The sequence below is a fragment of the Nostoc sp. genome (genome assembly GCF_036919815.1).
GTDB lineage: Bacteria > Cyanobacteriota > Cyanobacteriia > Cyanobacteriales > Nostocaceae > Nostoc.
On sequence record NZ_JBALCE010000011.1, the window covers coordinates 55,926 to 113,596 of the forward strand.

Consider the following 57,671-nt stretch of genomic DNA (forward strand, 5'->3'; position numbering starts at 1 on the left):
ACTTCTCTACGAGACGCTGCGCGAACGACTTGGCTCAGTGACCACCGCAGGCATCGCGTCAAAGGAAAATACCAAAATTCAAAGCATCCCTAATTGCGATCGCCAAAGCTGATGAGCGTCGTGGCGCAACTGGGCATTATCGTTGTCAGTGAGTCTGGCTTGTATACACCAATACGCTTGGGTTAAACAGAATCGTAGGTTGGGTTGAGGAACAAAACCCAACATTTGCAGTGATTTGTTGGATTTCACTTCCCTACGGGACGCTATTCGCGTTCCTTCAACCGAACCTACGCACTTTATGGTTTTTGACGCTAACACCAATCATATTGTTGATCCCTTGTAGCTGAAACTGGTACACATACCGCGCAGATGTTGTAATTTTGGTACATAGTATAGCCCTTAACTTTAACAGATTTCGGGTTGACACTTTATAGACTGGCTCAATATTTAGAAATTTATACGGAATTGATACCAGGGACACGGAAGTTGATAGCAGCAACATCACTTGTGAACAAAATTATGAATACAACCCAGAGATATTTTTTACCCCTGATTTTTGTGACAATGATTGTCAATCTCAGCAGTTGTAGTTCTAACCCCACCGCTCGTAATATTGACAGTGGAACGCCATCCTCTACCACAACACCGACGAATAGCGCATCGTCTCAGCCTCCCAGTCAAATTTCTAGCGTAGCTCAGTTGAGAGAAAAATCTCCTAATCAAGAATCTTCTAAGAAAAATACGCCTTCCTCATCAACTCCGAAAGCTGTCACTAGCAAAACTACCAGCGTTACACTATACACGAGTGATACCCAATGTCAAAAACTAATTCCAGAAAAGGTTTCAGTACCAGCCGAGCAACCGGTGACAAAGGTAGTGAGTAAAATTTTAGAAAAACGAGATACAAGCGACTTTAGCTTGTCTGGGTATCGTGTCAATATCAAAAATGGCATTGCTACAGTTGATTTGCGAATATCTCCTGAGTCAAAGCGGCAAATAGCTTCTCTTTCTAGTTGTGAACAGTTTGCTCTGTTTGGCAGTCTCCGCAAAACCCTAATGAGTAATACCCAATGGAATATTAAAGAGGTTCGTTTCACCGAGCGAGGTGAGGACATTGTTCTTTAAAATCTGAACAGCGACAGGGTTCAGGCATCAGCAGTTGCGAAAACTGTGTATATTCTAGTCATTAATCTTTCTGCCCAGAATCTCGAACTACAGGGAGGAAACGAATAAATATGCTTACCTTTGATGAACTCTGGGAACTCCTCACCACCGAAGATGAAGGCGTAGAAATAGAAGCAAAAAAATGCTCAGAGGTTGGTAAAAGTTGCTGGGAAACTATTAGCGCATTTTCTAATGAACCCAGTCTAGGAGGGGGTTATCTTCTACTCGGTATCAAATCATCAGAAGAAAGTGATACCAATAATTATGAAATTGAAGGAATAGCAGATACCGACAAAATACAACGAGATTTAGCCACCCAATGCCGAGAAGTCTTTAATATCACTATTCGTCCCCAAATAGAAACTGCTACTAAAGATGGAAAAATCGTTATTGTTGTTTTGATCCCAGAAGTCCAACCCTCAGAAAAACCTGTATATATTACTAAAAGAGGACTTCCCCAAGGTGCATTTAGACGCATTGCTTCAACTGATCAAAAATGCACTGACAGAGATATTGAACTTTTTTATCAAGAACGTAACGCCCAAACCTACGACACTACAATTTTCCCAGATGCCACCCTTGATGATTTAGACCCAGAAGCGATCGCCACTTACCGCAGAGAAAGACAAGCTCTAAACTCCAACGCCAGTGAACTTAATTTTGACGATCAGCAATTGCTCTATGCTCTAAATGCGATCGCCCGACACCCAACACAAAAAGGAGAATACTGTCCCACGATCGCCGGATTAATATTATGAAGATATTGAGTGGCTGAAACAATTTAAAGACTATGGATTAAGCAATGATGAAGCTAAAGCATTGGTCGTGCTGAGAAAAGCTGGAAGTATTAATAATTTGATTTACCGTGTCACCAATGATGTTGATACTCTCACCGCCAGTCAACACCTGAGACGCTTACGGGATGCTGGACTACTCGAACAACAAGGCAAAGGATCAGCCACTTGCTACACTCTCGCTTCAGGATTAGTGGACAATGACTTATCTAGGGAGTTAACCGAGCCAGAGAAATCTAATCTAGGAAGTCACTTCCTAGATAACGGCTTATCTAGGGAGTTAACCAAGCCAGAGTCATCTAATCTAGGGAGTGACTCCCTAGATAACAATCAACATCAAGAGCATAAGCAGCTAGTCATAAATCTACCGTTAGAAGAACAGAAAGACCATTCCCAGACTGATGAGCGTCAAAATTATCTCGTACAGATGCCTGAGCAGTTAAGAACTAAGATTCAAAAACTGGGTAGACGTTCAAATCATGATCAGGTAAAAACTGCCATTATAGAGCTTTGTAGCTGGAAAAGCTTATCTTCTTCTGCGATCGCCACAATTTTAGATCGCAATCAAGATTATTTACAAACTCAATATTTAACTCCACTTCTGCGATTGGGAAAACTAAAACAAGAAAAGCCCTCCAATAGTCCGCAACAAGCATATAGAGCCACCCAAGCCAACGCAGATTAGGCTTTTTTATTAACTTAAACCTAAAATTTACTATCATGCCCTGGTGGTGGGTCTATTTTGATAATCTGGGTGGCACACCTATTGCGATGGCGCGAACACATGGAAAACTTGGTGTTGTCAATCTCTGGCTTTACACCCATTTACCGCTAGTGATTGGGATTGCTGCTGCTGGAGTTGGTGTAGAACAAATTTTATTGAGTCAGCCAACTTTAGCACTACCAGATTCCGAGCGATCGCTCATCTGTGGTTCAGTAGCATTATGCTTTTTAGCTGTCAGCATTCTCCACAGATTTGGGATGATCCGTTATTGCAAAATTCGTTCCCAGTATCGACTTGGGGGTGCAGTTGTGCTGCTAGCGATCGCCATCTTAGGGAAAGGTTTGTTACCTGTTGCAGTCATTGCCCTTGTCGCTGTAGTTTCTGCTAGGCAAGTAGTTCAAGATTTGTATCAGAGCCGTCCCACTAGCCGCTTGGTTGACCCAGAAATCTAGCTCATAGCGCAGTGGCGCACAGATGTGCGCCACTGCGACGTATCCACGTAATTTAAATATAAGTCATTTTCAGAAATGTATCTATCCTATGGAGTATTTTTTAGCTGAACAAATAAATATTTATATAGTTATTTAAAGATAATGTAATCTCAGCATTCAAACCCGACGCTGTAACGCTGAGAACTCAACCCATTGCCGTCTATCAGAGGTGACAGAAGCAAAGGAGGAATGTCAAGATTAGGAGATGTACCTTTGGTTAATGAAGTCAAGTAGCTGAAATATTTATTAATATTATTAATAGGAAGTGTAAATTCAGCGTCAGGATTGATAAAAAATTCCCAATGGCAGGTATTTCGCATCAATCACCCAATTTCTCATCAACGGAACAGAAGATCATGAAAGACCAAGAACCATCAGACTCTAAGGAATTCGTTGGAAATCTCAAGAATGGGATTTGGCTGTTTGGACTGTCATCCTGGGTATTTGGCATTACCGATCGCAGTATTGCTTCATTTGCAGATGGCTATCTATCTGCTTTGGATTTGACGCAACTATTCACAGCGGCTACGTTCTTTGTGGCGTGGCTATTTTTGAAACCGACATCTAGAGTTTAAGATCGGCGACTGGTTGAGTATCGAGTCACTCTTGACGCTAATCATGTCAAGATTCGGAAAGTGATCTTCTTGAGAACACTTTTGATCGCTATAAGGGGTGCGCCACAGAATGCATAGATTCTTTTGCCTTGATCACAATCAGGGTAATTCCTAAAATCTCCGAATTACCCTGATTTCTAGTTTTCACGGGAGAGAATCAGGATCTATAGTTCCTTTGATTGATTTTGGTGTATCTAGAAAAATTTTTCTAATTTTCCGGAATTGATTATGCTCAGGTGGTAGTATCTATCAGACTACCGATTTATACTGAAACTCTATAACGAACTTTTGGGGAATATAACCCCATTTCGGATTAAAAGCCCGGTCATGAAGACCGGGCTTTTGACAAGGAACTTAAAAAAATGGGTAACTCTGGAAAATCCCAGAATTACCCCAATTTTTAAAAGTTAGAAGTTAGGAATTGTTTTTAACTCCTAACTCCTAACTCCTAACTACTGATTAAATTAGGCAAAGGCGGCGGTTGTCACATCGTTATTCGACAGAATTTCTTGCAACTCTTCGGCGTCTACCGTTTCTTTATCAACCAGCATTTGCGCTATCTCATCTAAAATGTGGCGGTTACGCACCAACACTTCTTTAGCGCGTGTGTAGGCTACATCCACAAGTTTGCGGACTTCTTCATCAATGGCGGCGGCAGTTTCTTCAGAGAAATCACGCTCTGACATGATATCCCGTCCGAGGAACATATTACCTTGTTGACGACCAAGGGCGACTGGGCCTAAGCGATCGCTCATCCCAAATCTGGTGATCATCTGACGGGCAACCCGTGCTACCTGTTGTAAGTCGTTAGAAGCACCAGTGGTAACTTCTTCTTCACCAAAGATTAATTCTTCAGAGATGCGACCACCCAAAGCTACAGCCATCTGATTTTCCAGATAAGCGCGGCTGTATAAACCAGTGTCCATCCGGTCTTCGCTGGGGGTAAACCAAGTTAAACCACCTGCGCGACCGCGAGGAATGATGCTAATCTTCTGCACAGGATCATAGTCTGGCATCAAAGCACCGACTAAGGCGTGACCAGCTTCGTGATATGCCACCAAGGTTTTGCGCTTTTCGCTCATTACCCGGTCTTTCTTTTCTGGGCCAGCTAATACGCGATCGATCGCGTCGTTGATTTCATCCATCGAAATTTCAGTCAAATTCCGACGTGCTGCCAGAATTGCGGCTTCATTCAACAGGTTGGATAAATCTGCGCCAGTAAATCCAGGGGTACGACGGGCGATTTTATCCAAGTCCACATCTTTGGCCAAGGTCTTGCCACGGGCGTGTACCTTGAGAATTTCGCTGCGTCCGGCATAGTCGGGACGGTCTACCACAACTTGACGGTCAAAACGACCAGGACGCAATAGTGCTGCATCTAGGACATCAGGACGGTTGGTAGCGGCAATAATGATGATGCCTGTGTTGCCTTCAAAGCCGTCCATTTCTGTGAGCAACTGGTTGAGGGTTTGTTCCCGCTCATCGTTACCACCACCTAAACCTGCACCTCGTTGACGACCTACGGCGTCAATTTCATCGATGAAGACGATACAAGGAGCATTGGTCTTAGCTTGTTCAAACAAATCGCGGACGCGGGATGCACCCACACCGACGAACATTTCTACAAATTCCGAACCGGAGATCGAGAAGAAGGGTACACCTGCTTCACCAGCTACAGCACGAGCTAGGAGGGTTTTACCTGTACCAGGAGGGCCAACTAACAGCACACCTTTAGGAATTTTTGCACCAACGGCGGTAAAGCGATCGGCGTTTTTCAGAAAGTCTACGACTTCGTTTAATTCCAACTTGGCTTGGTCAATCCCCGCAACATCGCCAAATGTCACCTGAGTTTGTGGTTCCATTTGGACTCTGGCTTTGGATTTGCCAAAGTTCATCGCTTGGCTACCTGGCCCACTTTGAGCGCGACGTAGCAAGAAGAATAAGCCAACCAAAAGCAATACAGGAAAAAATAAGCTGCTCAGTGCCTTAAACCAAAATCCTTCATCGGTTTGGGGCAAAACAGAAATATCAACGCCTTTTGAAGTCAGGGTATTGATCAGGTCTGGATCGTTGACTAAGGTCACAATCCGTTTATTTGGGTCATATTTGGGTGTAACCAGTGCTGTAGAGCGATCTGCACTCAAACTGACTTTTTCTACTCTGCCTTGTTGGACTTCTTGAATAAAGCGACTGTATCGCCATATCTCTCTGCTTTGGGGTTGTTTGTCAAAAAATGCTGTTCCCAGCGCGATGACGACAATAAACAACAGCGCGTACAGCCCTGCATTTCTCCACTTTTTATTCACTAAGGTCTATCCTCCTGTATTTTTCGCGCAATCGCCTAGCGTCTCTGTTTGGAGAGGTCATTATTAAGAATTATGTTAACTTATCTTAAGTGTAACAAAGTGGCGTAGCTATCATGCTACAAAAAGCTCCCTGATTTGTTGAAAACTAGGATGGTAGGGATTATATTGTAGCGACCCTGTGGGGTGATGAACGGTATGAATCGGAATAATTTCTACCACACTATTAGTGTAGGCGATCGCTTCAAATCTCTGGACTAACTCGACGCTCCAAGTGTCTTCCCGCACTGGCTGCTGGTGGTTTTGTAACCAGTTTACAAGTTGCGATCGCAAAATTCCCGGCAAAATTCCTGCCTTCTTTGGCGGTGTCCACCAACTACCATTACACCATCCCCAAAGGTTGCCTGTGCTGGTTTCTAGCCAATTTCCTTGGGCATCGACTAATATTGCTTCTTGGGCATCTAAGCTAGTTCTTGCCAACCAAGCACTTAAATAGTTTCCAGTTTTATGAGAGGGGAGAGAGCGATAAAATTCCGGACTAGCAACGGCGCACAAAATACCATGATTTTGTTTTTCTGTCAAATTTTGTGGTAATAATCTCCCAGTTATCCACTCACGTCCATCGGGAAAAAGGGTAATTCTGAGAACGGGGAAGTGTGCCAGGAGAATTTGGGCACCTTGACGCAGACGATTCCAGTCTGGTTGTTGCCAACCAAAAGATTGGATTGAGAAAAGTAGGCGATCGCAGTGTGAAAGCCAATTGGTTAAACTACTATCTAGCGAGTTCTCATAAACCCGCAACGTTGTAAAAACAGTCGCCCCGTAAAGTAAACCCGGATCATTAATATCTAATTCTAAAGTTTGGGAGTGAATTAATTTGCCATGATACCAAAAAATGTGATTTTTCACACTCATTTTGTTTGCTACAACTCTATTGAAAAGTGATGGCTTGTAATGTTCATGCGCTGCATTAGATAAAACCTGTGAGCTGCAAATCGCTGAACACCAGAATCAAGACTCAGGTGTTCACAGTCATGATTTCTTGCATATTCAATTAGCCATTGAAATAACTGTTGTCCATAACTATGTGACCGCTTTAACTCATCAACAACTAAGTCATCAATATATAAAAACTTTCCTGATGCTAAACACGTAGAAATGCGAAATCCAGCGACTGCCACAGCTTGCTCGTCTACTTCCAAGAATACAAGTTGATATCCTTCTTTCATTTGATATCGAACTAGTTCTACAAACTTAGCCTGCTCAAGGTGAGGGCGCAACTGTGACATAACAGGAAAACACTTTAATATTTTAAAGTCAGATTCTCCTAATTGTATTGACACTAATATTGCTCCTAAAAATTACGAATTACGTTAGCGTAGCGTTAGCGAGTATTCGTTCGCTTTTAGCGTCTGTCTGCGACACGCTGCGCGAACGTAGAGAGCGTCATTACGAATTATTCTAATCCTTTGGGGGAAATACAATTTTGTGAGTTCCTTCAGGAGTTGTAATTACTTTTCCTCCCAAAGCTTCGATTGCCCTAATTGCTCGTTTCTGATTTCTCTCATCAACTTGATAATTTAAAACCATTGCCCAGGTTGAAATTTGAGCATATTTACTATTAGGATTTCGACTCAAAAATTCCGCAGTTTTTTGGGAACTATTAGCGATCATCTGACTCTCTGTATCTGGGAATTTACTAGCCCAGTTTGCCGCCGTTGCAAAAGACTGTTGAGCAGCTTGAGCATCCCCTAAAAATAATAACTCATCAATTCCTTTATAACGCCACACGTAATAAGACTTTTCGGGAACCGAGGGAGATAATGATTTTAAGCCTTTCTCTGACAATGCGATCGCGCGTTCTGGCATACCAGCATACAATGAAGTACTGACAGAAAGACTCCGATACGCTGCTAAAAATCGCGGATCGCGTTCTAGAATGACTTCAAAATATTCTGGACTTAAACTATAACCTGTTTTATCCCGAACTTCATCATCTCCGAAATATTGTGAAAAATTCAGATATACCAAATCTGCGATGAAGTTATCATAACCAAAACTCGGCATTTTTTGGAGAAAATTAAGACGGACTTTTTCAGATTTTATTTCTTTTTCTAGAGTTTCTAAAGAGGCAGATTCTTTGCTATTTATTAGTTTTTGCAATTGGGGGAATTGAATCAAGCCAACTCCTAAAATACATACACAAACTACAAAAGGTGTAGCAATAACTTGACGCGATAACAACATATTTTTTTTTGTTTTCCCAGGTATAACCAACTTCCTGTATATAATATACCTCTCGTAAAATTACTTAGTTATATGGTAACAGTAGAGCATCCATGACCAAATAGGTAAAAAACTTTGAATCATAGCTGATGTAGCTATTTTTAGTGTTTCAAAAGTTGCCAACATTGCCCGGCGATCGCCCAATCTTCTTGAGTATGAATAACCAATACCCGTACTGCTGAATCGGGTGTCGCAATATCCTGATCCACAGGCTGCTGCTGATTTTTCTCAAGGTCTATTTTCAGTCCGATAAATCCAAAGGCTTCACAGGCAGCTTGGCGAATTTCTGGAGAGTGTTCACCCACGCCTGCTGTGAACACCAAAGCATCTAATCCGCCCAAACTAGTAAGCATTGCACCGATCGCAGAACGTAGGCGATGTACATAGATATCCCAGGCCAGTTGAGCGCGGGAATTACCTTGATCTCCGGCGTCGCCCGTCGTAGACATCGCAGCTTTCACTTGACGCATATCGCTAGATACACCTGAAATTCCCTTTAATCCAGAAGCTTTATTTAATACATAATCTAACCTTTCGACGGAGTAATTGCAGTATCGCAACAGATAAATCAGAATCCCCGGATCAACTGAACCAGAACGACTGCCCATCATCAATCCTTCTACGGGCGTGAATCCCATCGTGGTATCAATACTGCGACCATTTTTAATCGCTGCTAAAGAGCAACCATTACCCAGATGACAGGTAATTAACCGCTCAGACGGAACATCTCGATCGAGAATTTGGGCAGCACGTTGAGAACAGTATTGGTGACTGATACCATGAAACCCATAGCGGCGGATACCTTCTTCTACCCACTCATAGGGGCCGGGATAGATTGCTGCTGCATCGGGTAGAGTGGCATGAAATCCGGTATCAAAGACTGCTATTTGGGTGACATCTTTTAAGATTTTTTCAATTGCTTCTATGCCTTCTAAAGCAACTGGATTATGTTCTGGAGCAAGGTTTGACAGACGTGCGATCGCCTTTTTGACATCCTCAGTAATTACCACACTATCTCGATAATCCTGTCCACCATGTACTATTCGATGCCCCACCACATCGATTTCTGATAACTGATCAATTACTTTGGTAGCATCATAAGTAAGTGTATGCAGCATATATGTAAGGTGTGCCTCTGGGGAATCACCAGATATTGATTTTTGCAGCGTTGCACCCGTAGCGGTTTTTACCTCAATTTCTGCCACACTCCGATCTTGAGTCCAGTTGATTTTGCCTTCCCAAAGGGGTTGGGCTGCTTGGGTGGGTAGAGCATTATCTGTAATCTCATACAGACAACTTTTTTGGGTACTCGATCCGGCATTCAGCACCAATATCTTCATAAGACAACATAAAAATATGACATTTTTTGATCATGTCACCAAGTGTAACCTCATGCTTCTAGCCTATAGCCATAATATGGGTAGAGGAAATTCCTCTAAGTAAAGCTGCGTTGCCTCTCTCAAGCTAGCAATTGCCTGTTCGATTGTCTCTCCCTGATCAACCGTACCAACTTCTGGACACTCAGCTATATATATATCGTCCTCTTTATAAATGAAGACTGCAAAGCTGCGAGTTTTCATCCTACTGTATCCTCAACACTTTTTATAGCAAGCATAGTATCACCCTTTCTTCTATAAAGATCGCCGCTATGAACACCCATCAACATAATTACTAATTCGTAATGACGCTCGCGGACTCGCTTTTCACGTCGCTAACGTAATTCGTAATTAAGAGTAATAGTTTCTTTCTTCGTGTCCTTTGCGTCCTTTGCGGTTCGTTCCTCTTACTTATATTTAATAGTTTGGCGCATCTTATACAAAATTGCTATTAGTAAACTCCTTGAGCTAAGAATCCTACAACTTCAAGACGTAGAAACTTCAATTCGGCAAACCCTCAACCCGCATTAAATCTAATCCTCGTTCAAATATTTCATCAATTGGCAACATTTGACCATCAACAGTCAGAAATTTATGGTCTTTTGTTGCCCGAATCAATGAACCATCTTCCAAACAATATTCAAACATTTCTTGTTGTCCGCGATCGTGCCACTGTGCCACAGGTTGCGTGTAAATATTTCCATTATGATCAACGCTGTACACAGTACATTCAATGCGTTTTTCTACAACTTCCCCAATCGGTATTAATCCATATTCTACCGTCAATATTTCCGTGTCATAGCTTAAACAATATTCAGCAAACTTTAACATTTGCTCAAATAATTCATCCGCAACTTTTTTCTGAACGCCATTTTTCGCTGCGCCATCCACGAATTTTTCTCGCTGCTTTTGCATCTCAGAAACCTTCTTTTTACCCATCGCCCGACGCAGCAAGTCAGCTTGTCCTAATGTATATCCAGCCATATCCTGAGCAATTTTCATGATTTGCTCTTGATAGACCATAATTCCATAGGTTTCGTCTAATATTGGTTCCAGAATGGTGTGTTGATAATCAATCTTTTCTCGCCCATGTTTGCGGTTAATAAACTTCGGAATTAATCCCGCATCTAATGGCCCAGGTCGATAAAGTGCCAAAATTGAAGAAATATCTTCTATATTAGAAGGCTTCAAATCTCGCACTATCTGACGCATTCCAGAAGACTCTAATTGAAATATCCCTTCTAACTCACCTGCTTCTAATAGGTCATAAGTTTTTTGGACATCTTTTGGGAGAGTACTATGTTCACCTTTAGCTAATATCTTCTGGGCTTTTCTCTCCTGGCGAGGAATTTCATCGGGGTCAATACGATATCCTTTAGTTTCTTGAATTAAATCAACAGTTTTTTGAATCAGCGTCAGGTTCCGCAAACCCAGAAAATCCATTTTCAACAAACCCATTGATTCCAGGTCTTCCATGAAATACTGGGTAATTACAGAACCGTCATTATTCTTCTGTAGTGGGACAATTTCATCAAGGGGATCGGCAGAAATTACCACACCTGCTGCATGAACACCAAAAGTTTTGTTAGTTCCTTCAATTCGCATCGCCATATCAAGCCAATGGCGCACATGGGGTTCTTTATCATATTTCTCTTTAAACTGTGGTTCTGGGGTTTCCTTAGAAATCATCACCTTGAGTTTTGTTGGTTTCCCCCGCACCACAGGAATTAATTTCGCCATTTTGTCAGCTTCCCCGTAGGGAATATTCAATACTCTGGCGACATCTTTCAAAACTGCTTTAGAAGTTAGGCGGTTAAAAGTAATAATTTGAGCAACTCTATCTGCACCATATTTATCAGTTACATATTCAATAACTTTATCCCGTTGTTCAATACAGAAATCTGTATCAATATCAGGCATAGATTTGCGTTCTGGGTTCAAGAAACGCTCAAATAGTAACCCATGATGTACAGGGTCAATATTAGTAATTCGCATCGCATAGGCAACTAATGAACCAGCCGCCGAACCCCGACCGGGACCCACAGGAATATTATTATCTCTAGCAAATTTGATGTAATCCCAGACAACTAAAAAGTATTTGGAAAAACCCATCTGCTGAATCATTTTCAGTTCGTATTCCAATCTTTCTTTATAGACGGAATCGACTTCTTGGCGAGATTTACGATTTAATCGTTCTAAAAGTCCATTCCATGCAACATCTTCGGCGTAAGTATCAGCAGTATGACCAGAGGGAATGGGGGGTGTAGGAATCTGAGGCTCACCCATAATATTGTAAGGCTCGACTTTATCGGCGACTTTTTCAGTGGTGGCGATCGCTTCGATAATCACATCCTCCGGCAAATGGTCTCGAAATAGCTGCTGCATCTCCTCACCAGATTTGAGATACTCTGTACCGCTATAACGCATCCGCTTATCTTCAATAATTAATTTGCCAGTTTGAATACAGAGCAAAGCATCGTGGGCTTCAACGTCAAAACAAGAAATAAAATGCGAATCATTAGTTGCAACAAATTTAATCCCTAGTTCTCGCGCGATTTTGATTGTTTCAACATTCACAATTCGGTCTTCTTGGGAACCGTGATCTTGAATTTCTAAATAATAATCATCACCAAATACATCTTTATACCACTGAGCAACTTTTCGGGCTGCATCTGGTCTATTACTGAGAATCGCTTGGGGAATTTCTCCACCTAAGCAAGCGCTGGTGACAATCAAGCCTTCATGATATTCTTTTAGTAAATCTTTATTAATACAAGGACGAGAAAAAATTCCTTTGCCTTGAACACCTTTGAGGTGAGAAATTGTGGTTAATTTGACTAAATTTTTGTAACCTTTGGTATTTTTAGCTAAAACAACTTGATGATATTTGGGGCGGCGTTCTTGTTTCTCGATATCGCCGTTAATAATATACATTTCATTGCCGATTATCGGCTTAATATTTTGACTACGGCAGATTTTGATCAATTCAACCGCGCCATACATGACACCATGATCAGTAAGGGCGATCGCTTTCATCCCCAGTGCGATCGCTTGATCCACCAACTCTGGTAGCTGACTAGCCCCATCAAGTAGACTATAGTCACTGTGAATATGTAAAGGTACAAAAGACATAAGCAATTCAAAATTCAAAATGTTCGCGTAGCATCTCATAGAGAAGAAACACAACTACCGCAAGCATTAAAGCTACTGATAGTATACAGTTTTAATGCTAATCAGGTTATCTTTAGGGGTTTACCCAGTGGCATACCCTTTCGAGCCGGATTTTGCAAAGCAACGGGATCTTAGATTAACTTGTTTGGGAAATTTTCACTTCCGAAAGTTAAGTTTTAATAGTTACAGCACTTAACCAGTATCTAGCCAATGAGTCAAACAGAGAGCAATACTTCGCCTCAAACCAAAGCTAGCCCTTGGTGGCAGCGTATCCCTCTGACGTTACAAATTGTCATCGCCTTAGTAGCCGCAGTCAGCGTCGGAATTGCCCTTGGTGCAGGGAATCCCAACCCCAGCAATGCCGTCTTAATCAACAATTTAGCAATTCCGGCTGAATTGGTGTTAAAGGCTCTCCGCGCCTTGGCTACACCTCTGATTCTGGTAGCCGTACTGCATACTTTGATGACTACCAATATCCCTGGTACAGCCGGACGGCGGCTAGCAGTGCTACTTTTAACTAACACTACCGTAGCTATTTTGGTGGGACTTTTCGTAGCGAATGTACTGCATCCGGGGACTTGGGGCAATGTAGCCACCTCAACAAATACACAAATAACTCCTCAGAATCTTGACCCTTGGGGAATACTCAAAGATGCTGTACCGGAATCTGTCCTCAAGCCATTAGTTGATAATAATGTCATCCAACTAATTGTGATTGCCCTGAGTTTTGGGATTATCCTGCGGGGATTAAAATCTGAACAAATTGCCCAAGATAAGAACGGATACCAGTCAATAGAGGATGTGATCGGGATTTTATTTGAAGCGGTAGTCGGTGTCCTTAACTGGGTAATTGCCTTAGTACCTTTCGCCGTCTTTGGAATTGTAGCTAAAACCGTTGCTATGCAAGGATTTACACCGTTTAAATCTTTGGGTGGGTTTATTCTGGCGGTACTGTTAGCGCTGCTATTGCAGGCGTGCTACTACCTAATTAGAGTAAAATTTGGTTCTTGGGTACACCCGCTAAAATTCCTCGCTGGCGGTTCTGATGCCTTTTTGACAGCTTTCTCAACTTCTTCCTCTGCGGCGGCAATGCCCGTAACCTTTGAGGTTTTGCAAACAAAAGTCGGTTTAAGGGAATCTTCTGCTGCCTTGGGGGCATTAGTCGGGGCAAATTTCAATAATGATGGCACTGCCCTTTATGAAGCAATGTCTGCGTTGTATATTTCCCAACTGATTGGGCAACATCTGAGTTTGGGACAGCAGTTAATTGTCATCCTTACCTCGATTTTTGCATCCGTCGGTGCGGCAAATATTCCCAATGCTGGACTGGTAACGATGACACTGGTGTTCACTTCTGTAGGCTTACCTACCCAGTACATCGCTTTGCTAGTTACTGTAGACTGGTTTCTGGATCGCTGCCGTACCGCAATTAATGTCATGGGAGACATGACTGTTAGTGCTTTACTTGACGGCAAAAAGCCCCGTTCTGTAGACGAGGCTTAGTTTGCGAGGTTTTAGTTGAGTGCAGCAGCTTTTGAGATATCTAATGCTGTTGAGGCCCTTTGGCATCACATTCTTTAGTCCAGCAGCGTTCTAGGAGTCGAAGACGCCAGATCAATGCAAAGCGATGGGGATTCAATACTAATTTAGTCTCGTCACCAAATAAGGGCTGGTTGAGATACTGCCAAAGGGGAAATTTAATCTTGGTGTGTTTTGGAGTCATAAGAACAACAAAATATTATAAAATTTTCGTGACAATACTTAACATTTTGTCTAGGAACTGCCTGATACTGTTTTTATAGTTAAAGGCTACACTGTGTTTTTACAATTGTCTTGGTGGCAATTGCGGAATTTTAGCAAGTTAATTTATGTTGTTTACGCTTTAATACTGATTCCACATTTGGTGAAAAGTCATACTATTTCAGCAAATTCCTCCAGATACGTTGGTAAGGGCGTACAAATATACGCTCCTACAGCCGATTCATCTGTAAAACTGGAACGCGATCGCATAAAAAATTAAAAAAACAGAAAGAGAATTAAGTTAGTCTCTTCAACACAAATTCTCTCTGCACGGGCATTGACAAACGCCAGGCATGGGCATCTACCAGAAAATGCGCCATTGTCAAACCAAGTACTCTACCAGCAAAGAACTGCATCCACACAGAATCACCAGCCCACTGGCTATTATATAAAATCGCCCCACCAAGAATCATATATATACTGAAAGGAATCAGGGCTTTCTTACTATCCCCAAGTGCGATCGCGGCTATAAATATGATGTACTGCAAACAAACCATGTGCGATCGCTTAAATAATTCGTAATTCGTAATTCGTAATTCGTAATGACGCTCTCTACGTTCGCGCAGCGTGTCGAAGACAGACGCTACCTAAAATGTAGATGTTTTTATAGTATTTTTAGGTGGGGATTGCGCGAAACATTTTTTGTTTAAAAATCTACCAGACTATTGTCGGAGTCCGTTTAAAACAATAAATGTTTTTGTAACACAAGGGTATATTCTGTATAATCTAAAACTTAAAAATATCGAGCATCTGTCTAAAGATAGACAACCTAGTAGATAACTAAAATTTACAAGCGTGCCATTCCAATATGTACCGTTGTTTCTTGCTGATAGACACTTGAAATTGAGAACTGCCCACCACAACGTTCGACGATTTTTTGCACAAGCTTTAAGCCCATGCCTGTGCCCTGCTGTTCGTAGGTTTTGCGTTCAAACTGCATGAAAGCACCGATTTTAGATATCTGTTCTTCTGTCATGCCCCATCCGAAATCATGGACGGAGATATTTAGCATTCCTGCCACCACCTGACTACTGATCTTAATTGCTGTCCCACTCTGGGAGAATTTGAGCGCATTACCAACTAATTCATGGAGGATAATCGCTAGATATCGATCCGATATTGACACATCAGCCTCCTCAATTGCAAATATGAAATCTTTGCTGCGATTAACACTTTCAGCATGAGATTGCAAAGCCGCTTCAATCGCTGCCATTGAAAAGTGAGTTGACTGAGGTTTGATGTTTGACTGCTGATGTGTTGATAACTCTAGTTCTAAATAGATCAAAAATTGTTTGGTTAATTTTTCTAGGCGACGGGCGGATTGATCTGCCATGCCTAAAAGTTCACGGATTTCGGCACTATCCATGTCGTCAATATCTTCGATGAGTAGGCTGATGGTTCCGACAATGCCATTTAGTGGTGTATTCAGTTCATGGGGTAAACTAGAAACCAAGTTGCCGCGTAGTTGATTCAGTGTGCTTTCCAAGACTTTGATGGTACTTAGTTGGATATTCGATAAAGTTTGGATGTTATCGTACTGTTGCTTAATTCTGAGCATTGAATGAATGCGTGCCCGCAATTCGACAGCATTGACGGGTTTACTAATGAAGTCGTCTGCACCTGATTTCAGGCAGTGAGCCAGGTCTTCTTTGGCGCTGAGAGCCGTCACCATGATGATGGGAACTGGCTGCCATTGCGGCATGGCTTTAATTTGCTGGCACACTTCTATCCCATCCATTCCCGGCATCATCAGGTCTAGCAAAATCACATCTGGCTGAAATAGGTTGAGGGATGCGATCGCCTCTTGACCACTGACAGCATAGTGCAGCTGATAATTTTGCTTACTTAAGAGGGTTTCAATCACATCAAAGTTATCCGGTTGATCGTCAATTACTAAAATAGAGGGCATATTCGTTTGTTAGCCTTTGTTGCAATTAAAAGCTGTTGAATAGTGGTGGCCAGTTGCTTGAGTTTCACGGGTTTAGTTAGGTACTCGTTGGCTCCTGCTTCTAAACAGCGATCGCGATCGCCCGTCATCGCTAACGCCGTCAGGGCAAGGATCGGAATCTCAATCAAGTTAGGATCGAGGCGAATCTGTCTCATTGCCTCTAAACCGTCCATTCCCGACATTTGGATATCCATCAAAATCAAGTCAGGCTGGTGAATTCTGGCCAAGTCGATTGCTTGTTGACCATTTGTTGCTAACAGAATGTGATAGCCCTTGGCACCAAGGTAGCTAGAAACAGTACTGATATTGGCTTCGTTATCTTCTACTAGCAAGATCAAGGGGACATAGTTTGCGCTTTCCTTGGCAGGAGGGAAATCCAGTTTGAGAATAGCGGCGGGTTGATTACCTGCCGTCAATTCCGGCGAGAAGGGAGAACCGGGAGTACAGGGTAGCTCAATCGTAAAGCAACTGCCCACATTCAGTTCACTGGTTAGCCCCACCTTACCGCCGTGGAGTTCGACAATTCGCTTCACCAATGCCAGTCCCAAGCCTGTACCCGGATATTGACGGTTCAGGGCGCTATCGATTTGGATGAAGGGCTGAAATAGTTGTTTGATATTCTCTGGCGAGATGCCGATGCCTGTATCGTTCACGGCAATTTTCAGGAAGTGTTGCAAGGAGGAATCGGTAGTGGTGATGTCGGGGGAAAGTTGAACAACTTCTAGGGTAATGCGTCCCCCCTCTGAGGTGAATTTCACCGCATTGTTAAGCAGGTTAATTAACACTTGCCGAATGCGTAGTTCATCCACGAGCAGGTCAGGTAGATTCAGCTGAAGTTTGATTTCAACCTTAATCCGTTTTTGGAATGCCTGCTGTTTGATAAACGCCAGACTGGATTGACACAGATCAGCGACTGAAACTGAGGTGCAGTCCAGTTTAATCTGTCCAGCTTCAATTGTTGCCACATCAAGGATGTCGTTGATCAACTCCAGCAAATGAGAGCCGCTGCCCTCAATGATTTGCAAGGCTTTGAGTTGTTGCTCGTTGACGATGCCAAAAACTTCCTCTTGTAGCCCTTCGGTCATGCCCAAAATGGCATTGAGGGGGGTGCGAAGTTCGTGGCTCATGTTCGCCAGAAATTCGTCCTTGAGGCGGGTGGCGCGGGCGATTTCTTGGTTAGAAATTGCCAGTTGTTGATTGCTCTCGGTTAGCTTTGCCTCTGCCTGCTGTCCTTTTGCGAGTTCTTGCTGTAATTGCTCAAAAAGACTCGCTTGCTGAATGGCGATCGCCAACTGGTTGGCAATTTGTCCCAGGAGTTGCGCTTCGGAGTCTTTCCACACTCGTTTTTCTCGGCAGGCATGGACAACCAAAACCCCCCAGAGCTTGTTAGTTTTCCAGGGGGCAACCCAGCGATGGGTTTCGCTGCCTCGCACGTCTTGTAAAATCGGTGCGATAATTTTGGACTGGATTTGACCAAGGATTGAGTATTCCACCAGGCAATTCGTCCAAATATCCTTCATCACATCGGGGACAATGCGGGGCTTCCCCTGCCAGTAGCAATCGAGAATTTCTGGAGACCAGATTTCGTCATCCCAGTGGCGGTCTTTGAGGGCGGGGAACTCACCTGATAAGGCTTCTTCGACAATTTGACTTCTGCCGTCAGCAAAGATTTGGAACACGATGACGCGATCGCTCTGCATCACGTCTTTGACCTGCTGAGTCACCGTTGCCAGGATCTCGTTGATATCTAGCGACTGGCGAATTTTTTGGATAATCGCCCCCAAAGCTTGTTGTCGTCGCAGTTCCAGGGCAATTCTGGCTTCGGCTTGCTGCCGCACCAACAGTTCCGACTGGATTTGCTCGTAGAGATTCGCTTGTTGAATGGCGATCGCCAACTGGTTGGCAAGTTGTAGGGTAAAGTCAATTTCAGACTGCTGCCAATGGCGGGTTGTCGCACACTGATGGATGCACAGCAAGCCCCATAATTTATTACCGCAGAGGAACGGCATAATCAGATTGGCACGCACCTGAAACTGAGCCAACATGTCAGTGTGGCAGGTTGTCATCCCACCGTTATAAATATCATCGACAACATAAGACCTACCCAAGGCATACAGCGATGAATAGTTTTCGCCAAAGCAGTGGTCGTGTACCCGAATCGCCACCACTGAGGAAAACCCTTCTACAGCTGATTCAGCCACAAATTCGCCGTCATCAAAGTTGGATTCAGGATCAAATTTGAAAATGCACACCCGATCGGCCTGAATCACTGAGCGGATTTCCTGGCAAGCGATGTCGAAAATGGTCTGGAGGTCTAGGGATTGACGAATCTTCTGGGTGATTTCTCGCAGCAGTTGTTCTCGTTCGACCTGTTGGCGAATGGTTTTCTGGGCTTGTTTGCGTTCGCTAATATTAAAGTTGACCCCAACCATGCTCTGGGGATTGCCCTGAGCATTTCGCACCACCACCCCATAGGCTTTAATAAAGTGAATACTTCCATCGGGATGCATGACCCGAAACTCGGTATCGTATTCTGCCTGTCCTAAAACGGCTTGCTGGATCAATGTTTCGGCAAAGGTGCGGTCATCGGGATGTAGCCTGTTTGCCCAAATGTCGTAGAACACAGGGGAATCAGATTGTTTCGTGACACCATACAGTTCGTACATCCGCTCATCCCAAAGGATGGTGTTTTGTAAAATGTCCCAGTCCCAACAGCCGATCGCCCCAGATTTGAAGGACAAGGCAAGGCGCTGCGATAGTTTATCGAGTTGGGCTTGGGCTTGTTTGCACTGGGTAATGTCCCGAAAGATGCCCCGCGTGGCGATCGCCTGTTCATCTTCAAACTGACAATTGATATTCCCCTCGACGCTGATTTCTTTGCCATCTTTGGTCAGGAATCTGATTTCGATATCTAAACTGAGTGCGCCAGTAAATAGGCTTTGGATCGCTGTCTGGAAATATACAAGGTCATTGGGATGGATAACCTGGAAAATGGACAACTGCTCCAGATCAGTATCGTTGTATCCCAAGGTTTCTTTCCATGCCCGATTTACAAATAAAATCCGACCGTCGGGCGAAACGCTTTGGATCAAATCGCTCACGTTGTCGAAGAGATCCCGCAGTTGTGCCTCTCGCGCTTGTAGTTCTTGAGTGTGCTGTTTTAGCTTCACTTCCAAGTCCTGATTCAAGCGATGTACTGGATTATTTGCTACTTGACACTGTAATTCTGCGGCTGCCCCAACTGCAAATACCTGGAGGATGGCGATCGCTTCGGCCTCTTTTAGCTTCAACGGGTTCAGGGCTTGCAGCAATCTAGTTTGGGTGATGATGCCCAATAATTTACCCTGTTTTCTCGTCACCGCTAACCTGGAGACCCTACTAACGCTGTATCTTACCATGAGTTGGGCGATCGCTAACTTCAGTTCTGATGGGGTGAGAGTTGTTGCGCGGTTAAACATTGATCTAAAAGCATTTATTCTTTATTGTTCCCATTAGCACTACACAAGTTGTTTAAACCGCAAAATTCTTAAACGTTGAAAGCGTTGGGGTTTTGGGCAGATCACAATAATCTGCTCAGAAAATTAAGATTTACATATTGACAAAAAAACTGGGATAGGCAACTTGCCCATCCCAGAATAAAAATTTTCTGATAAACACGACTTACGCACTGAAAACTTGAAAGCTTGATCCCCCCTAGCCCTGCTTAAAAAGGAGGGAATCTTAAAGAGCCAACTTTTTAAGGGGGTTGGAGGATCTCTTCTGCGTAAGTCCTATATCTACTAATAATGAGTGCCAGTTTTGCGATGGTTAATGGCAGTCACAGCATCAGGTTTGAGTAATTTACCTTCGTCTACAGTTGCATACACAACCCAGTGATCGCCACATTCCATACGTTCCTTGACTGAGCATTCCAGATATGCTAAAGCGTCGGTAAGGATGGTACAGCCGTTATCTGCAACTGCTGTACTAAAGTTGGCAAATCGATCTTCCCCAGGTGCGAAAGATTTACGGAAATGCTTCATGTAATCTTGATGATTGCCTTCAGGTAAGATATTTAAGGCAAACTTACCGCCTGGATACATCAAAGATTCGATCGCTCGGTCTTTAGCGATCGCAACGGTGAGTCCAGGTGGGTTGAAGGTAGCTTGAGAAACCCAAGCGCCTAACATTCCGGTGGACACTTCTCCTTGTTTGGCTGTGACCACGCAGACGGAACCAACGATCCGACCAACAGCTTGTTCTACTGGAGTAGCGGCTTGTTGTGGTACGCGTACCTTTTTAGCCTTTTTCAAACTCTGGGCAAAGTCTGTACCTACTTCTTCACAGAACTTAAGAGTGACATCATCAGGTTTAAACTTCACCTTCAGGGTGTCAAAACCAAAGCGATATCCAGCATCCCGGAGTTTACCTTCTATTAAGTCAAAAGCTTCGCCACTCCAGCCATAGGAACCAAAAACCCCAGCGAGTTTGCTGTTGTCACCGCTTGATAAGACAATACCTAAAGCAGTATGAATGGGAGTTGGCGCATGACCACCAATGGTAGGAGAACCGATGATAAAACCCTCTGACTGTGCGAGGCTAGTCCGAATTTCATCAGGGGTGGCAAATTCGCAGTTAATCGATTTGACTGCAACTCCACCTTTGGTTAGTCCCAGAGCGATCGCTTGTGCTAAAGTCCCCGTATTACCGTAAGCTGAGGCATAAAGTAGGGCAACGGAAATCTCGCGATCGTTGTGAGCGCGGCTCCATTCTCCATAAGCTTTAGTAAGCTCGATTAAGCTGGTGCGTACTAAGGGACCATGACCCACAGCATACATTCTCACCTGCAAATCTGATATTTTCTCTAAAGCTGATTCTACATGAGGAGTTTGGGGAGCCATTAGGCAGTTAAAGTAGTAACGCTGGTCTTCTTTGAGCGCTTCCCAGTTATCATCAAACACTTCATCACCACAAAGATGAGTTGCAAATAACTTATCTGTGTAGAGAATTTGAGTTTGCTGATCGTAGGTACAAAGTCCTTCCGGCCAACGTGGACTGGGAGTGGGGAGGAATTTTAAAACATGACCTTTGCCTAAATCCAGAGTTTCTTTCCCCCGCATCACCAAGACTTTTAAATCATGCTCTAAAAAAGCAGCACGCAAATTATTCGCACCGGGAAGAGAACAGACAAAAGTTACCTGTGGTGCCAGTTCTAAAATTGCTTTGAGGGTTGCAACTCGATTGGGATTAAAATGACCCAGGATTATATAATCCAAACGTCGCAAATCTAAAGTCTGGCGCAATGCCTCTAAATAAATTTCAGTAAAGCTTTCTGGCGGTGGATCAATAAGTGCGGTTTTATCAGCTTCAATTAAATAGCAATTGGAGGTAGTACCTCTTTCAAGTGCGTATTCAATTTCAAACCGCAGACGTGACCAACTACGTGCTCTAAGAGTCTTGGTATTTGTAGCAATTGGTAAAACTTGTACGTCGCGTGGCTTGGAATTGGTCATAGATGTTAAATAAAGTTTGGGAATTGGGCATTGGGCATTGGGCATTGGGAATTGGGCATTGGGCATTGAGCATTGCGAATAGGAAGACGAGGGGAACAAGGAGAATAGTCCATACCCCATGCCCCGTGCTCAATGCCCCATGCCCAATCTATTAGTAGTAATTACCCACTTTCCGATGACGAACAGCTGTTAGTCCGTCGTTTTTGGAGACACGACCTTCTTGGACTGTGCAATATAAAATCCAGTGGTCGCTGCATTCCATGCTGCTCTGTATTTCACATTCCATATATGCCAGAGCATCAGTTAAAATCGGAGAACCGTTTTTCGCAGTTTGAGTTTTCACTCCCGCAAAGCGGTCAGCACCGGGATGCAAGCGCTTAAGAAAGTGCTTTTTCAATTCTTGATAATTGCTTTCTTCCAAAACGTTGAGGACGAAGCGATCGCCTACTTGCATTAAGGAATCAATGGCGCGGTCTTTAGCAACGGCAATTGTCAATCCTAATGGTTGCAAACTCGCTTGCGTTACCCAGGACGCCAGCATTGCACTTGACATATTTCCTTTTTTAGTGGTGACTATATACAGTCCACTACTAATCCGTCCCAGCGCCTTTTCCATGTTGACGTCGAGGGACTTGATTTGCTTGATGTTGCGATCGCGCACTAGCAATTGTCCGAAATCTTTACCTGCTTCTTCACACAACTGGAATGTGGATGCAGTGGGAGCTTCTCTAATCCGAATCGCGGGAAAAGCTTCTTTGATGCCAGAGTCGAGAAATTTTCTGCGGAGTGTATCAACGGGTTCATCATCCCCACCGTAACATTCAAACAGCCCAACCATTTGCTTGTTCTTGGCAACAGCTAGCACCGAACTGATACTAGCTTGGGCGGCGGCGGCGGAAGTCGGCGGCATACCGATAATGATCCCAGCTGCTCTCCCAGCTAGTTCTTGAATTTCTTGGCTCTGGGCAGTACTCAGATCCAATACTTCTACCCCAACCCCGGTTTTCAGTATACCTTCGGCAATTGCATGACCAAGGCGTTCGCCATACCCGTAATCTGAGACAAAAAACAAGCCGATGGTGGTTTCTGCTTTAGCTTGTTTTTGGCTCCAATTTTCGTAGCAACCGGTTAGAACGTCTAGATGGTGGTATAATAATGGGCCGTGACCGTTAGCGATAATATTAATCTTCCCTAGATCACCCATCCGCTTCATCGCATTCAGCAGCGAACGAGAGTTAGGTCCCATCAAGCAGTCGTAGTAAAATCTAAAGTCAGCTTCGATCGCTTCTAAATCTTCATCGAAGGTGCGATCGTCACAAAAGTGCATCCCAAAAGCATCACAGGTGTAAAGAATTTGGGTTTTGCGGTCAAAGCTAAAGATTGTATCCGGCCAGTGCAGGTTAGGCGCACTCACGAATTCCATTTCGTGTCCTTTACCTATATCGATGCGATCGCCAGTTTTGACAACGCGCTTAGAAAAAGGATCGTGTACTAAGCCTTCCAAAAACTGAAGTGCAACTTTTGAGGCTAAGACAGTGGCTCTAGGAGCTAATCGCAGGACATCTTCTACTAAGCCGCTATGGTCTGGCTCTGTGTGACTAACAATTATGTAATCAATTGTTTTGGGGTTGACAAGACCTTTTAGAGTCTCTAAATACAGATCGCGAAACTTCTGGTGAGAAGTATCAATCAAAACTGTTAGTTCGCCCCTAATTAGATATGAATTGTAGGTTGTACCGTTTTGCAGTCCGAATTCGATATCGAAGCGATCGCGGTCCCAATCAAGAGAGCGAATCGCCGTTGTGTTAGGGGCAATTTCTACAGTTTGTATAGTTAACCGATGTTGAACGTTCTCTGCGTGGGCATTGCCTGTCGTAGACATCGCTACCATTATTCGTCTCCGAGCGCAAATTAACAGGTTTTTCTTCTGCCCCCATTCTCCCTATTATTATTTGTTTTAGTTGTAATGAATGTCAGTTTTTAACAAATTTAACTTGTATCAATTATTGCTGTTTTTTAGCAAAAAATATGAATCAATAAATCTACTAAATATTAATTTATTCCCAGAGATTTACTGAGTATTTAATTTTGCTATTTATCTGTTTTTATCCTAATTCAAAAATATCATGTTTATCACGTTATTTGACGATAAAAACTTAAAAATTAAATTTCTTTGGAGTTCATACCAGTTTTCAATTAACTTAGGATTTACGCGCGAGTTACGGAATAACTAACCGCAGAGGCGCAGAGAAGCCAGTGTGTTGCGGTGATGAAAAGGATTTGCCCTCAACCCCTTCTCCCAGATTTGGGAGAAGGGGAGCCAGAATTTCAAAATCCCTCTCCCAGGTATGGGAGAGGGATTTAGCGTGAGGGCAAAAACTACGCTTATAAACTTAGATGAGGTTTATTTAATAATCAAGATTGATTCTAGGAGATAACTATTTGGTATCACTAACAATCCATCGGCTATTTTCGGCATCCCATAAAAGGAAAAAGTATACAGAACCAGGAATTACTTTTCCACTGTTCATGAAGTATTTTATTTTAGCATTTACTGTAGCTGTTTGTGCAGTTGCTTCTACCAAACTAACTTGTTCAATATCTACGTTTTTAACCTTTCCCCCCCACCAGTCAATATATGAAAGATAGCCATCTGGATTCCGGCGTTTATTATTTTGATAGCTAGGAGAGAGTTGATTCCATCCCGTTTGAAAATCACGTTTATTAATAGTCTCAAAATAATTTTGCACAGCTTGTTCTGGTGTTATTCTATCGATTTGAGGCTGTGTTGAAGAAGGTAGTTGAGCAGATTGGGTGGGACTAGGAACGTTATTGCTAAGAACTTGCGATCGCACAGGTGATACTTCTTGATCCTGTGGTTCTTTACTTGCGGTAGGTTCTGGAGTGATAGAAACTGGGGATTGTAGAGGCGTCGGCGTATCTTGCACTTGATCGTGGGTTGGGGAAGATTCAGATAAAACGCTTGACTGTAGCACTGGTTGAGGCGATTTAGTAAGGGCAAAACCAATGATTATAGAACCACCAATCAAACTACCTACAATCAGACTGGGGAGAAATATTTCTCTGTGTCCACTATTTTGATGAGCAGGTTGATAGGAAGGCGCTGGGCTGACAGAAATTGTCTTTTGAAGTGTTGCAGAAGGTGAAGTTATTGCTGGTGGTTGGATATAAGCTACTTTAGGTGAGAAGGTTCCTGCACCAAATTGCAAGACTTTTAGCATTTCTTTAGCAGTGGCAAAGCGATCGCGTGGATGGTAGGCGATCGCCCGATCTATCACTGCTATCATTGTTTGACTCACACTCAGAGCGTGTTTGTGCCAGACAATTTCCCCGGTAGATGGATCTGTTTCTAATTCTTGTGGCTGTTTCCCCGTGAGGAGATAAATTGCTGTGATTCCTAAACTATATAAATCACTAGAATAAATTGGTCTACCTGCTGCTTGTTCACTTGGCATATATCCAGGCGTACCAATCACAATCGAACTCGTAGGATTTCCTTGGGAATTCACCACTGTTCCCATCGTTTCGCGGATTGCGCCAAAATCAATCAGCACTGGCTTGCGATCGCGATGACGCAAAATGATATTATCTGGCTTGATATCTCGATGGATAATCCGCTGATTGTGTACGTATTCTATTACTGATAATAAACTTACTAATATTTCTTTTACCGCACTTTCACTTAATGAGCCTTGCTCTTGAACTTTTTTAGTTAAGGTATCACCTTCAATCCACTCTTGAACTAAGTAGAATTGACCATTTAGCTGGAAGTAAGCATACAAGCTGGGTATCTGTTTAGTTGCGCCGCCCAACTGTTCTAAAATTGCCGCTTCCCGCTTGAATCTCTCTTGCACCAACTGGTAAATCTGAGGATTATTTTGAATCGGTCTAAGCTGTTTAATTACACAACGGCGGTTAGAAGGCATTTGGGTATCTTCTGCCAAGAAAGTCTCACCAAATCCGCCACTTTCTAAAGTCTGAATTACTCGATAGCGGTTGTTTAGCAGTGTTTGCATAAATTAGCGCTGGTAAAGACAAGGGGATTTTGTGGTCTTGTCCCATTTACTTACTCTGCAATTAAGTTTTTTCGTTAGCAGCAGTCTAAACATTACTGAGTTAATTTTGCTAATATTTACTATATTATGTGTAAAATAACTACCATTTAAATCAGTGTAAATAACCATAATAAAATTCTTTTAAATATTTAATTCAGCGTAGTAATACTGAAAGTTAAGGGGAAATACTCTTACAATAAATGATAATGAACTGATAGCGATCGCTTTGCCCGCACTTCTCTACGAGACGCTGCGCGAACGGCAAGCTCAGTGACCGCCGCAGGCATCGCTTCAAGTACTCAATTCGGAGATAGTTGAACTACAATTGGCAGATTGATTTGAATACTTGCAACAATTCGATTGAAGATTCAGAGCGAGTTATATCTAGTTTTGGCAATAATTGATAAATGGGAGGATTTCCTTGCTGTAAATAGACAAACTGGTAATCCATACCATTAGTAGTCACACCCCAAACTGATGTTTGATTTTCTAGACTTTTGTAGGCATAGGTGAGCAATTGTGGCAAGCCTTCCGAAGCATTAAAACTACTATTTTTAGATTCAATTACTAGTATCCAAAAAGGCGTAGTTACTATTCTTTCTTGAGTCTTACTAACAGCTAAAATATCCATCCGTCCTTTGATATTCGTATCTTCATCTTCAACTGAGATGTTAGCAATATTTTCTTCTAAAGTAATCTTAATACTAGAATTATAAAAACCGGCTAACTTCATTAATGGTGCAAGACAAAGGAATTTTATTTGTCCTTCGGAGATTTTACCCTCTGAGTAGTATTCACGGAATATATTACGGATAACCTGTAATTCTTGTTGCTCAAATTCTGTGAGATTTTCTAACGATAGCAGTGATGTAAATGAGTCATTTAACTGTTCTGTCAATTTCAGAAGGCTTTGAACATCTTTAAGTCTGAGATTGCTTGCGTCTAAAGTAGTAGTCATCAATTTACTCCTTTATAACCTTTATAAGAATAACTATACAAGATTATAAGTATTATCGCTGATGAAATCATAGAGTATGGTTTCAATTCCTACTCTTGTACCTTTGAGTCGAATATCATCAGGACGCTGAAAGTCGAAGTAATCTTCTATTTGCATAATTTAGCTGATTATTTATTTACCCCTAAAATCATCTTACATACTTGTAAAATACTCTTGCAATAAATGGTAATGAACTAATAGCGATCGCTTTGCCAACGCCAAATTGTTGAATCAGTTTTCCAGTTAGTTATCTAAAATAAGACTGGAATAAGTTTATTTGTTGTTAAATCTAGCAGTATTGGGGTTCAGAGAAAACCACAATTCTCCTTCCCCCCTCTGCGTTCTCTGCGCCTCTGCGGTTAAATAATCCGGAATTACCCCCCCTACCCTCTTGCGAATTTCTAATTAGTTGATACACTTGTTCTTCATTAGCCCAATGAACCAGCGCCTATGGTGCATATCAAGCGCGTGGAACTTACGAACTTCAAATCCTTCGGTGGCACTACCTCAGTCCCTTTGCTACCGGGGTGCACTGTCATATCTGGGCCAAATGGTTCGGGTAAATCTAATATTTTAGATGCGCTGCTATTTTGCCTCGGACTTTCCAGTTCTAAGGGAATGCGAGCCGATCGCTTGCCGGATTTGGTAAATAACACCCAAACGGCTAAAGGACGGGCTTCTATTGAGGCTAGCGTCACGGTGACATTTGATTTGTCAGATGAAATCTCACACAAAGACACAAAGGCACTCAGGGAGCAAGCAGAGGAAGTAGGGGAAACAGAAGAAGCAGAGGAAGAAAATCTAAAATCCAAAATCGTTCGACTGAGCGAAGCCGAAGTCCAAAATCCAAAATCGGGAGAGTGGAGTGTCACTAGAAGGCTGCGAGTCACTCACCAAGGGACTTACACATCGAATTACTATATCAATGCTGTACCTTGTACGCTGACGGAATTGCATGAGCAACTAAGTAACTTGCGGGTTTATCCTGAAGGCTATAACGTGGTGCTGCAAGGGGATGTCACCAGCATTATCTCGATGAATACGCGGGAACGTCGAGAAATTATTGATGAATTGGCTGGGGTGGCGGCGTTCGATCGCAAAATTGTCCAAGCTAAATCAACTTTAGATGAGGTGAAGGAAAAAGAAGATAGCTGTCGGATTATTGAGACGGAATTAACTGCACAGCGCGATCGCCTTTCCCAAGATCGGGCGAAAGCTGAGAAATATCAAAAGCTTCGCACAGAATTTCTGGCTAAACAATCGTGGGAAGCTGTTTTATCATGGCGATCGCTACAAGCACAACAAGAAAAGTTAGTTCACGAAATTCAAAGTGGCGATCGCAATTCTACTGAACTCACTACCCAACTCACAAACCTAAATTCCGAAATCGTTCAAAAAACTGCTGAACTGGAACAACTCAATGCCCATGTGAAAGCGTTGGGAGAAGACGAACTTTTAGCGGTACAATCTACCCTCGCCACCCAAGAAGCAGAACGTAAACAACTCCAGCGTCAGCTAACGGAATTAGAAACAGCTTCCCAAGAAACCGCCAAACGTCTGCTTCAAACTCACCAAGAGATTCAAAAACACCGTCATTCCCTAGAAGAAATTGCCGAAACCCAAATTGTAGAGACGCGATTCATCGCGTCTTCACAACAACAAAGAAACGAAGCGCATCAAGCCTTAGAAACCTCCCGCGAAGCAGCCGCAGAAATTGCCTCGGCTTCGGAAGCGTGGGTGCAGCAACAAACGGCATTCAACCGTCAAATTGAAACTTTGCTGCAAACTCTGGAACCGCAACGCACCGAACAAGCACAACTCAGGGAACGCAATCACCAGTTACAGCAGTTGATCCAAGAGCAAACTCAGTTAATTGAACGTGACGAACCACTATTAGCAGAAAAACAAGCTGAATGTAATCAAGTTGAAACGGAATTTAACACCTCTAGCGAACCCATCCAAAATTTAGCCCAAAATCTTTCAGCTACAGAACAAGAATTGCAAATCCAACAGGAAACCCAAAAGCGACTTTTGCTAGAACAACGGGAAAAACAACGCCAATTGGATAAAATAGAGGCGCAAGCGCAAGCACAGCAAGAAGTTCAAGGAACCCAAGCTAGTAAAGTCATTTTACAATCGGGAATGCCTGGACTTTGTGGCTTAGTTGTGCAGTTGGGAAGGGTGGAAGCCCGTCATCAGTTAGCTTTGGAAATGTCTGCTGGTGGACGTTTGGGACATATTGTAGTTGAAGATGACAGCATCGCCGCAGCCGGAATTGAACTGCTTAAACAGAAACGTGCTGGGAGGGCGACTTTTTTACCACTGAATAAAATTCACGCTCCCAAATTTACTCAAGATGCAACGCTGCGTTTTGCTAACGGTTTCGTTAACTATGCTGTTAATTTAGTCGATTGCGATCGCCGTTACAAAGATGTATTCAGCTATGTTTTCGGTAACACGGTAGTATTTGCCAACCTTGAGGCGGCGCGAAAAAACTTAGGATTGTATCGCATCGTCACCTTAGATGGGGAACTTCTAGAAACTAGCGGTGCAATGACTGGTGGTAGTAACACTCAGCGTTCGGCGTTGCGGTTTGGGAATGCGGAAGCGGCGGAATCTGAGGAAGCGATCGCTTTGAGAAGTCGTTTGGTGGATATTGAGCGGGTTTTAGAGCGTTGTACTGAGGCGATCGCAACTTTATCAACCAGAACCAAAAAACTCACCCAAGAACTCACAGAAGCGCGTCAGGCGCGGCGCGAACAGCAGTTGCAATTAGAACAGTTGCAGAAAGATATTAAGAGTTTAACAGCGCAACTAGAGGGGACGCGATCGCAACTCTCCCAAAATAATCAAAAGTTAGCCACGGCTCAATCCCGATTGGAAATTTTAGAGCGGGAATTACCGGGACAAGAAAATCAGTTGCAACAATTGCGACACGGTTTAGCCGAGTTGGAAGCTTCCCAAACTCCCAGCGAATGGCAACAAATTCAGGCGACAATTAAAATTCAAGAGCAACAATTGCAACAACGGGAGACAGCATTACGGGAAGTGGAACAAAGATTAAAAAATTTGGAAAATCAGCAACAACGTTTGCAAGAAAAAATCCAAGAAGCAGAGACACGAATCACAGAATACGAAACCCAACAAATCTCTTGTAGAGACGCGATTCATCGCGTCTTTTCACAAATCACAACGATAGACAACCAAATCACCCAAACCCGCGCGACGCTGAGTCAATTGGAACAAAATTTAGGAGAAGAGAAACAAAAACGCGACGCGAGAGAACAGGAAGTGCGATCGCATCTTTTACGCCAACAACAATTGCAATGGGAAATCGAAAAACTCCAAGAAACCCAACAGAAGCGGCGAGAGGAATTAGTTGCATTACAAAACCAGTTGCGGGATGTCGGAGGAGAATTACCAAATCCCTTGCCGGAAGTTCCAAATCAGGTAGACTTAGAAGAATTGCAGAAAGAATTGCGATCCCTTACCAAACGTTTACAGGCAATGGAACCTGTGAATATGCTGGCGCTGGAAGAATACGAGCGCACCCAAAACCGCCTCCAGGAACTCACGCAGAAGTTGCAAACTTTAGAAGGCGAACGCACCGAACTACTTTTGCGGATTGAGAATTTTACCACATTGCGGCAACTTGCCTTTAAAGAAGCTTTCGATGCTGTCAATGAAAACTTTCAATCGATTTTTGCGATTCTTTCAGACGGCGACGGCTATTTACAACTCGAAAATCCCGAAGATCCCTTTACCAGTGGACTGAACTTAGTCGCGCACCCCAAAGGCAAACCTGTACAACGCTTATCTTCCATGTCTGGCGGAGAAAAATCACTCACAGCTTTAAGCTTTATCTTTGCCCTGCAACGCTATCGCCCATCGCCATTTTACGCCTTTGACGAAGTAGATATGTTTTTGGATGGGGCAAACGTAGAACGATTAGCTAGAATGATTAAACAACAGTCACAACAAGCGCAATTTATAGTTGTAAGTTTGCGTCGTCCGATGATAGAATCAGCCGAACGCACAATTGGCGTTACTCAAGCACGAGGAGCTTACACTCAAGTTTTGGGGATTAAGTTACAATCATCCAATACATCTGCTTGAATTTTTGTTAATAATAGTGTATAGATAAACCACGCCATGCGCGACTTTCTCTCAAACGTAACCCCCAACCCCTTCCTTAAAAAGGTTGGGGAGCAAAAGTCAAAGCCTCTCTCCCTGTGGGGGAGCGGTTTGGAGAGGGGTGACAAGAATAAGTTGCACATCGCGTTAAACCGGATTCGAGATCAGGACTCGGTATAGAATGACCTCTGAACAGATAATTAGGCGTTCCGACATATTAAATACCCAGGTGATTACCCGCGACAACGGTAAGCGGCTAGGCATCATCAGTCAAGTCTGGGTTGATATTGATCAACGAGAGGTTGTGGCTCTTGGTTTGCGAGACAGCCTGATCTCTATTTCGGGCATACCGCGCTATATGTACCTCAACAACGTCAACCAGATTGGTGATGTCATCCTGGTTGATAACGAAGATGTAATTGAAGATATCGAAGTTGAATCTCTCAGTAATCTGATTAGCTGGGAAGTAATTACAGAAACAGGTGAAGTATTAGGCAAAGTTCGGGGCTTCAAGTTCAACGCCGAAACCGGGAAGCTTAACTCCATAGTTATTGCTTCTTTAGGATTACCCCAAATTCCCGATCAATTTCTGAGTACTTACGAGTTCTCAGTAGATGAAATTGTCAGTACTGGCCCCAATCGGTTGATTGTCTTTGAGGGAGCCGAAGAACGGGTGAACCAGTTGACAGTGGGTTTATTAGAGCGCCTGGGTATCGGCAAAGCACCGTGGGAGCGCGATACAGAGGAAGAATACGGCTATACTCCACCACGCCAAGTTGCACCAGGTAATCAACTGCCTGCGGGAGTGCCATTACAGCCATCCAAGCAAAAAGTTCGCGCCCCCCAACCCGTAGCGCGGGAAGAGGAATGGAATGAAGACTATGTGGAAGAAGAAAGGCCACAGCGTCAGGTAATGAAGGCGCGGCAGTATGAATCTATTCAATACGAAGAAGACGAGGAAGAAGATAACTGGAGTGAGGCTACGGGTAACGACAGGTATCAACAACCGGAACCGCTAAAATATGAAGCCCAGCCCATCAGTAAGCCATACGTTGATGAATACGATGATTATGACGACGTAGAGGGCGATGCTTGGGAAGATGCGCCGAAGCCGGTGAATATTCCTAAGAAGGTTAAGGAAAGACAGCCAGAATACGAAGAAGAAGGCGGATATTAACTAATTAGTAATGACGCTCTCTGCGAGAGGCTACGCCAACGCGGACTCGCTACCGCTACGCTAACGTAATTCAACCGGAAAATTACGAGGTATTTTAAGATTAATTCAGCCCTCTCCTGACTTACAAGGAGGGGGCTAATTTTTTATAACGCAGTAGAGTGTGTTAGCGACAGCATAACGCCCTGTCTAAACTAGAGGGTAATTTGAGTAAAATTATCTTGTTGCTTGATCTGTAGTAAGCTTTCTGCTACGAGCGAAATAAATGATTACTTAGGAACGTAGATTAAATAAAATCGAAAACTTCATCCTGCCTCTAGCTTCCCTCTCCAATATATCGGAGAGGGATTGAGGGTGAGGTAAGCCAGGGACATAAATTGTATCTTATTTAATTTTTAAGCAATTGTTCTAAAATTCTCTCCAACCTTTCTACAGCAGCATTAGTTGAGACTTGATTATCTCGTAATTCAAGTATTACCCCGTCTAATACTGCATTTCGGGCTTTTGTAGTCTCGATAAAATCATCTGTTTTATCGGCGAATCTATCAATTTTTTCACCCATAGATTGAACAGTTAGAGCTAATCCATCAAGCTGTCTTTGAGTCAAGTCTTGGCGTTCAACAAGTCGATCTAGCCTACTGTTGGATGATTCGGCATAACTAGCTGTAGACACTAGTAATTGTTTTACAGTTTCTAGTTCATTTTCAACATTGTCTAATCGCTGTGTATTGGTCATTTTAATGATAGTCTTAATATTGATTGCTGACTACAGAGCGAATCTCAAATATATTACCCACATCGTAATATATTTGGTGTATGACTATTATATAATCATGTACTCGACTACTCACTATTACAGCATTTCCGAAATTTGTAGCTTTTTTAAACGCAGAGGGGCGCTGAGTTTTGCTTCGCTATGAACTGATAAAATTCTGTACTATGTCTTTGATGGTCGAAAGCCAACCCTGAGACACCTCTGGACAACACGCTGCTTCGCTTTTACAGTAGCTCTTGATATCCTGATTCAGCAACGCCATTTTTGGGAACTAATTAGTTAACTGTTCAGAAACTCACCAAAAACTGATAGCGTCAAACAAAGGAGAATATCATTGTGGACGTTACAGCTTGAAAACGCGCTCTAATTACTGGCTACTGCTGCCTTATATCCAACTCCAATGGCAAACGATCGCCAAGGGAATTGTCGGTATCTTGGGATACGTATTGGCAACATTAGTGTTGATCAATATCGCTGGGAAGTTGGCAACTCCCTTTGCCCAAGGTAATGTAGTAGCGATCGCTCAAATAACTGGCAGTTGTGCCTTAGTCTTTCTTGTCAGAGGCTTGTTTCAGTCTATACAAGATATGTATATGGCGAAAGCTGCTTTAAGAGTTGCTTTTAATCTCCGCCAGCAAGTCTACGCCCATCTCCAAAAGCTAAATCTCAGCTATTTTGAAACGGCAAAAGCAGGTGACTTATCTTACCGCCTCACCGAAGATGTTGACCGTGTTGGCGAAGTGGTAAATAAAGGGTTTCACGACTTTATCCCCTGCATTTTGCAGTTGGTAGCAATTCCGATTTACATGATTTACCTGAATTGGCAACTGACATTAGCAACAGTGATTGTTGCACCTCTGATGGGTATTTTAGTAGGTTGGTTTGGTGAACGGTTACGCAAGTATTCCTTAAAAAGTCAAAATCGCGTGTCGGGTTTATCAGCCATCCTCTCAGAAGTTTTCAATGGTATTCGTTTGGTACAGGCTTTTGCTGCCGAAAATTACGAAATCGCCCGCTTTGGACATGAAGCAGAACGCAGTCTTAAAGCAAAATATTCAGCCGAACGCCTGAAAGCGATTCAGATTCCGATCATCGGATTTCTGGAAGCCTTAAGTGGGTTATCGTTACTGATTGTGGGAACGTGGCAAATTTCCCAAAATAACTTGACAGTGGCGAATTTTTTCAGTTATCTGGCGGCGGCAGCGCTGTTAATTGATCCCATTGGTCATACTACTAACAACTACAACGAATTTAAGCAGGGTGAAGCATCTGTTGACCGCGTTTTTGAATTGATAGCTATCCAGCCGACGGTGATCGAAAAAACAAATGCGATCGCTTTACCACCAGTCAAGGGCAAAGTAGAATATCGTCATATCTCCTTCGCCTATAAACCAGGTAAACCTGTATTAAAAGATATCAGTTTATTAGTATCGCCAGGTGAAGCGATCGCTCTTGTGGGTGCTTCTGGTGCTGGTAAAACCACATTTGTCAATCTCCTCCCGCGTTTTTACGATCCCGAAGTTGGCCAAATCTTCATTGACGGTGTTGATATTCGAGATGTCAAACTGCATAGTCTGCGGCGACAAATTGGGATTGTTCCTCAAGAAACCATCATGTTTTCGGGGACAATTGCTCAAAATATCGCTTTTGGACAAGATGTTTTTGAGATGGCAGCAGTTAAAGAGGCGGCGAAAATTGCTAACGCCCATCAGTTTATTAGCCAACTACCAGAAGGTTATCAGACTTGGGTGGGTGAGCGTGGGGTAAACTTATCTGGTGGACAAAGACAAAGAATTGCGATCGCTCGTGCTGTTCTGCTCAATCCCCAAATTTTGATTCTGGATGAGGCGACATCAGCCTTAGATTCCCAGTCAGAAGCACTGGTACAGGAAGCGCTGGAAAGATTGATGGAAAAACGGACAGTATTTATTATTGCTCACCGTTTATCGACAGTTAGAAGGTGCGATCGTATTTTAGTTATCGAACAGGGACAAATTGTCGAATCGGGAACCCATGAAGAATTATTAGCCCTAGAGCGTCGCTATGCGCGGTCTTATGCCCAGCAATTTAGTTAATGAGAAAAGGGAGTGGGGAATCTCACTTCTTTACTCAGGGCAGCCACATCTAAAGTAGTCTTGACTATGATGCCGATAAGTATCATCGCAACAGAAAACCGAGTTAAGCTTAAAAGCCTTATTAGATGGGCACTAAAGTAAACTTGTAATGTAGATAAAGAAATGCTGAAAGAGTTAGAAGCCTGGGCTGTTCAAGTTAAGTAGGTTGGGTTGAGGAACGTAGCTTGCTTCCCGCAGGGTAACCCAACATTATCAACCATTTGTAGGGTTTCGCAATTGCTCAACCCTACCTACTATTTTTATTAACCCAAGCGTATTGGTTTATAGTTGTTTGTAGAGACGTTGCATTGCAACGTCTCTTATTAGATTATTCTTCGTGTCAATTACAGCAGATATAATCTCAATCAGTCTGTCGCTATCAAAAAGAAAATAGCTGTTATTTTACTATTTTCTAGACTGAATTGCCTTGATTAACTCATAAAAAGGTTGCCAATTATCTTCCTGAGCAATTGCTTCCCAAATAGATTCAATCAAGGGTCTTAATAATACCGTTTTGGGATTATGAACAGCTAGAGTTTGAGCAATTACACCAATGCGATCGCTATCAAAATCATTCAAAATTTGATGATACAGTATACACCAATCATCAAAAATTGCTGATGCACCCGGTACTGGTACAATATCGGAACCATTCATTACAAAACCTGGTTCATCTCGCCATTTAGATGAAAAAGTGCGAGCCATCTCATAAAAGAATTGGTGATAACCAACTTGGCTCACTTTCAAAAATTCAATCGTTAGATTCAAGAGTTCTTGAGCTTGTGGATGTACTAACTCCACAAAACCTAACTTTTTCAACATCAAAGAACTGTATTCAGCTTCATAATATTCACCAAACCTAGCTAATGCAACCTCCATTTCGCCTTTATCTATAATCGCCTTCAAAGCTTCCTGGAGCAGTTCTAAATTCAACTGGCAAATAATTGGTTGATTACCGTAACAGTAGCGTCCAGAATAGTCAAAATATGCAGCTATAAAGTATGGCTCATAAGTCGGGATAAATGCGTAAGGGCCATAATCAAAACTCTCTCCGGTAATCGACATATTGTCAGTATTCAGAACTCCATGACAAAAGCCAGCCGCCATCCACTGCGCTGCTAGTTCTGCAACCCGTTTAACTAATTCGGCGTAAAACAGGGCATATTTATCTTCTTCAGTACTTAAGTCTCGATAATACTGCTCAATTACGTGGTCTAACAGCTTCTTAGTTAAATCTGGACGCTGGAAATAGTGCAGTCGCTCAAAAGTGCCAAACCGTATATGAGAACTGCTCATTCTGACCATCACAGCTGAACGCGTAGGCGAAGGTTCATCGCCCCGCCAGAGGGGTACACCTGTTTCAATCATCGTCAGACAGCGCGAAGTACGTACACCCAAGTAGTGCAGTGCTTCCGCAGCCAGAACTTCCCGCATTCCACCTTTGAGCGTCAGCATACCATCGCCACCACGGGAGTAGGGCGTCCTCCCAGAACCTTTTGTGCCAAAATCGTACAATTCGCCATCATTGGCGCGTACTTGCCCGTAGAGAAAGCCTCTACCATCACCCAATTGTCCGTTATATTCACCAAATTGATAGCCGTGGTAACGCAGTGCTAACAAGGGTTTGCGCCCCTGAAATTTACCAAAAGCTGTGATGAAATCTTCGTCTTTGACTACTTGGGGGTCGAGACCGAAACGGGGTAATAGTTCATCGTTACGCCAACGCAGGATGTGTTGGGCAAATTCCGCCCCTGCAACCTCATCGTAGTAGTCACCGCCTAGAGATTCTAAGGCGCTTTCGTAGTTGAGGGTGAGAAAAGGATTGCTAGAATTCTTGTAGTTTGGAGGTTCAGCCAGAGTCATTACGAGCAAAGCTTAATTCATTCTTCCCTTAATACTACCTCTGGCTTCAGCATCAGCATAAACGCAAAAAGCGACCCATATCTAAAATATGGTAGCGCCACCATCAAAATCTGGAGCGGATAATGGATAAAGTTTTGCAATTAAAGAAAAAGTTGAGTCAATTAGCTCTTTTAGACGCTACATTTCAGGTTTTTGGTTCAGAATCACACGAATATCAACTTAAACCTTGCTTGAGTAACAAAGAGATTCAAGTGTTTGAATGCACACACAATATTACGTTACCAAGTGAATATCGAGACTTTCTCTTAGAAGTTGGTAATGGTGGTACTGGCCCAGGATACGGCTTATCTGGTCTGTTGGTAATTGAGTATGAAGATATCATTCCAGAAAAATTATACCAAGAGAACTACGAAATTCTCTCTAAACCATTTCCTTTAACCGAAGCATGGAATGATTTAGATTTGATTGTTAAGAATAATACCGATTTTGTTGCCAACAATGATGCTTACTTCAACGATAAGTTTATCCAAGGTACTCTCACCATTACAAATTATGGTTGTGGAATTTATGCGCTGTTAGTCATTACCGGGGAGCAGTCAGGAAAAATCTGGATAGATGACCGTACTAATGATAATGGGATATATCCTGCAACTTTAAGTTTTTGTCATGCTTTCCATGACATTAATCCTGATGATTTTCATTTTCATCAAGATAGCGAGGAGGAGCAGCCGTTGAGTTTTTATGATTGGTATGAAGACTGGCTCAACCGCAGTTTAGATCAAACCCGCCAGTCTTCGGAAACTTAACCTTAATTAAATAAAACTGAGCTTTTTATTTTTTAATTGGTTGTGATGTTGCTGGAGTAACTGCTGTTGGATTTGATGTTGTTTGTGATGCCTGTGAAGATATAATTTTTTTCACTTGCAGATTATAAGCTTGCAAAATTGCTTGAACTTGTTTCTGTTGATCTGGATTCAGATCCAAAGATGTTAACACTTTTCTGATTCTCTGACGAGATTGTAGTGCCGCCTTAAATTTAGTATCTTGGGACGGGTTTAATAGAGTCTCAATATCCTTATCTCTTTGCTGGCGAGCCAGTTGGATTTGTAGGCGCTGTTGCTTTGTGAGTTTGATTGACTGATGTGATACAGGACTAGTCTGAGTTTTTAAGGCTGGTGTAATGGCGGGATTTGGAACTGGTGCTGCCAAGGCAAGTCCGTGTAAGATAGTAGCAAAAGCGAAGATGGTAGAAAAGACAGATAAGCGCTTTATAGAATTAATGGACATTTAGAAAAACTCCTCAAGCATTTAATAAAATTGCACACATTGGCTCAACTAAACTTTGATGACTGAGCCAAGTAGGGAATAAATATTACTATTGCATTTGCTTGTGGAGTTGTTGTGTATTTATTATGAATTTACTATGAATTTATAGATGTTCACAACTGAATATATCTAATTCATTCAAACTCAGATATTGTCCCATTATTAATCACTCAGGTTAGGTTAAGGTGCATAGTCTTTAAAGATCCCCCTTAGTCCCCCTTAAAAAGGGGGAGATAGAGCAATTCTTAGCCCAATACGCTTGGGTTAAGGCTAAAACTCTGTTGTCAAAGTCAATTTTTTTAACGAACCGCATTCTCTGCGAGAGGCTTCCGCCAACGCGCAGCGTCTCGTAGAGAAGGACGCAAAGGAAGAGAAGGAAGAGAAGGAAGAGAAGGAAGAAATGCTTAACTGAACTGTATTGATTCATCGCCCCCTTTTTAAGGGGGTTGGGGGGATCAAGTTTTATCCGAACCGTATTGCCATTATTAATAGCTGTAGTGTAAGCAGCATTCACAAATAGCAATTTATCAATAAGAAAATTCCGAAATAGGGATAGTTTGAAAGAAAATAAATATTCTTGACAATTATACTCAGCTATTTTTAAAATTTAGGTGCTTGCCAATTAGGATTGATCAGACTTGTCATAATATGATCTTCCCATTGCCCATTAATTAACAAATACTCTCTAGCATATCCTTCAATCACAAAACCGAGCCTTTTGAGTACATTGCCACTGCGCCGATTGTGAGGCATATAATTAGCCATAACCCGATGAAAATTTAACTCTTGAAATAGATATTTAGTCGCAGCTTTTAGCCCTTCTGTCATATATCCTTTACCTTGTTTCTTTTCAGCAAGGCTATATCCCACATAGCAAAAATGAGCGGCTCCTCGGACAAAATTACTAAAATTCACAGTTCCAATAATTACAGTGGGATTTTTTTTGGCAAAAATAAATAGTTTTAATGATTGCCCATTGAGAAATTCCAGAAAACTATTTTCTATGTGATACTGCCAATATTCTTCAGTGAAAAAACCATCAGCCCAAACAGGGTAGAATGGAGTGAGATAAGTTTTATTATCAGTGAAGTATTTCAGAATTTGGGGTACATCTTCATGGATCGACGCTCGTAATAATAGGCGATCGCTTGTAATTAGTGGCAGTTCTGATATCATAAATTACTTAATATACGGCATTTCTTCCCACAACATTCTCGCTAATTTTGTAAATTCTCTCATACCTGCGGTTTAGCAGCAGTGAAGTGAGTATTTTTGCTCTTAATCTGCCATTGAAGCAAAATCTTGATAAGCTGATGTCTAATATCTACAGCGCAAGGATTGAGAGCCAATGGGTGATAAAGCACAGTGTGCGGCATAATTTCGATAAAATCGCTTTGCCCAAACGCTGTACCGCAGGAGATTCAACCAAAAGACAGCTCTTGATTAACCTCAGTCTACAAGAAGGATAGTGATGTGGTGGGAATACGCTACGATTGGCAGGAATTAGAGATTCAGGCGATATACAACACGCCATTGCTAGAGCTGATTTATCAAGCTGCTAGCGTGCATCGTCAATATCATGACTCAACAAAAATACAAGTTTGTAAGCTCATATCTATTAAAACGGGAGGTTGTCCAGAAGATTGTAGCTACTGTGCCCAATCTTCCCGCTATAAAACAGAGGTAAAGGCGCAAGCACTCCTAGAAAAGGAAACGGTAGTTAATATCGCCCAGAAAGCGAAAGAAACTGGTGTTAGTCGCATCTGTATGGGTGCTGCTTGGCGAGAAGTGCGGGATAACTCACAATTCGAGGAAGTCCTGGAAATGGTCAAGGATGTAACCGCAATGGGTTTAGAAGTGTGCTGCACTCTGGGGATGTTGACGGCAAATCAGGCCAGGAAATTAGCAGAAGCGGGACTTTATGCCTACAACCATAACTTAGATACCTCACAGGAATATTACAGCACAATTATTACCACCAGGACATATAGCGATCGCTTGAACACAATTGAAAATGTCCGTCAGACAAATGTAACTGTATGTTCCGGTGGTATCCTGGGTTTGGGCGAAACTGTCGATGACCGTGTTGGGATGTTACAAACTTTAGCAAACTTACATCCGCATCCTGAGTCTGTGCCAATTAACATTCTCTCGCAAGTAGTGGGTACACCCTTAGAAAATCAGCCTGATGTCCCCATCTGGGATATTGTGCGGATGATTGCCACAGCCAGAATTTTAATGCCAGCTTCCGATGTGCGTCTTAGTGCCGGTAGGGCTAGACTTTCTCAAGTAGAACAAGCTTTCTGTTTTATGGCAGGAGCCAATTCTATCTTTTCCAGCGACGACAACAAGATGTTGACGGTAACAACTCCCTGTCCAGATTACGATACTGACCGAGAAATGCTGAATTTACTTGGTTTAGGAATGCGTCCACCTTCCCAAAGACAGGAGAAGGTAGCAAGTCCGGCTGTAGTAGGATAAATATCTTTTGTGGGATGGGTGTCTCACCCGTCCTTAGTAAACTGAGGGCAGGCAAGACTTCCCTGCGGGACGCTACGCGTAGCTTGCTTCCCCGGAGGGTTACGGCGTGAGCGCTCAGTCGAACGCTGCCCGCCCCACAAGAAAGAGTCTTGGTTAAATTATTTTGGCAGTCCGCAGACCGAACAGCAGAGCGACAGATAAGCCAAAGAACAAAGCTAAAAAGCCGATGTAAGCTAAAATTGCAAACATTTATGTTTCTCCACAATACTTTCTAAATCTATTGAATCATTAGTTGTTGAGTATTGGGCATTGGGCATTGGGCATTGGTTGTTTCTCATTGATCTCCTTGATCCCCCACCCTGCGGGAAGCTAAAGCTACATCCCCTACTCCCCACTCCCAGATTGCGATACAATACAGCCCACGGGCGCTTCTTTGGGGTTGGGCAATGACTTCTGTAATTAATGTAAATTTACCAGAGCAGTCTTATGAGATTGCCATCGCACCTTCGAGTTTAGATCAACTGGGTCAACAGATGGCCAGTCTCAACTTAGGCAAGAAGGTATTGCTGGTTTCTAATCAGACGATTTTAAAACATTTTGGGGAAAGAGCGATCGCATCCCTGACATCTGCTGGATTTGAAGTTGCTAGCTGCATCCTACCACCTGGGGAACGCTACAAAACCCTTAACTCCATCCAAAAACTTTACGATATCGCCTTAGAAAACCGCCTAGAACGTTCTTCTACTATGGTGGCTTTGGGCGGAGGTGTAATTGGCGATATGACTGGCTTTGCGGCTGCAACTTGGCTGCGCGGTATTAATGTTGTCCAAGTGCCTACCTCTCTCTTGGCGATGGTGGATTCGGCAATTGGTGGCAAAACTGGCGTGAATCATCCCCACGGCAAAAACTTGATTGGGGCATTCCATCAACCCCGCTTGGTTTTGATTGACTCAGATGTGTTAAAAACTCTTCCGATGCGCGAGTTTCGGGCAGGAATGGCAGAAGTTATTAAGTACGGTGTGATTTGGGATGCCGAATTGTTTGCCCAATTGGAAGCAAGTAAACGCCTCGACCAACTCCGCTATGTAAAACCTGATTTGATAAATTACGTATTAACGCGCTCTTGTCAAGCTAAAGCTGATGTTGTTAGCAAAGATGAGAAAGAAGGCGGATTGCGGGCGATTCTCAACTATGGACATACCATAGGTCATGCAGTGGAAAGTTTGACTGGTTATCGTTTAGTAAATCACGGTGAAGCGGTGGCCATTGGTATGGTAGCTGCCGGTCAAATTGCTGTGGATTTGGGAATGTGGCAAAAGGAAGACACGGAACGTCAAAACGCTTTAATTCAAAAAACGGGTTTACCGACTCAGTTACCACCTGGGGTGGATATTGAAGAAATTATTGAGGCGTTGCAGTTAGATAAAAAAGTCAAAGCCGGGAAAGTGCGGTTTGTTTTACCAACGGAGATTGGTGTAGTGACAGTTACCGATGAGGTGCCATCGGATATCATTCGGCAAGTTTTGCGGGGAATGTGAACAATTTGAAGAATTCAGGAGCGGAGCCGGAGACGCTCCGCCGAGGCGTCAGAATTCAGGAGTCAGAATAAAAATTAGTTGCTCTGTCCTTCAATTAGGAATTACGAATTAGGAATTACGAATTAGGAATTACGAATTAGGAATTACGAATTAGGAATTACGAATTAGGAATTACGAATTACGAATTAATGAGCCATGATACTCCAAGCCAAGAATCAATTGACCTTGCAAGAGTTCTTGAATCTTCCTCCAGGCGAAGGAGATATAACTTATGAACTCGTTGATGGCCAGGCAATTCCTAAGATGGCACCAAAAAAATTCCACTCTAAACTCACCCGCACCCTTCTGAATTTGATTGAGCAATGCTGTGAGGGTCAAGGAGAAGTTTGCCCACAATTAGCTGTTGCATTAACCCGTCGAGGGCGAGATTGGATGCCAATACCGGATATTTTATATATTTCTAATGAACGTTTACCCCCTGATTGGTATCAAGAAGGATAATGTTCTGTTCCTCCTGATTTGGTGATTGAGATTATTTCCCCCTTCGGGTTCGAGAGTGACGCTCGAAGACTCGCTAACGCTACGCTATCGCAATCGACGGAAACCGCCATCGCTCTTAGCGTCTTAATCGTAATTCGCAAAGATAGCCTGCCAGTGCATCGCAATCGACGGAAACCGCCATCGCTTCATGAGTTAGGCGCTCTATATTAAGTATAACTTTGTGTTAAAATTGAGAGGTATTCAGCAAATTTAATAAATTGTCCTCCATCCAAAAAGCATTTAAAGTTACTCTCATACCCACACACAATCAACAAGTCTTAATCAATAAGACGATCGGTTGCGCGAGATATGTATATAACCGCTTTTTGGCACTAAAACAAGAGTTCTACACGACTGAGCATAAAGCCTTAAATTACAATGCTTGTAGCCAGCAGTTAACTCTACTTAAAAAGGAGATTGAGTGGTTAAAGGAAGTAGATAAATTTGCTCTGCAAAATTCAATTAAAAATTTAGATAGAGCGTACAAAAACTTTTTTACTGACTTAAATAAGATCAAAAAGAAGAATGGTGTAGGTTTTCCTAAATTTAAAAAGAAGCATGGTTGCAAGCAGTCTTACAAAACCAACCTTACCAACGGCAACATCCAAATAATGGAGAATCGTTTAAAGCTTCCTAAGTTAGGGTGGATAAAATTCCACAAATCACAAGATATTACCGGGAAGCTTGTAAACGTTACGATAACTCGGACTTCTTCTGGTAAATATATTGCTAGTATTTTATGCGAAACAGAGATAGAGAAATACCCTCAAGCCACCCAAAATATTGGATTGGATTTGGGAATTAAGTCTTATCTCGTTACTAGCAATGGTGAAATTGTAGATAACCCCAAGTATTACAGAAGTCAAAAGAGGAAGTTACGTAAGGAACACAAGAAACTATCCCGCAGTCAAAAAGGTAGTAGTAACCGAGTTAAAGCGAAAAACAAGCTGGCTCGTACAAATGATCGCATTACCAATTTGAGAGATGATTTTCTGCACAAGCTGTCAACTCGTTTAATTAAGGAAAACAGCATTATCTGTATCGAAGATTTACGAGTTGCGAATATGGTCAAAAACCATAAATTAGCCCTGAGTATTTCAGACGCTAGTTGGTCAAAATTTACCACTATGCTTGAATACAAAGCTTTGTGGCATGACCGAATCGTGCAAAAAGTTGGTACATTTTATCCCTCATCTCAGACTTGTAATCACTGTGGTTTTATCAACCCATTGGTTAAGGATTTAAAGTTGCGCGAATGGTTTTGTCCGAATTGTAACACTCACAACTTGAGGGATAAAAATGCCGCGTTAAATATTTTGAGTGAAGGGTTGAGAATTCTAACACTTCTCTGCCAGACGCTGGGCGAATGACTTCTCTACGAGACGCTCCTTCGCGTTCGCTCAGTACCAGCAGCAGCCGTCGGTGCGCCGGATGCTATATACGCCTGTGGAGAACTTGTAAGTCCTGAAGTAATTCAGGCAGAGATCGTTGAAGCAGGAATCACGCCACTTCTAGTGGTGTGAGGTTCAAAATAGCTATAGGAATGTTACCAGAATTTTGCAGTTCCTAATTTGAGTTTTCTAGGGATAAAAGCCTACCCTTTCTTAGTTCCCAGGCTACTGCCCAGGAACTAGAATAACCCTGCTAAGATTAAGCGTTAGAAAACATTGTAAGCATTACTAATAAAACAACCAATGCACTAATCCAAAGGGCTAACGATCCCCAACTAACTGAATCTTTTTGTACTTTTTGCCAGAAATTAGCTACTAAATTATTTCGAATTGCCATTTTATAACCTCCTATTTTTATGAAACTTGTACTGATTCAATCCATTCAGCCTAGATTGAGTAAACAAAAGTTCATCTTTGGGCGTATCAGCCTTGATTTGCTGACTCCCAGAGATTAACCAACAGAGATTTAAATTAATCCATGCTGCGATGCCTACGCCTGCGCGAATGCTTATGTCTCAACGCATTACTGAACTAAAAAACAAAAATTTACAAAAAGATATTTGTTTATGCTTAACTTGATTTTCCCATACGTAAGTGTTTACACTCCGAAATTTGGCGATTTTGAGAAAATTCTTAACGTTGTCTTAACCAAGTATAAAAATTAGTGTTTTTCAAATCCCAAACTACTTAAATACTGACTCTGTTTGAGGAGGATTATCCTAAAAAGCGCATTGGGCATTGGACATTGGGATGACTCTTTGATACTCTTTGTCAGTAGATTTACCGGATAATATTTCAGGAATATTTCATAGTCTTTGCAAAAATACAAGTCCTAGCAATTGGAGACAGCTTGGCAAATGTTACTAAAGCCAAGTATCGATATTCTTGATAACCACTGCTAAAGTTGATACAGCACACAACTATGATGTTATAAGTGCAAAATTTAAATCTGTAGGAACTGCAATCAAAAATTAAGTCAGGAAATCAGGATTTTCAAGTCAATATTATGGAGCAAATTCAGCCACAACAGCGCCGCGTCGCTGATCAAGTGTTTCAAGAATCCCTCGAAGAGTTGGAGGATATCTTACAAGAAAGTTCGACCGAGGAAGAAGAGATACCCCAACTGCATACTATTACTGCCACTGAAGTCGAACTCGATCAAGACTTAACAAATATTAATTTAGCAGCTCTTGAGGACGCAGTTGCTGATATTGAACAATATCTCGAAGAAAAAAGAAAAACGAAATAAAACTTAGGAACGTGGATTAAATAAAATGCAAAACTTCATCCTGTCTCTAGCTTCCCTCTCCAATATATCGGAGAGGAATTGAGGGTGAGGTAAGCCAAGGGCATAAATTGTATGTTATTTAATTCTTCTTATTCCTTATGAGTTTTAACTCCAAACTCCTGTACAGACGCGATTAATCGCGTCTCTCCTAACTCCAAACTCATTTGCCTTTGAGCTTCGTACAACATTAAAGCGGCTGCGATCGCTACATTCAAAGATTCTACCCCAGGACTCAAAGGAATTCTAACGTGCTGATCAGCGATCGCTGCTAAATCTGCTGACAATCCAGCACCTTCATTTCCGAGTAAAATCAGAGTAGGTTTTCGCCAGTCCACTTCCCAATAAGTTAAAGTCGCACTGGGTAAGGTTGCTACTACCTGCATTCCTGCCTGCTGACTTTGTTGGACTGTGGCTTTTAAATCTTCGCTAACGGCTGTTGCTAGGCGAAACCATTGTCCTGCTGAAGCACGGAGAACTTTGGGACTGTCTAAATCTACACTATCTCCACTTATCCACAAACCCGATGCTCCAGCAGCAGCAGCAGTGCGGATCATTGTACCCAGGTTGCCGGGATCTTGCACTGTTTCTAAAGCAAGCACTAAACCAGTAAATGGTATTTGAGTTTGGCCAACACTTCGTTTTGCTGTTGCCACCACACCATCGGGTTGGACTGTAGTAGCGATCGCATCCAAAATTTCTCGACTGACAATTTCGGCGTGATCGCATTGGCTACAAGCTTCCTCCCACAGCGAAAGGTGGGCCGCTTGCCATTCTGGGGTACAACACACTGTTTCTAGTGGGTAATTCAGCGCACAAGCTTCTTCTAACAGGTGCGTCCCTTCCAGCAAAAATAACTGCTGCTTGTGCCGCTCCTTAGTGGAGTGGAGTTTGCGAATTTGCTTGACTAGGGAATTTTGTAAACTGGTCAACATCAAAAAGTTAGGAGTTAATTTAGTTCTCTTTCAACTTATAACTCTTCACTTCTAACTCCTAACTTAAAAAATATGCGGAACCCGGGACTTGAACCCGGAAGCCTTGCGGCACTAGAACCTGAATCTAGCGCGTCTGCCATTCCGCCAGTTCCGCTGGCAATTATCTTTATTGACAATTTCCTATTTTTGCGTAATTTTTTACTTTTGTCAAGTTAAAATATCACGCTTTGTTAAAAGTCTTAAACTAGAAAGGAGTTTTTCCGGGGAGAGGTCGAGTCAAAATATTAACTCACCATTAGAGCATTGATTTTTAGAGAACACTTAAGTTATTTTACTGAGTATTTAATTTTGCTTAAAACCACTACTTCTTGGTAATTTTTTGTTAAATTTTTCAAAAGCTCATAAAGCTTGCTATTGCTTCTTTTCAGCCCGAATTATTCATCAAAAAAACAATTTTTTTATGCAACATCTTGCCTGAAAACGTGGACAAATTGAATCTTTACTGTAGAATCAAAACCAACTTCAAACATATAAAATACGTATTACTTTTGGAGGTAGGCTTATTAATCCTTCTACCAGCTTACCAGATGCCAAATTTACTCCCAAAGCAGACTCCTCAGTCTTGCAAATTTGGGGTGGGCATCCTTTGCGAGGTCATGTGAAAATTAGCGGGGCAAAAAATGCAGCACTGGTAATCATGGCTGGAGCCTTGCTGTGTCCGGGTGATTGTCGTATCCGCAATGTCCCCTTATTAGCGGACGTAGAGCGGATGGCTCAGGTGTTATTGGCTTTGGGTGTACGCTTAACACGTCAAGGTGACATTTTAGACATCAACGCCAGTGAAATTAAAACATCAAAAGCTCCCTACGAACTAGTTACCCAGTTGAGGGCGAGTTTTTTCGCCATTGGAGCCATTCTCGCCAGATTGGGAGTAGCACAGATGCCCTTACCAGGCGGTTGTGCTATTGGAGCAAGACCAGTTGACTTGCATGTGCGGGGACTGCAAGCAATGGGGGCTGAGGTGCAGATTGAGCATGGCATTTGTAATGCCTACGTCCCCGGCAGCAGCCGGAGATTAAAAGGTGCGAAAATTTACTTAGACATCGCCAGCGTCGGAGCCACGGAAAACTTGATGATGGCGGCTACCCTGGCAGAGGGCGAAACGATCATCGAAAATGCTGCCAGAGAACCAGAAGTAGTTGATTTAGCTAATTTCTGTAACGCGATGGGAGCCAAGATTAAGGGAGCGGGGACTAGCAGGATTATTGTCGAAGGAGTCCCCAAGTTGCATTCTGTTGACTACAGTATAATTCCCGATCGCATTGAGGCCGGGACATTTTTGTTAGCAGCAGCAATTACCCGCTCAGAACTTACCCTCTCGCCGGTGGCTCCAGAACATCTTGTACCAGTGATTGCCAAGCTGCGGGATATTGGGGTGACAATAATTGAGGACAAGCCTGAACACTTACGCATTCTGCCAGCGCAAACCTTGAAGGCAACGGATATTGAAACTCAATACCATCCAGGTTTCCCCACAGATATGCAAGCGCCGTTCATGGCTTTGCTGACATTAGCGGAAGGTGACAGCGTGATTAACGAATCCGTCTTTGAAAATCGCTTGCGTCATGCCTCAGAGTTGAATCGCTTGGGGGCAGATATTCGTGTCAAAGGCAACGCTGCTTTCGTTCGCGGAGTACCAAAATTGTCTGGCGCACCAGTATTAGGCACAGACTTACGAGCATCAGCAGCGCTAGTCATAGCAGGACTGGCGGCAGAAGGACAAACCACGATTCAGGGATTACAGCACCTCGATCGCGGCTATGATCGACTCGATGTGAAGTTGCAGCAATTGGGGGCTAAAATCCTCCGCATCGGCGAAACATCAGCAGATGCAGAAATCGCTCCCACCATCAGTAGCCTGTCAAGTTGATCGGTTAAGACTGACGCAAAGACAAGGGAGACAAGGGAGACAAGGGAAAATTTTCTCCCCATCTCCCCTCCTCCCCAGACTGTCTAATTAGGATTTTTCAGAATCAAGGAAGAATTGAACTTTGCCAACTGTATCCGTTGATACTCACAACCCATACTTGTCATACCAATTAAGATAGCGTTGTAGGCGATCGCGCTGGTAACTCGGCTTGCTAATACTGTGGGATTGCTCAGGATAAATAATCAATTGAGTATCAACCCCTAAACTGTTGAGTGCCTCATACATCTGCTCGGAGTTCTGCAACGGAACAATAGCATCCCGATCACCACCCAGAAATAGTGTTGGCGTTACAATTCGGTCGGCGTGCAGGAACGGAAAGGAAACTCGTAGCCAAGTATTGAGATTTTTCCACGGCACGCCGAGTTCCTGCTCGTAGTCATAAGACTCGTTAGTACCGTATGCTGCCAAAAAATTGGAAATACTAGCTCCACTTACCGCAGCTTTGAAACGGGTATCTTGGGCGATAGTATAGTTTGTTAAGATACCACCGTAGCTCCATCCACCGATTCCTAACCGAGATGGATCGGCTATCCCTTGTGTCTCAAGGTAGTCAACAGCAGCAAGGATATCTTGAACATCTTTATTTCCCCAGTCAGCGTAAATAGCCTTTGAGAACGCTTCACCCCGTCCCGAACTACCCCGTGGATTAGCTGCAACGACAACATAGCCGTGAGCTGCAAACAGCTGCCAGTCAAACATAAACTGGTTTGTGTACTGCCCGACTGGGCCACCATGAAGCTGAAGGAGTATTGGATATTTCTTTCCTGGTTGAAAATTCGGTGGTTTGACTAAGAAACCGTGGATTTGGGTGCCATCTTTACTCTTGAAACTAATTTCTTCCGTCGTTGCTAATACAAGTTGGACAAGCAATTCCTGGTTTTGGTGCGATATTGAACGCAGTTGAGTGCCTTTGAATGCGAAAACCTCACTTGGTTCCTGCGGCATTGAGGATAACAAAGCAATCCTATCGTCACTGCCTAAGTCAAAGGCACTGATATTTCTACGTCCAGCTAGCAATCGCTCTATCTTACCGCCTGCTACTGGTACTTTTGCGAGGTGAACATTGCCATCGTCTTCCAGCAAAAACAGAATTGATTTGCCATCAGATGTAAACCGTGGCTTAACAACATTGCGATCAATATTTGCTGTTAATAGACGTGGAGTACCTCCTTCCGTTGGAATAACGGCAAGATGGTAAACGGCCTACTCAAGTAGCTTTTGAGGTCCTCCTTGCAGGTAGGCTATTAACTTCCCATCTGGACTCCAAACAGGTCGGCTATCCCAGGAGGGATCGCAATTGGGGCCTTCATTGATAGTTATTTGACGTACTTTTACTCCTGGTTGGGCAACGATAGTGTAGACATCCCAATTGTTATGGCGATGAAAATTAACACCACGCTTGCTGACAAAAGCAATCTTGTTCCCATCTGGAGACCATTCGGGCAAATATTCATTAAACTCACCTGGTGTCAGAATATCTGCTTTGTGAGTTGCTAAGTCAAACAGGTAGAGATGTTGGCGACTTTTTTCGAGATATCCTTTAAAGCGATCAATGACAATTGGCTGTGCGGTCTTTTGTTCGTTGTGAGTTTTTTTTTTGTGATCGATCTTCGGCGATTACAGCTAGTCGTTTGCCATCGGGTGACCAAACGAAATCAGAAACGCCTCCTGGAAAATCTGAAATCTTTTCTGCTTGTCCATCGGCAAGGTTTAGCAGCCAAATTTGATTGCCTTCACTGTCGGACTGACGACTGGAGAGAAAGGTGAGGTACTTTCCATCGGGACTGAAACGAGGGGAACTTTCGCTATCTTTGCTGTTAGTTAATTTTCTGGTGCGGGAGCCATCCCACGAAGTCATATAAATATGGTTGTTGGCAGAATCATTCTTGATATCGGTACTCTTCACCGTATAGGCTATCCAGGCTCCATCTGAAGAAATTTGCGGTTCACTGACTTGGTGAAAAGCAAACAAATCGTCGAGGGTAATCAGCCGCCTGGACGTTGCCTGAACTTTGAGACTCGTACTGATCAAAGCAGCGATCGCACCACAAGCTAATGCGACTTCCCTGAACCTTTTCATTTTTGTTGTAAAAATTAGCATGGACGCTGATCTTACATCTGTATATTGGACTTTAGTGCCTGTTACTTGCAACTATTTTATAAACAGATGGTTAGAGAAACACGATAAATCGCCGTTTCTACAAATGGGTAGCCCCTGCTCCCCCTACTTAAATCGTTATACTAACTATGGGAGGCTGTTAAAACCAGCCAGATTCCATAGTTGTGTTTTTTTATAGCTTGCTGCACCATGTCTTTCATCAAAACCCCGCTGATTGGTTTAAAAGCTGACTCATTTCGTCATCCATTAGACCTGGAAGCTACCACAGCGCTCAAGCAGATACCAGGCATAGATATGTTGGTGCGAAATTTGCTCGGGCCAATGGCAGAGCAGGTTTTCTATGTAGAAAATATTGCCTCCAGCGTTCTGGTGGGTGAAAAGCAATTGCCCGATTTATACAAGCTGTTATTAGACGCTTGTAAAATCCTGGATATAGAGCCTCCCCAGTTGTACGTCCGGCAACATCCGGCTCCCAACGCCTATACTTTTGCTGTGCGGGGTAAGCAGCCCTTTGTTGTACTACACACATCCCTAATTGATATTCTCACACCAGAGGAAATACAGGCAGTAATTGCCCACGAGTTGGGGCATCTCAAGTGTGACCATAGCGTTTACTTGACTCCTGTAAATTTATTAATATTAGCTGCGGCGATTGTGCCCAATGTCGGAACCTTCGTTGCCCAAGCGATACAGGCACAGCTTTTAGAATGGGTACGCTGTGCTGAGTTTACCTGCGATCGCGCCGCATTACTAGCAACCCAAGACCCGAAAGTTGTCATGTCAGTGTTGATGAAGCTGGCGGGTGGTTCCCCCACCTTAGCGCCACAACTGAATCTTGACGCCTTTGTTGCCCAAGCCCGCGCTTATGATGATATTAGCAAGACTGAATTAGGCGAAATGGTCAAAGCCGTCCGCACAGCCGAATTAACCCATCCAGTGCCAGTGTTGCGGGCGCGAGAAATTGACCGATGGGCAAGTAGCACAGAATATCAAACTCTGTTACATAGTCACGGACTTAAGTCTACTAATGAAGTTACACCCAAAGGCGGATGGCGTAATTGGTAGAACTGCTAATCACAACCACTTATTATAATTTTTAGTGAATAGCAGGCGTACAGTTTACTGTAAGTAGTAAGGGAACTCCAGGAAATGCGATCGCACTTCCTGGAGTTTTTAAGGTAAGCTGTAGGCGATCGCTTTACCAAATGCACAATATCAACAAAGCTTTAGAGAATTCAATCAAAATATAGACGATGAGGATAGAGATTTAATTATGCGCTTATCACCTATTTACGAGCAAAAACTAGCAGAAGCTAAACAAGAAGGAATCCAAGAAGGAATTCCAGAAGGAATTCAAGCAGAACGTCGTAATGTTATAGAGAATGTGTTGCAAGTTTGCTTTGGTTCTTTAGATGCGGAACTAAGAGTAATTATTGAAGCTTTGTCGGCATTATCTCCAGAGGAATTCACTCCTTTATTACTGCAATTATCTAGGGAAGAATTATTAGATAGGTTCTTTTAGAAGAACTCAGTCGGAGATACTGGGTTCTCGATCTTTAGTAATAAATAGATGATTACTTAAACTGGTTGAATTGGACAATCCGATTAAAGAATATCCGAAGGGTAAGCGGCTCTAGTCTTTTAAAATCTTATGTAGAGCGATAAACCGCTCACTACAAACAAAAGTTCTTACATTTAATTATGTCTACCTACTTATCCAACAACGATCGCTTTCAACCCATAAATCTCTTTGAGTACGAAAAGTTAGCAAAAGACCATCTGTCTCAAATGACACTTGATTACTATAGTAGTGGTGCTTGGGATGAAATCACATTGCAAGATAATCGTGCTGCCTTTGAGCGAGTCAAGCTACGACCTCGGATATTAGTCGATGTCAGCCATCGCAATCTAACTACCTCCATTTTAGGACAACCCCTGCAACTACCTTTATTAATTGCGCCGATGGCTTTCCAATGTCTAGCCCATCCAGACGGAGAAGTTGCCACGGCTCTAGCTGCGGCATCAGCTGGTGTGGGCATGGTTTTAAGTACAATGGCAACAAAGAGCATTGAAGAAGTAGCGACTGCATGTGATAAATTTCCAGATTCTCTGCGATGGTTCCAGCTTTACATCCATAAAGATCGGGGATTAACTCGTGCTTTGGTAGAAAAAGCCTATAAAGCAGGCTACAAAGCACTTTGTCTGACTGTAGATGCACCTATTCTCGGACAGAGGGAGAGAGATAGACGCAACGAGTTTGCCTTACCTCCAGACTTACATCTGGCTAATCTCGCCACCATCTCAGGACTAGATATTTCCCATGAAAAAGCCGAATCTGGGTTATTTACTTATTTTGCCCAACAGCTAAACCCAGCAGTAACTTGGCACGATTTGGAATGGTTACAGTCTTTATCTCCACTACCTTTAGTCATCAAAGGAATTTTACGGGGAGATGATGCTGTTCGGGCTGTAGAATATGGAGCCAAAGCAATTGTTGTTTCCAATCATGGTGGTAGACAACTCGATGGTGCGATCGCTTCTTTAGATGCCCTAGCTGAAATAGTAGCAGCAGTGGATGGTAAAGTAGAAGTAGTGTTGGATGGCGGCATTCGTAGGGGTACAGACATTCTCAAAGCTCTGGCATTAGGAGCAAAAGCGGTACTGATCGGACGACCCATTTTGTGGGGACTAGCGGTAGCAGGACAAGTCGGTGTATCTCATGTCATCTCACTACTACAAGATGAGTTAAATCTGGCAATGGCACTTAGCGGCTGTGCAAAACTAGAGGATATTGACCCTAGTTTATTGAGGCTGCCATGCCTTTAAGCCTTAGAATGATCAGAAATATTATTCCCGCAAAACTTTGAGAATTAATTTTCAGACTTGTGACAAAATCCCTCAAATAAAGTATACTAGTTAAGATTGGATATAAGGGCGGGTGGCGGAATTGGTAGACGCACCACACTCAAAATGTGGCGGCCTTGCGGTCATAGGAGTTCGATTCTCCTCCTGCCCATTACCAAACAAATACTAGATAGGTGAAAAAATTATGCGCCTAAAAAGATGGGAATCTCCCCGCAAAGAAGGCAGGAATGAGAAAGGTAGAGGCGGTTCTGCAAGGAAGCGTCAACTCAAAAAGCAAAGGCAAATGTTACTGCAAAGACTCAAGGAAAGTAACAAACCAGACAATAACAAAAATAATAGAGCAGGGGAAGATAAGTTTATCTTCCCCTTATTTTTTGGGCTTTTATTTCAGAAAAAAATAAATTGTAGGGATTTTTCAATACATAGACTAAATTAAATCTGTAATAAATTTGGAAATTCATCAGAAAAAATTATTAGCCATTGTTTAATATATACTAATTCAATCGAAGCTCTTAAGCGCATACTTAGGTATGAAAATCGTCAGACTTAGTGTCTGGGATTTTACTGGACTAATTAGACTTTTGTGTAGTAAATATTACCTATTAAAATCCATATCCATCGGAACTTATCTCAATTGTAATGCTTGCAGGAACAAATCAAAAATTAATTATGAAGGAAGTATGAATTTTGCCAAGCAACGTCTAAAATGCCTAGCTTAAAAGAGTAAGCTAGGACACAGCAGCAAATAATTCTAATTTTAGTATTACCGATTAAGCCAAAAGTATACTAAGAAGGCAATTGCACCTCCATGTGTTAACTTCCAAGGATGACACAAGCCTACAAAAAGTCAGGAGTCATCTGATCTGAATTATTTAATATTCGGAATGGTCTAGGTAATGTATGGGTTTTTTTCTTGGACACAGGAGTTATTGATCGTGGCAAGAGTGCTTCTACCTACTAAAAAAGTGCTTGATTTTCCGATTACTGCTTTACGGTTTGACGATCAGGTACAAACAATACTTAAGTGGTCTATTCGGCATGAGAGTAAAATTGTATACGTAGCTAATGTACACATGCTCATTGAAGCTCATTGGAATCCAGAGTTTGCCAACATATTACGAAATGCAGATATAGTTACTCCTGATGGGATGCCTCTTGTATGGATGATGCGAAAAATGGGAGCGCTTTATCAAGACCGTGTGGCAGGGATGGATATTTTTCTAGCATTGTGTCAGCTAACTCAAACAGAAAATTTTAGTATTTTCTTTCTAGGTTCCCAAACAGAAATTCTTTCTAAGATGCGAAAAAGGTTAGAGAAGGAATTTCCGCAGGTGAAGATTGCAGCGATGGAACCTCTACCCTTTCGTCCCCTGAGTGAAACTGAAGACGAAGCTTTAGTTAAAAAGATTAATTCTAGTGGTGCTAGCGCCGTCTTAGTATCTCTGGGATGTCCTAAGCAAGAAAATTGGATAGCTCAACATAAGGGTAAGATACAGGCTGTAATGATTGGACTGGGTGGAGTTTTCCCAGTTTATGCAGGAATTCACAAGCGGGCACCGCGCATAGTTCGAGACTTAGGACTTGAATGGCTGTATCGATGGATTCAAGAACCGCGCCGCCTTTGCAGTCGCTATGCTAAGACCATTCCACTATTTATATGGCTGGCTACTAAGCAACTACTATCATCAAGTCGGATTGCAGCAGTCTTCCTTCACGAGACTGGGGATTAAGGAAAAGGAAAGTAGATTTTAGATCCAAAGGAATTGCGATCGCACAATTTTCTCCCTTAACCCTCTTTCATCACTATCGGATACGATACAGCCAAACGTTGATTCAGATGAAACAGCCTAAGTGCAAGGATTCCGACCAATCAATGTCTTGCTGTCAAAACCGATTATCTCAAATCAACTATTAAACTACTTGACATTAACCCAGGACTAAGTGTTATATTAACTAGAGTAAAGTCGTTGGGGCGTCGCCAAGTGGTAAGGCAGCGGGTTTTGGTCTCGCCATTCCTGGGTTCGAATCCTAGCGCCCCAGTAAATCTAAAGACAGGCATAACAGCCTGTCTTTTAGAGTATTTAATTACATTTTTAAGATGCGTCTCAATGCATCCAATTCTGTAAACGTTACTTGTCAGGCGATTTCAGAGCTTGATCCAGAGTCTGCCGAGCCTGTTCTGCTTTAGATCGCGCTTCCTGGTAACGCACATTAGCTTGGGCAAAATTTTTCAGAACTTTAAAACCTTCCTTAAGTCGAGTAATTTCCTCTTCTGTCACCGACTCGTCAGTGAACAGAACATCAACCGCTTTGCGAATTTCCAACGCTTCCGCTCGTGACTCCTGAACTTTTAGCTTGAGTGTGGCCAGGTTACTCAGAACCTGGACAGCTTGTGTAATCGTATCCTCACCGCTAGCAGAATCAATAGTTGACTCTTTAACCTCAATTAATTGTTGAGGGCCAAATCCTTCTTCCAGTTCCGTGGGTAGCTTACCTGCATCCATCAGTTCCATCAGCTGATCCATTGCTTTGTCACGAGCTTTAGCTGAATCTTTTCCAGAAACAGTAAGGATAATTTCTGGACTTTGAGCGAGAGTGTACTGAACCATATTTGAGCAGAAAGTTTTCTGGTTAACCAAGCTGAAGCAAATAACTATAACATATTGCGTGTCAGGTTATTTTTTCGTTTATTGACTTTGGTGTGGGTTTGCCAAATTCATCTGATTTCTATTTTTAATGATTTCAAGCTTTATTGCTGCCCCTGCCAAGTCGCTCAAAATAAAACTTTATACTTAAGAAAACGGGAATAAGTTTCAACAGGAGAGGAGAGCAATGGCTCCCAGTCCCACCATCATGCAAGCTGTGGAACAGCTGGGTTACCGTGTCACCGTTGGAGATGTGGCAACTCAGGCAGGATTGAACGTCGCTGAAGCTAATCAAAGCTTGTTAGCCCTGGCATCTGATGCTGGGGGACATTTGCAGGTAGCGGATTCAGGTGATATAGTTTACCTTTTCCCAGAAAATTTTCGAGCAATTTTGCGTAATAAATACTTCCGGTTACGATTGCAGGAATGGTGGAAAAAGGTCTGGAGTGTTCTGTTTTACTTGATTCGCATTTCTTTTGGAATTTTCTTAACTGTTTCCATCATCCTGATAACTGTTACCATCTACATTATCATTACCTCTACCAACTCAGACCGTAACGGCAACAGTCGGGGCAGTAATTTCGGTGGCGGATTCTTCTATTTTCCAAATTTATTCTGGTATCTTAGCCCAAATTATGACACCCAGAACCAGGAACGGCGACGTGAAAGGCGCGAAGAAAACAATCTGAATTTCTTTGAAGCTGTATTTTCGTTTTTGTTTGGCGATGGTAATCCTAACGCCAACTTAGAAGAACGTCGCTGGCAAGAAATTGGTACGGTGATTCGGATTAACCGTGGCGCAGTGGTAGCGGAACAAATTTCTCCATATTTGGATGACATTGGCCAGGGATATACAAGAGAGTACGAAGATTATATGCTGCCCGTTCTGACGCGATTTAATGGGCAACCGGGGGTAAGTCCAGAAGGGCAAATTGTTTATTACTTCCCAGAGTTGCAGGTGAGTGCAACTAAAAAGCGCCGTCATGCAATATCAGATCACTTGGAGGAATTTCCCTGGCGTTTTAGTGCCGCAAGTTCAGGGCAAATTATGCTGAGTGCTGGGTTGGGTGTACTAAATCTTGTTGGTGCCTTAGTACTGGGAAGTTTGTTGAAAGATGGCACAGTTGCCGCCCGATTAGGTGAACTGGGAGCTTTTGTAGGTTTTGTGCAAGGAATTTATTGGCTGCTATTGGCTTACGG

At 42.8% G+C, this 57,671-nt stretch carries 48 protein-coding genes, 3 tRNA genes and 2 pseudogenes (1 of these 53 only partly in view); 24 read left to right on the forward strand and 29 right to left on the reverse strand.

The genetic code is table 11. The annotated features are described in order from the left end of the window. Positions 1-78: 78 nt before the first annotated feature. Positions 79-249: a hypothetical protein gene (locus V7K15_RS03540; RefSeq protein WP_334903065.1), complete on the reverse strand. Its 171-nt coding sequence runs from the start codon at positions 247-249 to the stop codon at positions 79-81. A 270-nt stretch (positions 250-519) separates the two neighbouring features. On the opposite strand from V7K15_RS03540, the gene V7K15_RS03545 reads away from it, so the two are divergent. The 5 genes and pseudogenes from V7K15_RS03545 to V7K15_RS03565 all read left to right on the forward strand — a co-directional run bounded on the left by V7K15_RS03545 (position 520) and on the right by V7K15_RS03565 (position 3,748). Continuing rightward, positions 520-1,125, forward strand: a complete 606-nt coding sequence (locus V7K15_RS03545) for a sporulation/spore germination protein (RefSeq protein ID WP_334903067.1) — start codon at positions 520-522, stop codon at positions 1,123-1,125. A 110-nt stretch (positions 1,126-1,235) separates the two neighbouring features. Beyond that, entirely contained in the window at positions 1,236-1,922 is a 687-nt protein-coding gene (locus V7K15_RS03550; RefSeq protein ID WP_334903069.1) for an AlbA family DNA-binding domain-containing protein, read from the forward strand. Positions 1,923-1,989: 67 nt separating this feature from the next. Then, positions 1,990-2,643, forward strand: coding sequence for a winged helix-turn-helix domain-containing protein (locus V7K15_RS03555; RefSeq protein ID WP_334903071.1), 654 nt, complete (start codon positions 1,990-1,992; stop codon positions 2,641-2,643). A 44-nt stretch (positions 2,644-2,687) separates the two neighbouring features. After that, positions 2,688-3,134: pseudogene (locus tag V7K15_RS03560) on the forward strand (low temperature requirement protein A); the annotation flags it as partial. A gap of 395 nt (positions 3,135-3,529) precedes the next feature. Beyond that, positions 3,530-3,748: a hypothetical protein gene (locus V7K15_RS03565; protein ID WP_190729975.1), complete on the forward strand. Its 219-nt coding sequence runs from the start codon at positions 3,530-3,532 to the stop codon at positions 3,746-3,748. Between the two features lie 503 nt (positions 3,749-4,251). Here the strand turns inward: V7K15_RS03565 and ftsH3 are convergent. From ftsH3 to V7K15_RS03600, 7 genes are all read right to left on the reverse strand, one after another. Next, a complete protein-coding gene (ftsH3, locus tag V7K15_RS03570; RefSeq protein ID WP_334903073.1) occupies positions 4,252-6,093 on the reverse strand; it encodes an ATP-dependent zinc metalloprotease FtsH3 in 1,842 nt (613 codons plus the stop codon). Between the two features lie 111 nt (positions 6,094-6,204). Continuing rightward, positions 6,205-7,005 (reverse strand): aminotransferase class IV, encoded by an 801-nt coding sequence (locus tag V7K15_RS03575; RefSeq protein WP_334903075.1) that lies wholly within the window; start codon positions 7,003-7,005, stop codon positions 6,205-6,207. An 8-nt stretch (positions 7,006-7,013) separates the two neighbouring features. Further along, positions 7,014-7,379, reverse strand: coding sequence for a GNAT family N-acetyltransferase (locus V7K15_RS03580; RefSeq protein WP_334903077.1), 366 nt, complete (start codon positions 7,377-7,379; stop codon positions 7,014-7,016). Between the two features lie 172 nt (positions 7,380-7,551). After that, entirely contained in the window at positions 7,552-8,337 is a 786-nt protein-coding gene (locus tag V7K15_RS03585; protein WP_334903079.1) for a hypothetical protein, read from the reverse strand. Positions 8,338-8,477: 140 nt separating this feature from the next. Then, a complete protein-coding gene (locus tag V7K15_RS03590; protein ID WP_334903081.1) occupies positions 8,478-9,716 on the reverse strand; it encodes an acetate kinase in 1,239 nt (412 codons plus the stop codon). A gap of 63 nt (positions 9,717-9,779) precedes the next feature. Beyond that, the gene (locus V7K15_RS03595; RefSeq protein ID WP_334903083.1) at positions 9,780-9,956 is read right to left on the reverse strand and encodes a type II toxin-antitoxin system HicB family antitoxin; all 177 of its coding nucleotides are present in this window, start codon (positions 9,954-9,956) and stop codon (positions 9,780-9,782) included. 297 nt (positions 9,957-10,253) lie between these two features. Then, on the reverse strand, positions 10,254-12,884 hold the full coding sequence (locus tag V7K15_RS03600; RefSeq protein ID WP_334903085.1) for a DNA polymerase III subunit alpha: 2,631 nt from the start codon (positions 12,882-12,884) through the stop codon (positions 10,254-10,256). A 249-nt stretch (positions 12,885-13,133) separates the two neighbouring features. Between V7K15_RS03600 and V7K15_RS03605 the strand changes: the two genes are divergently transcribed. Beyond that, on the forward strand, positions 13,134-14,426 hold the full coding sequence (locus tag V7K15_RS03605) for a dicarboxylate/amino acid:cation symporter (protein WP_334903087.1): 1,293 nt from the start codon (positions 13,134-13,136) through the stop codon (positions 14,424-14,426). Positions 14,427-14,466: 40 nt separating this feature from the next. On the opposite strand, the gene V7K15_RS03610 is transcribed toward V7K15_RS03605, so the two are convergent. The 9 genes and pseudogenes from V7K15_RS03610 to V7K15_RS03650 all read right to left on the reverse strand — a co-directional run. Further along, entirely contained in the window at positions 14,467-14,646 is a 180-nt protein-coding gene (locus V7K15_RS03610; RefSeq protein ID WP_334903088.1) for a hypothetical protein, read from the reverse strand. A gap of 313 nt (positions 14,647-14,959) precedes the next feature. Continuing rightward, a complete protein-coding gene (locus V7K15_RS03615) occupies positions 14,960-15,211 on the reverse strand; it encodes a hypothetical protein (protein WP_334903090.1) in 252 nt (83 codons plus the stop codon). Positions 15,212-15,510: 299 nt separating this feature from the next. Then, on the reverse strand, positions 15,511-16,632 hold the full coding sequence (locus tag V7K15_RS03620; protein ID WP_334903092.1) for a hybrid sensor histidine kinase/response regulator: 1,122 nt from the start codon (positions 16,630-16,632) through the stop codon (positions 15,511-15,513). Beyond that, positions 16,617-20,129, reverse strand: a complete 3,513-nt coding sequence (locus tag V7K15_RS03625; protein WP_334903094.1) for a GAF domain-containing protein — start codon at positions 20,127-20,129, stop codon at positions 16,617-16,619. Before V7K15_RS03625 ends, V7K15_RS03620 begins: the two co-directional genes overlap by 16 nt. A gap of 321 nt (positions 20,130-20,450) precedes the next feature. Continuing rightward, the gene (locus V7K15_RS03630; RefSeq protein ID WP_334903216.1) at positions 20,451-22,163 is read right to left on the reverse strand and encodes a diflavin flavoprotein; all 1,713 of its coding nucleotides are present in this window, start codon (positions 22,161-22,163) and stop codon (positions 20,451-20,453) included. Between the two features lie 151 nt (positions 22,164-22,314). Further along, positions 22,315-24,054, reverse strand: coding sequence for a diflavin flavoprotein (locus V7K15_RS03635; RefSeq protein WP_334903096.1), 1,740 nt, complete (start codon positions 24,052-24,054; stop codon positions 22,315-22,317). A 547-nt stretch (positions 24,055-24,601) separates the two neighbouring features. Further along, a complete protein-coding gene (locus tag V7K15_RS03640) occupies positions 24,602-26,200 on the reverse strand; it encodes a protein kinase domain-containing protein (protein WP_334903097.1) in 1,599 nt (532 codons plus the stop codon). 358 nt (positions 26,201-26,558) lie between these two features. Then, positions 26,559-27,197 carry a restriction endonuclease subunit R gene (locus V7K15_RS03645; RefSeq protein WP_334903099.1) on the reverse strand — a complete coding sequence of 213 codons (639 nt, stop codon included), beginning with the start codon at positions 27,195-27,197 and terminating at the stop codon, positions 26,559-26,561. Positions 27,198-27,257: 60 nt separating this feature from the next. Next, a pseudogene (locus V7K15_RS03650) lies at positions 27,258-27,353 on the reverse strand (DUF433 domain-containing protein); the annotation flags it as partial. 333 nt (positions 27,354-27,686) lie between these two features. On the opposite strand from V7K15_RS03650, the gene smc reads away from it, so the two are divergent. After that, positions 27,687-31,352: a chromosome segregation protein SMC gene (gene smc / locus V7K15_RS03655; RefSeq protein WP_334903101.1), complete on the forward strand. Its 3,666-nt coding sequence runs from the start codon at positions 27,687-27,689 to the stop codon at positions 31,350-31,352. 199 nt (positions 31,353-31,551) lie between these two features. Then, positions 31,552-32,547, forward strand: coding sequence for a PRC-barrel domain-containing protein (locus V7K15_RS03660; protein WP_334903103.1), 996 nt, complete (start codon positions 31,552-31,554; stop codon positions 32,545-32,547). Between the two features lie 385 nt (positions 32,548-32,932). On the opposite strand, the gene V7K15_RS03665 is transcribed toward V7K15_RS03660, so the two are convergent. Beyond that, on the reverse strand, positions 32,933-33,280 hold the full coding sequence (locus tag V7K15_RS03665) for a hypothetical protein (RefSeq protein WP_334903104.1): 348 nt from the start codon (positions 33,278-33,280) through the stop codon (positions 32,933-32,935). Between the two features lie 389 nt (positions 33,281-33,669). On the opposite strand from V7K15_RS03665, the gene V7K15_RS03670 reads away from it, so the two are divergent. Continuing rightward, a complete protein-coding gene (locus V7K15_RS03670; RefSeq protein WP_334903106.1) occupies positions 33,670-35,394 on the forward strand; it encodes an ABC transporter ATP-binding protein in 1,725 nt (574 codons plus the stop codon). A gap of 444 nt (positions 35,395-35,838) precedes the next feature. On the opposite strand, the gene V7K15_RS03675 is transcribed toward V7K15_RS03670, so the two are convergent. Further along, positions 35,839-37,296 carry a protein adenylyltransferase SelO gene (locus tag V7K15_RS03675; RefSeq protein WP_334903107.1) on the reverse strand — a complete coding sequence of 486 codons (1,458 nt, stop codon included), beginning with the start codon at positions 37,294-37,296 and terminating at the stop codon, positions 35,839-35,841. 122 nt (positions 37,297-37,418) lie between these two features. Between V7K15_RS03675 and V7K15_RS03680 the strand changes: the two genes are divergently transcribed. Further along, positions 37,419-38,102 (forward strand): SMI1/KNR4 family protein, encoded by a 684-nt coding sequence (locus V7K15_RS03680; protein ID WP_334903109.1) that lies wholly within the window; start codon positions 37,419-37,421, stop codon positions 38,100-38,102. 25 nt (positions 38,103-38,127) lie between these two features. On the opposite strand, the gene V7K15_RS03685 is transcribed toward V7K15_RS03680, so the two are convergent. Both V7K15_RS03685 and V7K15_RS03690 read right to left on the reverse strand, forming a co-directional pair. Continuing rightward, positions 38,128-38,583: a hypothetical protein gene (locus V7K15_RS03685; RefSeq protein ID WP_334903111.1), complete on the reverse strand. Its 456-nt coding sequence runs from the start codon at positions 38,581-38,583 to the stop codon at positions 38,128-38,130. 639 nt (positions 38,584-39,222) lie between these two features. Beyond that, on the reverse strand, positions 39,223-39,798 hold the full coding sequence (locus V7K15_RS03690; protein ID WP_334903113.1) for a GNAT family N-acetyltransferase: 576 nt from the start codon (positions 39,796-39,798) through the stop codon (positions 39,223-39,225). A gap of 297 nt (positions 39,799-40,095) precedes the next feature. Between V7K15_RS03690 and bioB the strand changes: the two genes are divergently transcribed. Beyond that, positions 40,096-41,103 (forward strand): biotin synthase BioB, encoded by a 1,008-nt coding sequence (gene bioB / locus V7K15_RS03695; RefSeq protein WP_334903115.1) that lies wholly within the window; start codon positions 40,096-40,098, stop codon positions 41,101-41,103. 153 nt (positions 41,104-41,256) lie between these two features. Here the strand turns inward: bioB and petL are convergent, their stop codons facing one another. After that, positions 41,257-41,352: a cytochrome b6-f complex subunit PetL gene (petL, locus tag V7K15_RS03700; RefSeq protein WP_292798544.1), complete on the reverse strand. Its 96-nt coding sequence runs from the start codon at positions 41,350-41,352 to the stop codon at positions 41,257-41,259. A gap of 197 nt (positions 41,353-41,549) precedes the next feature. On the opposite strand from petL, the gene aroB reads away from it, so the two are divergent. The 3 genes from aroB (at position 41,550) to tnpB (ending at position 44,551) form a co-directional block, all read left to right on the forward strand. Then, positions 41,550-42,641 (forward strand): 3-dehydroquinate synthase, encoded by a 1,092-nt coding sequence (gene aroB / locus V7K15_RS03705; RefSeq protein ID WP_334903117.1) that lies wholly within the window; start codon positions 41,550-41,552, stop codon positions 42,639-42,641. A gap of 195 nt (positions 42,642-42,836) precedes the next feature. Further along, the gene (locus V7K15_RS03710) at positions 42,837-43,142 is read left to right on the forward strand and encodes a Uma2 family endonuclease (protein ID WP_334903119.1); all 306 of its coding nucleotides are present in this window, start codon (positions 42,837-42,839) and stop codon (positions 43,140-43,142) included. Between the two features lie 257 nt (positions 43,143-43,399). Beyond that, entirely contained in the window at positions 43,400-44,551 is a 1,152-nt protein-coding gene (gene tnpB, locus V7K15_RS03715) for an IS200/IS605 family element RNA-guided endonuclease TnpB (protein WP_334903121.1), read from the forward strand. A gap of 280 nt (positions 44,552-44,831) precedes the next feature. On the opposite strand, the gene V7K15_RS03720 is transcribed toward tnpB, so the two are convergent. After that, on the reverse strand, positions 44,832-44,969 hold the full coding sequence (locus tag V7K15_RS03720) for a hypothetical protein (RefSeq protein ID WP_334903123.1): 138 nt from the start codon (positions 44,967-44,969) through the stop codon (positions 44,832-44,834). Positions 44,970-45,638: 669 nt separating this feature from the next. Here V7K15_RS03720 and V7K15_RS03725 point away from each other — a divergent pair. After that, positions 45,639-45,881 (forward strand): hypothetical protein, encoded by a 243-nt coding sequence (locus V7K15_RS03725; protein ID WP_334903125.1) that lies wholly within the window; start codon positions 45,639-45,641, stop codon positions 45,879-45,881. A 128-nt stretch (positions 45,882-46,009) separates the two neighbouring features. On the opposite strand, the gene V7K15_RS03730 is transcribed toward V7K15_RS03725, so the two are convergent. Further along, the gene (locus V7K15_RS03730) at positions 46,010-46,852 is read right to left on the reverse strand and encodes a TrmH family RNA methyltransferase (RefSeq protein ID WP_334903126.1); all 843 of its coding nucleotides are present in this window, start codon (positions 46,850-46,852) and stop codon (positions 46,010-46,012) included. A 73-nt stretch (positions 46,853-46,925) separates the two neighbouring features. Further along, positions 46,926-47,006 (reverse strand) — tRNA-Leu (locus V7K15_RS03735). A gap of 408 nt (positions 47,007-47,414) precedes the next feature. On the opposite strand from V7K15_RS03735, the gene murA reads away from it, so the two are divergent. Then, positions 47,415-48,782 carry a UDP-N-acetylglucosamine 1-carboxyvinyltransferase gene (gene murA, locus V7K15_RS03740; RefSeq protein ID WP_334903218.1) on the forward strand — a complete coding sequence of 456 codons (1,368 nt, stop codon included), beginning with the start codon at positions 47,415-47,417 and terminating at the stop codon, positions 48,780-48,782. Positions 48,783-48,926: 144 nt separating this feature from the next. Here the strand turns inward: murA and V7K15_RS03745 are convergent, their stop codons facing one another. The 3 genes from V7K15_RS03745 to V7K15_RS03755 form a co-directional block, all read right to left on the reverse strand. Further along, positions 48,927-49,925 carry an alpha/beta hydrolase family protein gene (locus V7K15_RS03745; RefSeq protein WP_334903128.1) on the reverse strand — a complete coding sequence of 333 codons (999 nt, stop codon included), beginning with the start codon at positions 49,923-49,925 and terminating at the stop codon, positions 48,927-48,929. Between the two features lie 120 nt (positions 49,926-50,045). Continuing rightward, positions 50,046-50,450: a TolB family protein gene (locus tag V7K15_RS03750; RefSeq protein ID WP_334903220.1), complete on the reverse strand. Its 405-nt coding sequence runs from the start codon at positions 50,448-50,450 to the stop codon at positions 50,046-50,048. Beyond that, positions 50,392-50,922 (reverse strand): TolB family protein, encoded by a 531-nt coding sequence (locus V7K15_RS03755; RefSeq protein WP_334903130.1) that lies wholly within the window; start codon positions 50,920-50,922, stop codon positions 50,392-50,394. The genes V7K15_RS03750 and V7K15_RS03755 overlap by 59 nt, the downstream gene beginning before the upstream one ends. A gap of 228 nt (positions 50,923-51,150) precedes the next feature. On the opposite strand from V7K15_RS03755, the gene V7K15_RS03760 reads away from it, so the two are divergent. The 7 genes from V7K15_RS03760 (at position 51,151) to V7K15_RS03790 (ending at position 55,866) form a co-directional block, all read left to right on the forward strand. Then, complete coding sequence (locus V7K15_RS03760) at positions 51,151-52,026, forward strand: M48 family metallopeptidase (RefSeq protein WP_334903131.1); 876 nt, start codon at positions 51,151-51,153, stop codon at positions 52,024-52,026. A 208-nt stretch (positions 52,027-52,234) separates the two neighbouring features. After that, a complete protein-coding gene (locus tag V7K15_RS03765) occupies positions 52,235-52,483 on the forward strand; it encodes a hypothetical protein (protein WP_334903133.1) in 249 nt (82 codons plus the stop codon). Between the two features lie 179 nt (positions 52,484-52,662). Beyond that, positions 52,663-53,787 (forward strand): alpha-hydroxy acid oxidase, encoded by a 1,125-nt coding sequence (locus V7K15_RS03770; RefSeq protein WP_334903135.1) that lies wholly within the window; start codon positions 52,663-52,665, stop codon positions 53,785-53,787. Between the two features lie 106 nt (positions 53,788-53,893). Further along, positions 53,894-53,977, forward strand: a tRNA-Leu gene (locus V7K15_RS03775). A gap of 33 nt (positions 53,978-54,010) precedes the next feature. Further along, on the forward strand, positions 54,011-54,262 hold the full coding sequence (locus V7K15_RS03780) for a hypothetical protein (protein ID WP_334903137.1): 252 nt from the start codon (positions 54,011-54,013) through the stop codon (positions 54,260-54,262). A 496-nt stretch (positions 54,263-54,758) separates the two neighbouring features. Continuing rightward, entirely contained in the window at positions 54,759-55,556 is a 798-nt protein-coding gene (locus V7K15_RS03785; protein WP_334903222.1) for a WecB/TagA/CpsF family glycosyltransferase, read from the forward strand. Between the two features lie 238 nt (positions 55,557-55,794). Beyond that, positions 55,795-55,866, forward strand: a tRNA-Gln gene (locus V7K15_RS03790). Positions 55,867-55,955: 89 nt separating this feature from the next. Here the strand turns inward: V7K15_RS03790 and V7K15_RS03795 are convergent. Further along, positions 55,956-56,435 carry a hypothetical protein gene (locus tag V7K15_RS03795; RefSeq protein WP_334903139.1) on the reverse strand — a complete coding sequence of 160 codons (480 nt, stop codon included), beginning with the start codon at positions 56,433-56,435 and terminating at the stop codon, positions 55,956-55,958. 223 nt (positions 56,436-56,658) lie between these two features. On the opposite strand from V7K15_RS03795, the gene V7K15_RS03800 reads away from it, so the two are divergent. After that, positions 56,659-57,671, forward strand: the 5' portion of a protein-coding gene (locus tag V7K15_RS03800; protein WP_334903141.1) for a hypothetical protein. The gene runs 283 nt beyond the window's last position; 1,013 of the gene's 1,296 nt are visible here — the first part of the coding sequence; its start codon is at positions 56,659-56,661; the stop codon falls past the right edge of the window.

Bases quoted from the DNA above. Each gene is read 5' to 3' on its own strand.
- V7K15_RS03545 (WP_334903067.1), top strand. From the start codon at position 520: ATGAATACAACCCAGAGATATTTTTTACCCCTGATTTTTGTGACAATG.
- V7K15_RS03550 (WP_334903069.1), top strand. From the start codon at position 1,236: ATGCTTACCTTTGATGAACTCTGGGAACTCCTCACCACCGAAGATGAA.
- V7K15_RS03565 (WP_190729975.1), top strand. From the start codon at position 3,530: ATGAAAGACCAAGAACCATCAGACTCTAAGGAATTCGTTGGAAATCTC.
- V7K15_RS03575 (WP_334903075.1), bottom strand. From the start codon at position 7,005: ATGAGTGTGAAAAATCACATTTTTTGGTATCATGGCAAATTAATTCAC.
- V7K15_RS03580 (WP_334903077.1), bottom strand. From the start codon at position 7,379: ATGTCACAGTTGCGCCCTCACCTTGAGCAGGCTAAGTTTGTAGAACTA.
- V7K15_RS03585 (WP_334903079.1), bottom strand. From the start codon at position 8,337: ATGTTGTTATCGCGTCAAGTTATTGCTACACCTTTTGTAGTTTGTGTA.
- V7K15_RS03590 (WP_334903081.1), bottom strand. From the start codon at position 9,716: ATGAAGATATTGGTGCTGAATGCCGGATCGAGTACCCAAAAAAGTTGT.
- V7K15_RS03595 (WP_334903083.1), bottom strand. From the start codon at position 9,956: ATGAAAACTCGCAGCTTTGCAGTCTTCATTTATAAAGAGGACGATATA.
- V7K15_RS03600 (WP_334903085.1), bottom strand. From the start codon at position 12,884: ATGTCTTTTGTACCTTTACATATTCACAGTGACTATAGTCTACTTGAT.
- V7K15_RS03605 (WP_334903087.1), top strand. From the start codon at position 13,134: ATGAGTCAAACAGAGAGCAATACTTCGCCTCAAACCAAAGCTAGCCCT.
- V7K15_RS03610 (WP_334903088.1), bottom strand. From the start codon at position 14,646: ATGACTCCAAAACACACCAAGATTAAATTTCCCCTTTGGCAGTATCTC.
- V7K15_RS03620 (WP_334903092.1), bottom strand. From the start codon at position 16,632: ATGCCCTCTATTTTAGTAATTGACGATCAACCGGATAACTTTGATGTG.
- V7K15_RS03625 (WP_334903094.1), bottom strand. From the start codon at position 20,129: ATGTTTAACCGCGCAACAACTCTCACCCCATCAGAACTGAAGTTAGCG.
- V7K15_RS03630 (WP_334903216.1), bottom strand. From the start codon at position 22,163: ATGACCAATTCCAAGCCACGCGACGTACAAGTTTTACCAATTGCTACA.
- V7K15_RS03635 (WP_334903096.1), bottom strand. From the start codon at position 24,054: ATGGTAGCGATGTCTACGACAGGCAATGCCCACGCAGAGAACGTTCAA.
- V7K15_RS03640 (WP_334903097.1), bottom strand. From the start codon at position 26,200: ATGCAAACACTGCTAAACAACCGCTATCGAGTAATTCAGACTTTAGAA.
- V7K15_RS03645 (WP_334903099.1), bottom strand. From the start codon at position 27,197: ATGACTACTACTTTAGACGCAAGCAATCTCAGACTTAAAGATGTTCAA.
- smc (WP_334903101.1), top strand. From the start codon at position 27,687: ATGGTGCATATCAAGCGCGTGGAACTTACGAACTTCAAATCCTTCGGT.
- V7K15_RS03660 (WP_334903103.1), top strand. From the start codon at position 31,552: ATGACCTCTGAACAGATAATTAGGCGTTCCGACATATTAAATACCCAG.
- V7K15_RS03665 (WP_334903104.1), bottom strand. From the start codon at position 33,280: ATGACCAATACACAGCGATTAGACAATGTTGAAAATGAACTAGAAACT.
- V7K15_RS03675 (WP_334903107.1), bottom strand. From the start codon at position 37,296: ATGACTCTGGCTGAACCTCCAAACTACAAGAATTCTAGCAATCCTTTT.
- V7K15_RS03680 (WP_334903109.1), top strand. From the start codon at position 37,419: ATGGATAAAGTTTTGCAATTAAAGAAAAAGTTGAGTCAATTAGCTCTT.
- V7K15_RS03685 (WP_334903111.1), bottom strand. From the start codon at position 38,583: ATGTCCATTAATTCTATAAAGCGCTTATCTGTCTTTTCTACCATCTTC.
- V7K15_RS03690 (WP_334903113.1), bottom strand. From the start codon at position 39,798: ATGATATCAGAACTGCCACTAATTACAAGCGATCGCCTATTATTACGA.
- petL (WP_292798544.1), bottom strand. From the start codon at position 41,352: ATGTTTGCAATTTTAGCTTACATCGGCTTTTTAGCTTTGTTCTTTGGC.
- aroB (WP_334903117.1), top strand. From the start codon at position 41,550: ATGACTTCTGTAATTAATGTAAATTTACCAGAGCAGTCTTATGAGATT.
- V7K15_RS03710 (WP_334903119.1), top strand. From the start codon at position 42,837: ATGATACTCCAAGCCAAGAATCAATTGACCTTGCAAGAGTTCTTGAAT.
- V7K15_RS03720 (WP_334903123.1), bottom strand. From the start codon at position 44,969: ATGGCAATTCGAAATAATTTAGTAGCTAATTTCTGGCAAAAAGTACAA.
- V7K15_RS03725 (WP_334903125.1), top strand. From the start codon at position 45,639: ATGGAGCAAATTCAGCCACAACAGCGCCGCGTCGCTGATCAAGTGTTT.
- V7K15_RS03730 (WP_334903126.1), bottom strand. From the start codon at position 46,852: ATGTTGACCAGTTTACAAAATTCCCTAGTCAAGCAAATTCGCAAACTC.
- V7K15_RS03755 (WP_334903130.1), bottom strand. From the start codon at position 50,922: ATGAAAAGGTTCAGGGAAGTCGCATTAGCTTGTGGTGCGATCGCTGCT.
- V7K15_RS03760 (WP_334903131.1), top strand. From the start codon at position 51,151: ATGTCTTTCATCAAAACCCCGCTGATTGGTTTAAAAGCTGACTCATTT.
- V7K15_RS03765 (WP_334903133.1), top strand. From the start codon at position 52,235: ATGCGCTTATCACCTATTTACGAGCAAAAACTAGCAGAAGCTAAACAA.
- V7K15_RS03770 (WP_334903135.1), top strand. From the start codon at position 52,663: ATGTCTACCTACTTATCCAACAACGATCGCTTTCAACCCATAAATCTC.
- V7K15_RS03780 (WP_334903137.1), top strand. From the start codon at position 54,011: ATGCGCCTAAAAAGATGGGAATCTCCCCGCAAAGAAGGCAGGAATGAG.
- V7K15_RS03795 (WP_334903139.1), bottom strand. From the start codon at position 56,435: ATGGTTCAGTACACTCTCGCTCAAAGTCCAGAAATTATCCTTACTGTT.